This is a genomic window from Sphingomonas leidyi (assembly GCF_011761945.1).
GTDB classification, from domain to species: Bacteria; Pseudomonadota; Alphaproteobacteria; order Sphingomonadales; family Sphingomonadaceae; genus Sphingomonas; species Sphingomonas leidyi.
In genome coordinates, this window is the sequence record NZ_JAASQV010000003.1 from 57672 (window position 1) to 111441 (window position 53770).

The 53770-nt window shown below is 68.5% G+C and carries 36 protein-coding genes (1 of these 36 running past the window's edge); 21 read left to right on the forward strand and 15 right to left on the reverse strand.

Annotation, left to right across the window (positions count from 1 at the left end; translation table 11 throughout):
- The 4 genes in view from FHR20_RS22720 to FHR20_RS15700 are tightly spaced (at most 5 nt apart) and all read left to right on the forward strand, a layout consistent with a single transcriptional unit that may run on beyond the window.
- Positions 1 to 1235, forward strand: partial view of a tannase/feruloyl esterase family alpha/beta hydrolase gene (locus FHR20_RS22720; RefSeq protein WP_208413682.1) — the 3' portion only. The gene continues 367 nt to the left of window position 1, outside the view; only the last 1235 of its 1602 coding nucleotides appear in the window; its start codon lies off the left edge, out of view; its stop codon occupies positions 1233 to 1235.
- The gene (locus FHR20_RS15690) at positions 1232 to 2884 is read left to right on the forward strand and encodes an AMP-binding protein (RefSeq protein ID WP_341786460.1); all 1653 of its coding nucleotides are present in this window, start codon (positions 1232 to 1234) and stop codon (positions 2882 to 2884) included. The genes FHR20_RS22720 and FHR20_RS15690 overlap by 4 nt, the downstream gene beginning before the upstream one ends.
- Positions 2885 to 2889: 5 nt before the next feature.
- Positions 2890 to 3204, forward strand: a complete 315-nt coding sequence (locus tag FHR20_RS15695; protein ID WP_167300587.1) for a hypothetical protein — start codon at positions 2890 to 2892, stop codon at positions 3202 to 3204.
- The gene (locus tag FHR20_RS15700) at positions 3204 to 5753 is read left to right on the forward strand and encodes a beta-glucosidase (RefSeq protein ID WP_167300588.1); all 2550 of its coding nucleotides are present in this window, start codon (positions 3204 to 3206) and stop codon (positions 5751 to 5753) included. Before FHR20_RS15695 ends, FHR20_RS15700 begins: the two co-directional genes overlap by 1 nt.
- Before the next feature lie 131 nt (positions 5754 to 5884).
- Here the strand turns inward: FHR20_RS15700 and FHR20_RS15705 are convergent, their stop codons facing one another.
- The 4 genes from FHR20_RS15705 to FHR20_RS15720 are packed head-to-tail and all read right to left on the reverse strand — an operon-like array spanning position 5885 to position 10231.
- On the reverse strand, positions 5885 to 6595 hold the full coding sequence (locus FHR20_RS15705) for a triose-phosphate isomerase family protein (protein WP_341786461.1): 711 nt from the start codon (positions 6593 to 6595) through the stop codon (positions 5885 to 5887).
- Positions 6592 to 7650: an L-rhamnose/proton symporter RhaT gene (rhaT, locus tag FHR20_RS15710; RefSeq protein WP_167300590.1), complete on the reverse strand. Its 1059-nt coding sequence runs from the start codon at positions 7648 to 7650 to the stop codon at positions 6592 to 6594. Before rhaT ends, FHR20_RS15705 begins: the two co-directional genes overlap by 4 nt.
- 2 nt (positions 7651 to 7652) lie before the next feature.
- Entirely contained in the window at positions 7653 to 8801 is a 1149-nt protein-coding gene (gene lldD, locus FHR20_RS15715) for an FMN-dependent L-lactate dehydrogenase LldD (RefSeq protein ID WP_167300591.1), read from the reverse strand.
- Entirely contained in the window at positions 8798 to 10231 is a 1434-nt protein-coding gene (locus FHR20_RS15720; RefSeq protein WP_167300592.1) for an FGGY-family carbohydrate kinase, read from the reverse strand. Before FHR20_RS15720 ends, lldD begins: the two co-directional genes overlap by 4 nt.
- 113 nt (positions 10232 to 10344) lie before the next feature.
- Between FHR20_RS15720 and FHR20_RS15725 the strand changes: the two genes are divergently transcribed.
- From FHR20_RS15725 to FHR20_RS15735, 3 genes are all read left to right on the forward strand, one after another.
- Entirely contained in the window at positions 10345 to 12462 is a 2118-nt protein-coding gene (locus FHR20_RS15725; RefSeq protein ID WP_167300593.1) for a bifunctional rhamnulose-1-phosphate aldolase/short-chain dehydrogenase, read from the forward strand.
- Positions 12463 to 12477: 15 nt separating this feature from the next.
- The gene (gene rhaI / locus FHR20_RS15730) at positions 12478 to 13773 is read left to right on the forward strand and encodes an L-rhamnose catabolism isomerase (RefSeq protein WP_167300594.1); all 1296 of its coding nucleotides are present in this window, start codon (positions 12478 to 12480) and stop codon (positions 13771 to 13773) included.
- Positions 13774 to 13841: 68 nt separating this feature from the next.
- Positions 13842 to 14621, forward strand: coding sequence for a DeoR/GlpR family DNA-binding transcription regulator (locus FHR20_RS15735; protein WP_167300595.1), 780 nt, complete (start codon positions 13842 to 13844; stop codon positions 14619 to 14621).
- Positions 14622 to 14637: 16 nt separating this feature from the next.
- Here FHR20_RS15735 and FHR20_RS15740 read toward each other — a convergent pair whose 3' ends face one another.
- The 5 genes from FHR20_RS15740 to dgcN all read right to left on the reverse strand — a co-directional run bounded on the left by FHR20_RS15740 (position 14638) and on the right by dgcN (position 22807).
- A complete protein-coding gene (locus tag FHR20_RS15740) occupies positions 14638 to 16212 on the reverse strand; it encodes an N-acyl-D-amino-acid deacylase family protein (RefSeq protein ID WP_167300596.1) in 1575 nt (524 codons plus the stop codon).
- Between the two features lie 14 nt (positions 16213 to 16226).
- Positions 16227 to 19043: a TonB-dependent receptor domain-containing protein gene (locus FHR20_RS15745; RefSeq protein ID WP_167300597.1), complete on the reverse strand. Its 2817-nt coding sequence runs from the start codon at positions 19041 to 19043 to the stop codon at positions 16227 to 16229.
- 103 nt (positions 19044 to 19146) lie between these two features.
- The gene (locus FHR20_RS15750; protein WP_167300598.1) at positions 19147 to 20787 is read right to left on the reverse strand and encodes an N-acyl-D-amino-acid deacylase family protein; all 1641 of its coding nucleotides are present in this window, start codon (positions 20785 to 20787) and stop codon (positions 19147 to 19149) included.
- A gap of 35 nt (positions 20788 to 20822) precedes the next feature.
- Positions 20823 to 21812, reverse strand: coding sequence for an N-acetyl-D-Glu racemase DgcA (gene dgcA, locus FHR20_RS15755; RefSeq protein ID WP_167300599.1), 990 nt, complete (start codon positions 21810 to 21812; stop codon positions 20823 to 20825).
- The gene (dgcN, locus tag FHR20_RS15760; protein WP_167300600.1) at positions 21770 to 22807 is read right to left on the reverse strand and encodes an N-acetyltransferase DgcN; all 1038 of its coding nucleotides are present in this window, start codon (positions 22805 to 22807) and stop codon (positions 21770 to 21772) included. Before dgcN ends, dgcA begins: the two co-directional genes overlap by 43 nt.
- Before the next feature lie 276 nt (positions 22808 to 23083).
- Here dgcN and FHR20_RS15765 point away from each other — a divergent pair, with 276 nt between their 5' ends.
- The 5 genes from FHR20_RS15765 to FHR20_RS15785 all read left to right on the forward strand — a co-directional run bounded on the left by FHR20_RS15765 (position 23084) and on the right by FHR20_RS15785 (position 31330).
- Positions 23084 to 23638 carry an RNA polymerase sigma factor gene (locus FHR20_RS15765; protein ID WP_341786462.1) on the forward strand — a complete coding sequence of 185 codons (555 nt, stop codon included), beginning with the start codon at positions 23084 to 23086 and terminating at the stop codon, positions 23636 to 23638.
- Positions 23635 to 24600 (forward strand): FecR family protein, encoded by a 966-nt coding sequence (locus FHR20_RS15770; protein ID WP_167300601.1) that lies wholly within the window; start codon positions 23635 to 23637, stop codon positions 24598 to 24600. The genes FHR20_RS15765 and FHR20_RS15770 overlap by 4 nt, the downstream gene beginning before the upstream one ends.
- Positions 24601 to 24725: 125 nt before the next feature.
- On the forward strand, positions 24726 to 27998 hold the full coding sequence (locus FHR20_RS15775; RefSeq protein ID WP_167300602.1) for a TonB-dependent receptor: 3273 nt from the start codon (positions 24726 to 24728) through the stop codon (positions 27996 to 27998).
- Positions 27999 to 28122: 124 nt separating this feature from the next.
- Complete coding sequence (locus tag FHR20_RS15780) at positions 28123 to 28551, forward strand: hypothetical protein (RefSeq protein ID WP_167300603.1); 429 nt, start codon at positions 28123 to 28125, stop codon at positions 28549 to 28551.
- Between the two features lie 226 nt (positions 28552 to 28777).
- Positions 28778 to 31330, forward strand: a complete 2553-nt coding sequence (locus FHR20_RS15785) for a porin family protein (RefSeq protein ID WP_167300604.1) — start codon at positions 28778 to 28780, stop codon at positions 31328 to 31330.
- Between the two features lie 159 nt (positions 31331 to 31489).
- On the opposite strand, the gene FHR20_RS15790 is transcribed toward FHR20_RS15785, so the two are convergent.
- Complete coding sequence (locus tag FHR20_RS15790) at positions 31490 to 32806, reverse strand: M20/M25/M40 family metallo-hydrolase (protein ID WP_167300901.1); 1317 nt, start codon at positions 32804 to 32806, stop codon at positions 31490 to 31492.
- Positions 32806 to 35634 (reverse strand): TonB-dependent receptor plug domain-containing protein, encoded by a 2829-nt coding sequence (locus FHR20_RS15795; RefSeq protein ID WP_167300605.1) that lies wholly within the window; start codon positions 35632 to 35634, stop codon positions 32806 to 32808. Before FHR20_RS15795 ends, FHR20_RS15790 begins: the two co-directional genes overlap by 1 nt.
- A gap of 112 nt (positions 35635 to 35746) precedes the next feature.
- On the opposite strand from FHR20_RS15795, the gene FHR20_RS15800 reads away from it, so the two are divergent.
- Positions 35747 to 36739, forward strand: coding sequence for a cyanophycinase (locus tag FHR20_RS15800; protein ID WP_208413683.1), 993 nt, complete (start codon positions 35747 to 35749; stop codon positions 36737 to 36739).
- The gene (locus tag FHR20_RS15805) at positions 36736 to 37173 is read left to right on the forward strand and encodes an Lrp/AsnC family transcriptional regulator (protein ID WP_167300607.1); all 438 of its coding nucleotides are present in this window, start codon (positions 36736 to 36738) and stop codon (positions 37171 to 37173) included. Before FHR20_RS15800 ends, FHR20_RS15805 begins: the two co-directional genes overlap by 4 nt.
- Before the next feature lie 8 nt (positions 37174 to 37181).
- On the opposite strand, the gene FHR20_RS15810 is transcribed toward FHR20_RS15805, so the two are convergent.
- Entirely contained in the window at positions 37182 to 38093 is a 912-nt protein-coding gene (locus FHR20_RS15810) for a FecR family protein (protein WP_167300608.1), read from the reverse strand.
- Positions 38090 to 38596 (reverse strand): RNA polymerase sigma factor, encoded by a 507-nt coding sequence (locus FHR20_RS15815; protein WP_167300609.1) that lies wholly within the window; start codon positions 38594 to 38596, stop codon positions 38090 to 38092. Before FHR20_RS15815 ends, FHR20_RS15810 begins: the two co-directional genes overlap by 4 nt.
- Before the next feature lie 210 nt (positions 38597 to 38806).
- On the opposite strand from FHR20_RS15815, the gene FHR20_RS15820 reads away from it, so the two are divergent.
- The 3 genes from FHR20_RS15820 to FHR20_RS15830 are packed head-to-tail and all read left to right on the forward strand — an operon-like array spanning position 38807 to position 45452.
- A complete protein-coding gene (locus FHR20_RS15820) occupies positions 38807 to 42220 on the forward strand; it encodes a TonB-dependent receptor (RefSeq protein ID WP_167300610.1) in 3414 nt (1137 codons plus the stop codon).
- Positions 42220 to 43953 carry a gamma-glutamyltransferase gene (ggt, locus tag FHR20_RS15825; RefSeq protein ID WP_167300611.1) on the forward strand — a complete coding sequence of 578 codons (1734 nt, stop codon included), beginning with the start codon at positions 42220 to 42222 and terminating at the stop codon, positions 43951 to 43953. Before FHR20_RS15820 ends, ggt begins: the two co-directional genes overlap by 1 nt.
- 20 nt (positions 43954 to 43973) lie before the next feature.
- Positions 43974 to 45452 carry an amidohydrolase gene (locus FHR20_RS15830; RefSeq protein ID WP_167300612.1) on the forward strand — a complete coding sequence of 493 codons (1479 nt, stop codon included), beginning with the start codon at positions 43974 to 43976 and terminating at the stop codon, positions 45450 to 45452.
- Positions 45453 to 45507: 55 nt separating this feature from the next.
- On the opposite strand, the gene FHR20_RS15835 is transcribed toward FHR20_RS15830, so the two are convergent.
- On the reverse strand, positions 45508 to 46671 hold the full coding sequence (locus tag FHR20_RS15835) for a glycosyltransferase family 4 protein (RefSeq protein WP_167300902.1): 1164 nt from the start codon (positions 46669 to 46671) through the stop codon (positions 45508 to 45510).
- A gap of 205 nt (positions 46672 to 46876) precedes the next feature.
- Entirely contained in the window at positions 46877 to 47392 is a 516-nt protein-coding gene (gene pal / locus FHR20_RS15840; protein WP_167300613.1) for a peptidoglycan-associated lipoprotein Pal, read from the reverse strand.
- A 247-nt stretch (positions 47393 to 47639) separates the two neighbouring features.
- Here pal and FHR20_RS15845 point away from each other — a divergent pair, with 247 nt between their 5' ends.
- The 4 genes from FHR20_RS15845 to FHR20_RS15860 form a co-directional block, all read left to right on the forward strand.
- On the forward strand, positions 47640 to 49142 hold the full coding sequence (locus tag FHR20_RS15845) for a sensor histidine kinase (RefSeq protein WP_167300614.1): 1503 nt from the start codon (positions 47640 to 47642) through the stop codon (positions 49140 to 49142).
- On the forward strand, positions 49139 to 49819 hold the full coding sequence (locus tag FHR20_RS15850; RefSeq protein WP_167300615.1) for a response regulator transcription factor: 681 nt from the start codon (positions 49139 to 49141) through the stop codon (positions 49817 to 49819). The genes FHR20_RS15845 and FHR20_RS15850 overlap by 4 nt, the downstream gene beginning before the upstream one ends.
- A gap of 78 nt (positions 49820 to 49897) precedes the next feature.
- The gene (locus FHR20_RS15855) at positions 49898 to 51529 is read left to right on the forward strand and encodes a Na+/H+ antiporter (protein WP_341786464.1); all 1632 of its coding nucleotides are present in this window, start codon (positions 49898 to 49900) and stop codon (positions 51527 to 51529) included.
- A 284-nt stretch (positions 51530 to 51813) separates the two neighbouring features.
- Positions 51814 to 53770: Ig-like domain-containing protein (locus tag FHR20_RS15860; protein WP_167300616.1), on the forward strand; the 1957-nt coding region annotated here is incomplete at its 3' end.

Below are 53770 nucleotides of genomic sequence, written 5' to 3' on the forward strand. Positions count from 1 at the left end.
AGCTGACCATGCAGGGTGCGCTGGGCAAGGGCTATGCCACGGTGGGCACCGACATGGGCCATGTCGGCACTGCCGACACCGACGCCAAATGGGCGCTGAACCAGCCCGAGAAGATCGTCGATTTCGGCCACCGCGCCAACCATCTTGCCTCCGGCGTCGGCAAGGCCGTCATCGCCGCCTATTACGGCAATGCGCCCAAGGCGTCCTATTTCCAGGGTTGTTCCGATGGCGGCCGCGAGGCGCTGATGGAGGCGCAGCGCTATCCCGAGGATTATGACGCGATCGTCGCGGGTGCGCCGGCCAATGCCTGGAGCCGGCTGATGACCTCGTTCATGGCCACCGATCGCGCGGTGTTCGCCCGCCCCGATACGCTGATCCCCAACGCGAAGCTCAAGCTGCTCCAGGACGCCGCGCTCGCCCAGTGCGATGCGAAGGATGGCGTGAAGGACGGCGTGCTCGACGATCCGCGCCAGTGCGGATTCGATCCGGCCGTGCTCCAGTGCAAGGCCGGCGACGGCCCCTCCTGCCTCACCGCCGGCCAGGTCACCGCGGCGCGCGCGCTGTATCGCGGCACCTTCGATGCCAAGGGCAGGAAATTCTTCCCCGGCTACATGCCCGGCGCCGAGGCCGTTCCCGGCGCCTGGGACCTGTGGCTCACCGGCCCCAAGGCCCAGCACGGCATCTTCGCCGGCGAGTTCTTCCGCAACATGGTCTATTCGGACCCCGAATGGCAGCCCGCGTCGTTCGACGTGACGCGCGACTATGCCGCAGCCCGCCGCCTCGCGCCGGTGCTCGACAGCGACAATCCGGACATCGGCCCGTTCCTGAAGCGCGGCGGCAAGCTAATCCTCTATCATGGCTGGAACGACGCCGCGATCGCGCCCGAGAACACGATCGACTATTATCAGGCCGTGCAGAAGCGCGTCGGCGCCGCCGCGCGGGACTCGGTGCGCCTGTTCATGGTCCCCGGCATGTCGCACTGCCTGGCCGGCCCCGGCCCGAACGTGCTCGATACGCTCGGCACGATCGACAAATGGCGCCAGGGCGGCCCCGCGCCCGAGACGATGATCGCCACCAAATACGACAACGACCTGTTCGGCTATCTCGGCTTCCCGGCCAAGCCAGTCCGCACCCGTCCCCTGTGCGCCTATCCCAAGGTCGCACGCTGGACGGGCAAGGGCTCGACCGACGAGGCGGCGAACTTCCTCTGCGTCGCTCCCGGCGCGAAGCGGTGAGCCCGGCCGCGAGCCTCGTCCGGGGCGCCGATGCGCCGCCGCTGATCGAGCACACGATCGGCGAGGCGCTGGCGCTGGCCGCCGCCCGCTGGGGCGAGCGCGAGGCGCTGGTCTCGGTCGAGCAGGATATCCGCTGGACCTTCGCCGAACTGCTCGAACGGGCCGACGCCTTCGCCGCCGGGCTGCTCGCGCTCGGGCTGGAGCCGGGCGAGCGGATCGGCATCTGGGCGCCCAATTGCATCGAATGGACGCTCACCCAGTTCGCTGCCGCGCGCGCCGGGCTGATCCTGGTCACGATCAACCCCGCCTATCGGACGTCCGAGGCCAGCTTCACCATGGCGAAGGTCGGCCTGGCCGCGCTGGTCTTCATGGATCGCTTCAAGACCAGCGACTATGCCGCGATGGTCGCCGAGATCGCACCCGACCTGCCCGCGCTCCGCCGCATCCTCTGCATCGGCACCGCGCGCCGGCCCGGCTGGATCGCGTTCGACCAGGTCGCCGGCCATGCGGACGATGCGAGCCGCCGGATGCTTGCGGCGATCGGCCCGGAACTGCGCGCCGGCGACGCGATCAACATCCAGTTCACCAGCGGCACCACCGGCCAGCCCAAGGGCGCGACGCTCAGCCATCGCAACATCCTGAACAACGGCTATTTCGTCGGCCTAGCCCAGCGCCTCCAGCCCGGCGACCGGGTCTGCATCCCGGTGCCGCTCTACCATTGCTTCGGCATGGTGATGGGCAACCTTGCCGCGCTCACGCACGGCGCGACGATGGTCTATCCCGCCGCCGGCTTCGATCCGGGCGCGACCCTGGCGGCGATCGAGCGCGAGCGCTGCACCGCGCTCTACGGCGTGCCCACCATGTTCATCGCCGTGCTCGCCCATCCCGAGTTCGAGCGGTTCGACATCGCTTCGCTGCGCACCGGCGTCATGGCCGGCGCCGTCTGCCCCGAGCCGCTGATGCGCGCGGTGAACGAGCGGCTGCACATGCCCCAGGTCACCATCGCCTATGGCATGACGGAGACCAGCCCGGTCAGCTTCCAGACCGCGGTGGACGATCCCTTCGAGCGCCGCATCGGCTCGATCGGGCGGGTCCAGCCGCATCTCGAATGCAAGATCGTCGACGAGGCCGGCGAGATCGTGCCCGCCGGCACGCCCGGCGAACTCTGCACCCGCGGCTATTCGGTGATGCTCGGCTATTGGGACGAGCCGGAGAAGACCGCGGCAGTGCTCGATGCGGAGGGCTGGATGCATTCCGGCGACCTCGCGGTGATCGACGCGGCCGGCTATGGCAATGTCGTCGGCCGGCTGAAGGACATGGTGATCCGCGGCGGCGAGAACATCTATCCGCGCGAGATCGAGGAGTTCCTCTACGGCCATCCGGCGGTGGAGGACGTGGCCGTGGTCGGCGTGCCCGACGATCGCATGGGCGAGGAGCTCTGCGCCTGGATCCGGCTGCGCGCCGGCTCGTCGGGCGACGCGGAGGAGGTCCGCGCCTTCTGCCGCGGTCGCATCGCCCACTACAAGGTGCCCCGCTACGTCCGCTTCGTCGACGCCTTCCCCACAACCGTGACCGGCAAGGTCCAGAAATATCTGATCCGCGAGGCGATGATCGCCGAGCTGGATCTCCAAACCGCAAGCCAAGGATGAAGATGATGAACAAGCTGCTGATCGCCGCCCTGCTCGCCCTGCCGGGCACCGCCCTCGCCCAGACCGCGCCGGCACCGGCCCCCGCGCCGACGGCGCCGGCCGCCGCGGCGAAGTTCACGCTGGATACGCCGATCCAGGAGATCGTGGCCGACGCCCAGGGCAAGGCCGCGATCGACAAGAACCTGCCCGGCCTGATCGGCCTGCCGCAATACGACATGTTCAAGGGGCTGAGCCTCAACCAGCTCAAGGCCTATTCGGACGGCAAGCTCACCGACGAGATCCTCGCCAAGACCGCCGCCGATCTCGCCGCGATCAAATGATGACTCGCGCCAATTTCCTTGCCTGCGTCGCCGCGACGGCGTTGATTGCGAGCGCACCCGCGCTCGCCCAGGCCCAGAACGAACGCATGACCTATCGTGAGAAGAGCGCTCCGCTGGAGAAGCGCGTCGAAGACCTGATGCACCGGCTCACGCTGGAGGAGAAGGTGTCGCTGCTCGCCGGCGAAAGCTCGATGACGCTGCATTCCGTCCCGCGGCTGGGCATCCCCGCGGTCAAGGTGACCGACGGCCCCACCGGCGTGCGCTCGCCCGAGGGCAAGCCCGCCACCGTCTTCCCGGTCGGCGTCGCCATCGCCGCGACCTGGAATCCGGAGATCGCCAGGGCGGTGGGCGCCGCGATCGCCGAGGAGTCGCGCGGCTATGGCGCGGCGGTGCTGCTGGCGCCGACGGTGAACATCGTCCGCACCCCGCGCTGGGGCCGCAATTTCGAGACCTATTCGGAGGATCCGCTCCTCGCCGGCAAGCTGGGCCTCGGCTATGTCGCCGGCGTCCAGGGCAAGGGCATCGGCGTCTCGATCAAGCACTTCGCGGTGAACAACCACGAGACCAACCGCTTCTTCGTCGATTCCGTCATCGACGAGCGGACGCTGCGCGAAATTTATCTTCCCGCCTTCGAGACGGTGGTGAAACGGGCCGATCCCTGGTCGGTGATGGCTTCGTACAACAAGGTCAACGGCACCTATGCGAGCGAGAATCGCTGGCTGCTCACCGACCTGCTCAAGAAGGAATGGAACTACAAGGGCTTCGTCGTCTCCGACTGGGGCGCGACCCATAGCACCGCCCCCGCGGCCAATGCCGGGCTCGACCTCGAAATGCCCGGCCCCGCCCAGCATTTCGGCGCCAAGCTGCTCGCCGCGGTGCGCGACGGCGAAGTGAGCGAGGCGCAGCTCGACGACAATGCCCGGCGCATCGTGCGCCTGATCGTCCGCAGCGGCGCGCTCGACGGACCGCAGCCCAAGGGCGAGATCGGCGGCGAACGCCACCGCGCGGCCGCCCGCGCCGCGGCCGAGGAAGCGATCGTCCTGCTCAAGAATGCCGGCGTCCTTCCGCTGAAGCCGGGCATCAGGACGCTCGCGGTGATCGGCCCCAATGCCGATATCGCCCGCATCCAGGGCGGCGGCAGCTCGGCGGTGGCGCCGTTCGACAAGCTGGTGACGCCGCTCGAGGCGATCCGCGCCGCGCTGCCGGGCGTCGAGGTGATCTACGAGAAGGGCGTCGACAGCGAGGAGACGCCGCCCACCGCTGCGCCCGCGCTGTTCAGCCCCTCGGCCGACAGCAGCGAGACCGGCCTGGCTGCTACCTACTATGCCAGTGCCGATTTCAGCGGCGACCCGGTGAAGCGCGAGCGCGCCACCGATTTCACCAAGCGGATCAGCGCCAATATCGCGAGCGCCAAGGTGATCGGCTATGCATCGATGCGCTGGGCGGGCGTGCTGCGCGCGCCGGCCACCGGCACCTATGAGTTCAGCGTGCGCGGCACCGGCACGGGCGTGCTGACGCTCGACGGCAAGGCGATCCTCGACAAGGCGACGCCGGCAAAGCCGGACAATCGCGACGTGATCGGCTTTCCCGTTCCCCAGCGGACCGTCCAGGTCCAGCTCGAGGGCGGCAAGGCCTATCCGATCCAGCTCGACTATGTGACCGGCCAGACGCCCTATGAGGCACTGAAGTTCGGCGTGCGCGTGCCCCGGCCGGACTTCGATGCGGCAGTCGCCGCGGCGAAGCGCGCCGATGCGGCGATCGTGGTCGGCGGCTCCGCCTCGCTCACCGAGGGCGAAGGCTATGACCGGGCCAATTTCGACCTGCCGGGCGACCAGGACAAACTGATCGCGGCGGTGGCGGCGGCCAACCCGTCGACCGTGGTGGTCATCAACGCCGGCGCGGCGATGACCATGCCCTGGGCAAAGGACGTGCCGGGCATCGTCGGCATGTGGCTGCCGGGCCAGGAGGGTGCGGCGGCGCTCGCCGACATCCTGATCGGCAAGGTCAATCCCTCGGGCAAGCTGCCGGTGACCTTCCCGTTGCGCAGCGCCGACGATCCGGTGCGGCTGACGGACATGAAGACCCAATATGCCGAGGGGCTGCTGGTCGGCTATCGCGGCTATGAGGCGCGCGGCGTGGCGCCGCTCTTCGCCTTCGGCCATGGCCTGTCCTATACCAGCTTCGGCTATGCCGGCCTCGCCGCTCCCGCGACGGTGGCGCCCGGCGCCGCGGCCAAGGTCCGCCTCTCGCTCCGCAACACGGGCAAGCTTGCCGGGAAGGAAGTCGTCCAGCTCTATGTCGCGCGGGCCGGTCGCACGGCCGAGGAGCCGATCAAGCAGCTCGCAGCCTTCGCCAAGGTGGCGCTGGCGCCGGGCGAGAGCCGCACCGTCGAGCTGAGCCTCGATCCGCGGGCCTTTGGCTATTGGGATGCCGCCACGCATCACTGGGTGGCGCGCGCCGGTGCCTATCAGTTGCTCGTCGGCAGCGCCTCGGACGATATCCGGCTGAAGAAGGACATCCGCGTCACCGCGACCAAGCCGATCGATTGACCCACCAACTTCGTCACCCCGGCCCCTTCGGCTGCTTGCCCCGCAGGCGACCGAAGGGGCCGGGGTGACGGCTATTTTGGTGCGGTTCGTTCCTGCGCCTCCGATGCGCCGCGGGAGCGGCCGGACGCCCTCTAGGCCCCCGCCGCCGCCTCCAGCACCGGCACGAAATCGTCGGCCGACCGGCTGGCCCGGCCGACGAGCAGCCCGTCGATCCCCGGCAGTGCCAGCAGCTCCGCCGCGTTGCCGCCATCGACCGCGCCGCCATAGAGCAGCCGCGCCTCGCCCGCCTCGCCGCGCAGCATCTCGAAGATGCGGGCGAGATGCGCCGCATCCGGCACCGCGCTCCCGCCGATGCACCAGACCGGCTCATAGGCGATCGCGGCGCGCGACCGGTCGAGCCCGGGCGGCAGCGATGCGCGGAGCTGCGCCGCCACCAGCGCCCGCGCATCGGCCGAACGCTCGCACTCGCCCACGCAGATCACCACGGCCAGCCCGGCCGCCTGCGCGGCATGTGCCTTGGCGGCGACGCTGCTGGCATCGCCGGCACGCGTCTCGCTGTGCCCGGCCAGCACCATGGTCGCCCCGCTCTCGCGCAGCATCGCCGCCGACACGCCGCCGGTATGCGCGCCCTGGGCAGCGGCATGGCAATCCTGCCCGCCGATCGCAACGGCCCGCGCCCGGCGCGCCGCGCGCTCGATCAGCGTCGCCGGCAGCATCAGCCCGGCCTCGACGCCGAGCGCTTGCACGGCGGCGTCGATTCGTTCGACCTCGGCCAGGTCGGAGCCCGTGCCGTGCATCTTCCAATTGCCCAGGATCAGCGGGCGCCGCTTCGCCATGGTCATGCCGCGAGATAGTTGCCGACGCCGATCACCACGGTGGAGAGCAGCAGCGCGCCGATGCCCAGCCACACCAGCGTCCGCGTGCCCAGCCGCACCCCCGCCCATTCCTTGAGCGCGAAGCCCCAGAGCGTGGAGAACAGGATGATGCTCGCCATGTGCAGCGTCCAGGAGGAGAAGCCATATTTCCCCATCTGGCTCTCGCCCATCGTGTAGAAGAAGAACTGGAAATACCAGAGCGTGCCGCCCAGCGCGGCCAGGAGATAGTTGCGCAGCAGCGGCGGCTTCTCGCCCGACGGAACCGCGCCGACGATCTGCCCCGCCGACCGGTTGCGCAGGATCAGCCAGCCGCACCAGGCGAAATTGGTGGTGAAGCCGCCGAGCAGCACGACGCACAGCACCGGCAACCCTTGCCACAGCGGATCGGTCCCCGCCGCCACCGTGGCCGCGCGGATCGGCGCGCCGGCATCGAGCCCCCAGGCGAAGCAGCCCGACATGATGCCCGAGAAGACCGCGATGGCGAGCCCCTTGGGCAGGTTGAACTCGCGCACGCTCTGGCTCGCCGCCGCGCCTGCCATCTCGCGCTCCTTGCGGCGCCCGGCGGCGGCGACCACCAGGATGCCGGCAAGCGTGATCGCGATGCCGAAAAAGGTCATCTGCCCGCTCGACGTCTCCGCGAGCTGCCCTAGGGTGTCGTGGAAGATCGGCGGGCCCATCGTCCCGATCACGGTGGTCAGCCCGAGCGCCACCGCCATGCCGAGCGAGAGGCCGAGATAGCGCATGGTCAGCCCGAAGGTGAGCCCGCCAAAGCCCCACATCGCGCCCCAGAACCAGCACCAGAACCAGGTGCTGCCCGGAGTCCGCGCCAGCACGCCGAGCAGGTCGTGCGTCTGGATCGACGCGAACAGCCAGGGCGCGATCAGCCAGGAGAAGACGCCGCCGACCAGCCAGAATATCTCCCAGGACCAGGCCTGGATGCGGCGATAGGGAACATAGAAGCTGGCGGAGGAAAGCCCGCCAAGCCAATGAAACAAAACGCCGATCAGCGGATTTCCGCCCATATTCATTCCCTCCCCGCGAGTATCTTTTCGTCGATCTGGTCGATGCGCGTCACGCCGGTCAGCCCCATGGCGACGCGCATCTCGGCGGCCAGCAGCTCCAGCACATGCGCCACGCCCGCCTGCCCGCCGCCGCCCAGTGCCCAGGCCCAGGCACGGCCGAGCAGCACGCCCCGGGCGCCCAGCGCGAGCATCCGCACCACGTCGAGCCCCGACCGGATTCCGCCATCGGCCATCAAGGTCAGCCGGTCTCCCGCCGCATCGGCGATCGCCGGCAGCGCGCGGGCAGTCGACGGCACGCCGTCGAGCTGCCGCCCGCCATGGTTGGAGACGATCACGCCCTCCACGCCCCGCGCCGCCGCTTCGCGGGCGTCGTCCGGATCCAGGATTCCCTTGAGCAGGATCGGCCCCTTCCAGTGCCTGCGCACGAAATCCAGGTCGTCCCAGCCGATCGCGGGATCGAAATTGTCGCGCATCCAGGCGAAGAAGTCGTTGAGCCCGGTCTTGCCGGCAAGCACCGGCGCGACATTGCCGAGGTGGTGCGGCCGGCCCCACAGGCCCACGTCCCAGGCCCAGCGCGGATGCGTCAGCGCCTGGCCGAATCGCCGCAGCGATCCGCCCAGGCCCGGGGCGCCGGCCAGCCCGGAGCGATAGTCGCGGTAGCGCGTGCCGGGCACCGGCATGTCTACGGTGAAGATCAGCACCGGGCAGCCCGCCGCGCTCGCCTGCGCCATCAGGTCGATCATGAAGCCGCGGTCGCGGATCATGTAGAGCTGGAACCAGGGCGGCGTTTTCACCGCCCCCGCTACTTCGGCGAGCGGGCAGGCCGAAACGGTCGACAGCGCGAAGGGCACCCCCGCCGCCTCCGCCGCCCGCGCCGCCTGCACTTCGCCGCGCCGCGCGTTGAGCCCCGCCAGCCCGACCGGCCCGAGCGCGACCGGCATCGCCAGCCGCTCCCCGAACAGGCTCGTCGACAGGTCGATCCGGGAAATGTCGCGCAGCACCCGCTGCCGCAGCGCCACTGCCTCGAGATCGGCGACGTTCCGGCCCAGCGTCACCTCGGCATAGGAACCGCCATCGATATATTCGAACAGGAAGCGCGGCAGCCTGCGCCGCGCCAGTGCGCGATAATCGGATATCGACGCCGCCTTCATGCCGCCTCGCTGCTGCCCGTCGCCAGGCTCCGCCAGCGCGCGGCATAGCCGGCGAGATCGCACTCGAGCGGCGCCACCCGGATGAGCGCCGAGGGCGGTGCCAGCGACGGGTCGATCAGGCGCAAGGCTCCATAGGACACGTCGTTGTGCTCGTTGGAGACGAAGACGTGGAGGTCCGGCCGAAGCGTGGCCAGCGTGCGGACAAAGGCCTGGGCCTCGCCGAACCGCCCCTCCACCAGCACGCGCTCGCGCGTCCCGATCAGGCCGAGCATCGCATCGGCCACCAGCGCCGCATAGAGGCACACCGCCGCGCGCAGCCCCATCGATTCGGCCGGCCGGTTGATCCAGCGCGTCGCGCCGCCCGGGAACGGGCCCATACCGGGGGTCAGCGTCGGCAGCACCATCGCGCCGCTCGCGACGACGCCGCGCAGCGCCGCGATGATCGCCGGCTGATCGGGATTGATGTCGACGCGCCGTGTATCGATCCCGGTCAGCAGCTCGATCTCGCGTCCGCCCATGAACCGGGCCGAGGGGATCGGGGTGCCATGGACGTCGATATTGACCAGGCAGTCGCGTGCCTCGGGCAGGCCTGCCAGGTCGAGGCGCGCGCCCTTGCCGGGACTCCGCATCGCGACGAACCAGGTACCGGTCGAGAGCACCGTCGCTTCCTGCTCGGCGATATCGGCAAAGCCCCGCGCCGCGAGCAGGGCCGCGTTCGAATCGTGCAGCCCGCAATGCACCGCGACATCGGCCGGCAGGCCGGTGCGCTCCGCCCATTCCCGCGAGATCGTGCCGATCGCCTCGCCGGCATGCCGGAGCGGCGCGAACCGGGCGGCCCAGCCCCGCCGCTCGGCAAGTGCCGACGGTTTGCCCGAGGCGGGGCACCAGAGATCGCTGTGGCAGCCCAGGCTCGTAACCTCGGATGCCGCGACGCCCGAGAATCGCCATGCCCAATATTGCGGCCAGGGCAGGATCGTCGCGTCACCGTGGAGCAGAGCCGGATCGAGCGATTCGAGGAAATGCAGCTGGAGTCCGAGGTTGAGCCCGTCGGGCAGCGCGGGCGAACCGGTGCGGGCAAAGGGATCCCGCTGACCGCGATAGGCGGCGGCGCATTCGGCAGGTATCGCCTGCTCATAGTCGAGCGGCGGCGCCACCAGCGCCCCGTCGCGCACGATCGCGGCCGCGGCACCGTGCCCCACGGGAATGATCCGCGCCACCCGCCCGAGCCCTGCGAACGCGCGCAGCACCTCCTCGGCCCAGGCCTCGATCCCGGCCGCGTCGAGCGTGCGGACACGCTCGCCACCCAGCACCGTCACGGGCCGGTCATTGGGTCGCGTCCGCCGGGCCAGCATCGCCCCCGACGCATCCCAGAGACTGAGCTTCGACAAGGTCTTACCCAAATCGAGCACCACGCTCAGCCCATCACCCAATACTGCCTCCCCAATTTGTTATGATTGATATTTAGCGAAGTTGATTGTATCTGGCTAGACACCTTGATAGAGAAGCTCGCGCCGAAACGGGCGCTGGGGGAGAGTAATTCCGGATGCTTGAAGACGAGACAAGGGTGCGCCGGGCGGTGTCCGCCATTCCGTTCGCCGTGCCGCGCAACCGCTGGTCCGATGCGGAGGCCGCCGGCATGTCGCCGGAGGGGCTACTGCTCTACCGGTCGAACCTGTTGGGTTCGGACCTGACCGTCACCAATTTCGGCGGCGGCAACACTTCGGCGAAGATCGAGATGGCCGATCCGCTCAGCGGCGCGCCGGCGACGGTGCTGTGGGTGAAGGGTTCGGGCGGCGATATCGGCTCGATGAAGCTCGACGGCTTCGCCACCCTCTATCTCGACAAGCTGCTCGGCCTCGAATCGCGCTATCGCGGCGTGGCGTTCGAGGACGAGATGGTCTCGTATCTGCCGCACTGCACGTTCAACCTGAACGCGCGCGCGGCGTCGATCGACACGCCGCTGCACGGCTATCTGCCCTATGCGCATGTCGACCATGTCCATCCCGATGCGATCATCGCGCTGGCGGCATCGAGCGCGGGCAAGGACGCGACCGACGCGATCTGGGGCGGCGCGGTCGGCTGGCTGCCCTGGAAGCGCCCGGGCTTCGAGCTCGGCCTGCAGCTCCGCAAGCTCGCCGCCGAAAGCCCGAACCTGCGCGGCGTGATGCTGGAGGGCCATGGCATCATCTGCTGGGGCGACACCGCCAAGGCCTGTTACGACAACACGATCGCGCTGATCGCGGACGCGGCGGCCTATCTCAACGAACGCCTGGCCCAGGGCCCGGCGTTCGGCGGCGAAGTGACCCCGCCCCTCGCCGCCGATGACCGCGCCGTCCTCGCCGCCGCGCTGATGCCCCGGCTGCGTGGCCTGATGCGCGGTGCGCGCGGCAAGATCGGCCATTTCTCCGACGATCCCGAGACGCTGGAGTTCGCCGGCAGCCGCGATTTCGCCCGGCTGGCCGCGATCGGCACCTCGTGCCCCGATCACTTCCTGCGCACCAAGATCGCCCCGCTCACGCTCGATCCCGCCCGGCTCGACGACGAGGCCTATCTGGCCGAGGCGCTGGAGGCGTATCGCCAGGGCTATGCGGCCTATTATCAGCGCTGCGCCGAGCCCGGGGATCCGGCGATGCGCGATCCCAATCCGGTGGTGGTGCTGATCCCCGGCATCGGCCGCATCACCTTCGCCGCCGACAAGACCACGGCGCGCCTGGCCGGCGAATTCTATGGCAACGCGATCAACGTGATGCGCGGCGCCGAGGCGATCGGCGATTATATCGGCCTGCCCGAGAAGGAAGCGTACGGCATCGAATATTGGGCGCTCGAGGAAGCCAAGCTGCAGCGCATGCCCAAGCCCAGGCCGCTGGTCGGCCGCATCGCGCTGGTGAGCGGCGGTGCCGGGGGCATCGGCGCGGCCACCGTGCGGCGCCTGCTCCAGGACGGCGCCTGCGTGATGCTGGTCGACCGCGACGCCGAGGCGGCCGAGCGGGTCCGCGCCGAAATGGCCCAGGCCTTTGGCAAGGACGTGGTCCGCGCCGAGACCTGCGACGTCACTGACGAGCGGCAGGTCGCCGCGGCGTTCGAGGCGTGCACCCGCGAGTTCGGCGGGCTCGACATCCTGGTCGCCAATGCCGGCATCGCCTCTTCCGCTTCGGTGGAGGATACCAGCGTCGCGCTGTGGCGCCGCAACTACGACGTGCTGACCGAAGGCTATTTCCTCAGCGCCCGCGCCGCCTTCCCGCTGATGCGCGCGGTCGGCGGCGGCTCGATCGTGTTCATCGGCTCGAAGAACGCGCTGGCCGCGGCAGTCAACGCCTCCGCCTATGCCTCGGCCAAGGCGGCGTCGCTGCACCTCGCCCGCTGCCTGGCGCTGGAAGGCGCGCCGCACGGCATCCGCGTCAACACGGTCAACCCGGACGCAGTGATCAAGGGCTCGCGGATCTGGGACGGCGACTGGCGCAAGGAACGCGCCGGCGCGCACGGCATCGATCCCGGCTCGGAGCTGGAAGAGCATTATCGCAACCGCTCGATGCTCAAGCGCGACGTACTGCCCGAGGACGTGGCGGAGGCGGTGCATTTCTTCGCTTCCGAAGCCTCTTCCAAATCGACGGGCAACATCGTCAATGTGGATGCCGGGAACGCGCAGGCTTTCCCGCGATAAGAACAAGAGGGTGCAATGGCGAAGGAACTGCCGCTTTCGGTCGACCAGATCGAAAGCCACAATGCGGCGCGGGTGGAAGCGCTGCGGGACGAATATGACAGCCTGGGCCGCGCGCTCGGGCGCCGCGGGATCGACATCGATGCAGTGAAGGCACGCGTCGCCGGCTTCTCGGTCGCGGTGCCGAGCTGGGGCGCCGGGCGCGGCGGCACGCGCTTCGCCAAGTTCCCGATCGCCGGCGAACCCACGACCATCCACGAGAAGCTGGCGGATTGCGCCGTGATCCACCAGCTCTCCACCGTCACGCCGCGCGTCAGCCCGCATTTCCCCTGGGACAAGGTGCGCGACTATGCCGCGCTGCGCGAGGAGGCGGCGGCGCTCGGCCTGGGCTTCGACGCGATCAACTCGAACACCTTCCAGGACCAGCCCGGCCAGAAGCTCAGCTATCGCGACGGCAGCCTTTCGGCCGGCGACGCCGGCGTGCGCGCCCAGGCGGTCGAGCATAATGTCGAGTGCATCGAGATTGGCCGCCAGCTCGGCGCCAGCGCGCTCACCGTCTGGGTGGGCGACGGCACCAACTTTCCCGGCCAGCAGGACCTCGCCAAGTCGCTCGACCGCTATCTCGAGGCCGCGGCCCAGGTCTATGCGGCGCTGCCCGACGACTGGCGCATGCTGCTCGAGCACAAGATGTTCGAGCCGGCCTTCTACTCCACCGTGATCTCGGACTGGGGCTCGTCGATCCTCGCCGCGCAGGAACTGGGCCCCAAGGCGAAGTGCCTGGTCGATCTCGGCCATCACGCGCCGAACGTGAACATCGAGCAGATCGTCGCCCGGCTCCACCGCTTCGGCAAGCTCGGCGGCTTCCACTTCAACGACAGCAAATATGGCGACGACGATCTCGACAGCGGATCGATCAACCCGCACCAGCTCTTCCTGGTCTTCAACGAACTGATCGAGGCCGAGCTGAACCCGCGTGACGGATTCGATCCGGCGTACATGATCGACCAGTCGCACAACGTCACCGATCCGATCGAGAGCATGATCTCGTCGGCCGAAGCGATCGCGGGTGCCTTCGCCAAGGCGAGCCTGGTCGACCGCGAGGCGCTCGCCGCCGCGCAGCAGGCCAACGACACGATGCTGGCCTTCCTCACGCTGCGAAAGGCCTATCGCACCGACGTATCGCCGATCCTCGCCATGGCGCGGATGGAAGCCGGCGGGGCGATCGATGCGGTGGTCGCCTATCGCGACAGCGGCTGGCGGGCACGCAAGGCGCAGGAACGGATGGCCGTGGGGCTCGGCGCTGGCATCGTTTGAGCGGAAAAGATTGATTTCGGCAGATTTGCCCGGCACAAGACCCCAGGAAATTTGGGGCTCCACCGGAAATGCATGTCGAAGAGCGCGATAGCCTGATCCTCGATCTGATGGGGAAAACCGGCTTCGTGTCGTTCAAGAGCCTGGAGGCGACCGTACCGGCCTCGCCCGCCACGCTGCGCCGCGATCTCGACCGGCTGGAGGGCAAGGGCGTGATCCAGCGCGTGCGCGGCGGGGCGCGGCTGGTCGGCGACGAAGGGGAGCGCACCGACGTCCAGTCGCTCGCCGGCGTGCCGTTCCACGAGAATATCGATCGCAACCGCAAGCAGAAGGAAGCGATCGGCCGCGCCGCCGCCACGCTCTGCCAGCCGGGCGAATCGATCATCATCGACGGCGGCTCGACGACGCTGCAGATGTGCCGCCACCTGGCCGGGCTCAACCTCCAGGTCCTTACCAACTCGCTCCATGTCGTGAGCGCGCTGCTGCCCCAGCCGGGCACCCGCATCGCCGTGCCCGGCGGATCGGTGTTCCGCGAACAGAACATCATCCTGGGCATCGGCGGCGAGGAATGCATGCCGCGCGTCCATGCCCCGCGCCTGTTCATGGGCGCGGCCTTCGTCGGCGCGCAGGGCGTGATGCAGGCGGACGTCGTGCTCGCCGCCGCCGAGCGCCAGATGATCGACCGCGCCGAATGGGTGGCGCTGCTCGTCGACAGCTCCAAATTCGCCGCGCCCTCGGGCTCGGTGGTGTGCGGGCTCGACGAGCTCGACGTGATCGTGACCGATGCGGCGATCGGCGATGCCCATGCCCGCATGATCGAGCAGGCGGGCGTGAAGCTGATCATCGCCTGAAACCCGCGCCGAACGATCACGGCGTGCGCAGGAGCACCCTGCCGAACCGCTCCGGCACCGGCGTGCCCCGCACCAGCGCGGCCCGCCCGTTGACGAAGACATAGTCCATGCCCTGGGCATAGGCATGCGGCTTCGCATAGGTCGCCGTGTCGCGCACGGTCGCCGGATCGAAGACGATCACATCGGCAAAGGCGCCCTTGCGCAGCGCCCCGCGATCGGTGATCGCGAAGACCCGGGCCGGCAGCCCGGTGGCGGCATGGATCGCCTGGGTCATCGAGATCACCGGCTTGTCGATCACATAGTTGCGCAGCTTGCGGGGAAAGGCGCCATAGGCGCGCGGATGCTCCGCGGTCCGGCCGAAGGGCGGCAGGCCGCCGTCCGTCGACGTCATCGTCCAGCTCTGCCGCATGAACGCCTCGACGTCCTTGTCGCTCATGTTGAACGACACGGTGGGCGCCCCGCCTTGCTTGAGCATCTCGATCGCCGCGTCGAGCGGATCGAGCTTCATGATCGCGCCGACTTCGTCGAACCGCTTGCCGTCAAGCGACGGGTCGGCCTTGTAGGCGCGGATCTGGATCGCGTGCGGCCCGGCGCGGCGGGCGAGATTGGGGGCCATCTCGGCGCGAATGCGGGCGCGCATCGCCGGGTCCGCGAGCCGCTTGGCCAGCGCCTCCGCTCCGCCCTCCTGCGCCCAGCCGGGGACCAGCGAGGCCATCAGGCTCGAGCCGGATGCGGTATAGGGATATTGATCGGCCCAGACCTGCACGCCTTCGGCACGCGCCTTGTCGATATGCGCGATCACATCGGCCGACTTGCCCCAGACCTGCGGCCCCAGCACCTTGATGTGAGTCACGACGCCGGGGAGCCTGGCCTCCCGCGCGACGGTGATCACCTCTTCCACTGCCGCGACGACGCCGATGTCGTAATTGCCCTCGTCCCGGATATGGCTTTCGTAGAAGGCATGCGGAAAGGCCGCGGCGGCCTTGGCGAGGCCGACGATCTCCGCCGTGTTCGAATATTTGGCCGGAATGTAGAAGGGCCCGTCGGACAGGCCGATGGCCCCCAGCTTCATCGCCGTGGTGACCAGCCCTTCCATCCTCGCCTGCTCCTCGGGCGTGGCAAGGCGATCGACATTGCCCATCACCGCTGCGCGCACGGCATTGTGGCCGATCATCGGAGCGACGTTGACGCCGGGGACGTTGGCCTTGAGATCGGCGATCTGCGGCGCCAGGTCGGCCGGGCCGCCGCCATCCGGATTGAGGAACAGGGTGGTGATGCCCTGATGGAGCATCGGCAGCGCGGCGGCGAGCTCGGGCGTCTGGATATTGGGCGCCGCGTGCGAGTGCGGATCGATGAAGCCTGGCGCGACGATCCTGCCGCGCGCATCGACCACCGTCTTCGCAGTCGCCCTGGCGGGGATGGTCCCCACCGCGACGATGCGATCGCCCATGATCGCGACATCGGCGCTGCGGCCCGGCGCGCCGCTGCCGTCATAGACCGTGCCGCCACGGATCAGCACGTCATAGTCCTGGGCGAGCGCGGGAGAGGCCGTCGCAAGCAATGCGACGGCGGACAGCGTCAGGGTCTTCATCGATCCGCCTCCCTTCACATCTTGAACCGGGCGCCGATGCGGAAGGTCCGCCCCAGCAGGTCGTAGATCGACTGGTTGGTCGCCGGCGTCGCATAGGCGCTGCCCGCGGGTCCCGGCGCCACCACCGGCGGATCCTTGTCGAGCAGGTTGGAGACGTTGAAGAACAGCTGCACGTCCCTACCCCCCATCTTGAAGCCCTGGGTGAGCGAGGCGTCGATGTAGAAGGCGCCCTTGATCCGGTTGTCGTTGATCGTGCGGTTGGTGACGGTGGAAGTCGGGCAGCCGCTGGTGCATTCGACGAAGCTGTTGTCGTAGACGCCGTCGCTCACCCCGCGTCCGATCAGCGTGGCATTGAAATCGTCCACGTCATAGCTGGCCTGGGCGCGGTAGAGCCATTTCGGCGTGCCGCCGGGGGCGTTCTGGCCCACCGTGTCGGTCGGCGCGTCGATGCCGTTGTCGAAGTAATTCTTGATGTAGCGCGTCGCCATGCCGCGCAGCGAGAAATTGCCGGGGCCGACGCGGGTCCGGTACGAAGCCTCGAAGTCGATGCCCTGCGCCTTCTGCACCGCGAAGTTGAACGGGCTCTCATACACCTGCAGGTTGTTGCCGAACGCATTGGGCCCGCGCACCACGGCCGCGCAAAAGGCCTGGATGCCCTCGTTGCAGCGATCGACGATCGTCTGCGCCGCGACCGATCCGATCGCGCCGTTGATCTTGATGTTGTAGTAATCGACCGACATCGCGAAGCCGCGCAGGAAGCTTGGCTGCAGCACCACGCCGACCCCCCACTGATCGGCCTTTTCGGGCTGGAGCAGCGCGTTGCCGCGGGTCGTGCCCGCAAAGGTGACCGACGCGTTGTTCTGCGAGGAATCGATCAGCACGTTGATCCGGGTCGATCCGGCGGTGAACAATTCGCCCAGATTGGGCGCGCGGATGTCACGCGAGCGGGTGGCGCGGAAGCGGATGTCGGGGATCGGCTGGAAGGTCAGGCCCGCCTTCCAGGTGGTGACATAGCCCGAGGTCGAATAATCGGTCCCGCGCACCGCGCCGTTGAGGTCCAGCCCCTTGATCACCGGCACCGCGAGTTCGACATAGCCTTCGGTCACGCTGTACTGGCCGAAGCTGGGCAGGAAGTTTCCGACGAACCAGCCGCTCTGATATTCGCTGGGCACGAAGCCGCTTACCTTCTCGCGGCGATGCTCGCCGCCGACCGAGACGGAGACCGGGCCGGCCGGCAGCGCGAACGCGTCGAACGCCAGGTTGGCCGCGACCACGTCCTGCTCGAACTTCTGCCGGCGATAGGGGTTGCCGAGGACATAGGCGAGCGCTTCGGGGCTGGCGACGCCGATGCCGAGGCGGTTCAGCGGCACGCAGCCATTGGTCGGCGCCGTCAGCGTCGAACGGCACACGATCGTCCCCGCGGGCACGCCCATCGCATTGCCGACCGGTGCGAACACCGCGTCCTGGGCCAGCGCGAGCCGGGCATTGTTGGTGATGTCGCGCGCCATCTCGCGCGTGCGGCTGATGCCCTTCTGGTAATAGACGTCCCAGCGCGCGGTGCCGGCGAATAGCGGGAAGCTGCCATTGGCGCCGACGACGTAGCGCTGCAATTCGCGCTCGGTGTCGTTCTTGCGGATCGGCAGGTCGGCGTTGCTGGTGCCCAGCGTGAAGCTGGTGATGCCGCCGAGCTGGGCACGGACCGAAGCCGGGATATAGGCATTGTCCGAACGGATCGTGACGTTCGCCTGGTTGAGCTGCACGCCGAGCCAGCCAAGATTCTGCGACTTGGCATAGGAAGCCTGGCCGAACAGGTTGAGCCCGTCGGCCACTTCGAAGCTCACCCGGCCGAACAGGCTCTTGCGATTCTCCTCCGGATCGAGCGACTGGAAGCCGTTGACCTGAGTCGACTGCCAGTCGCCGCCGATCTGCCAGGGATCGCGGTTGGTGCCGAAATTATACTGGCTGACCGCCCCGCCATAGCCGAACTGGGTGCCGCGCAGCGCGGTGTTGAGGATGACGCCGCCCCGCGTCGCCTGGCTGAGCCCCGCGCCCGAGACCACCAGCCGCTCCGGCTGGCCGTTCCCCGCCACATAGGCGGGGTTGTTGATCATGTACCAGCCGCGGTTGTTCCAGTCGCGCGGGACGCCGTGCAGCCCTTCCTTCACCGAAATCTCGCCGTTGAGCAGGATATGGCCGCGCCCGCCCGCGAAGCCGGTGCCGGCGGTCAGCGTCGCACGGTAGTTGGGCGCGTCGCCATAAGTGGAGATGCCATATTCGACCGTGCCCTTGAGGCCGGAATATTCCTTGTCGAGGATGAAGTTCACCACGCCCGACACCGCGTCCGAGCCATAGGCGGCGGAGGCGCCGCCGGTGACGATCTCGACGCTCTTGATCAGGCCCTGCGGAAAGGTGTTGACGTCGACCAGGCCGCCGACGGTCGATCCCACCGAGCGCTGGCCGTCCAGCAGCACCAGCGTGCGCGCAGTGCCGAGCGCGCGCAGGTTGAGCGCGTTGACGCCGGCGGTGCCGGCCGAGATGTTGAGGTTGGAATTGGCCGGCGTCACGCTGCCGACCAGCGACGGGATCTCGTTGACATAGTCGGCGACGTTGGCGGGCGCGCTCGCCGCCATGTCCTCCGCGTTGATCACGGTGAGCGGCGTCGGCGCCTGATAGCCGTTGCGCTGGATGCGCGTGCCGGTGACGGTGATCTCGGTCTGCGGCGCTTCGGCTGCCGGCTCGCCGTTCTGCGCGTCCTGCGCATGCGCCGCGCCGTTCCACAGCAGCGCGATCGCCAGCGCGGACAGAGAGGCGGCCCTCGTCGATCTTGTCATATTTCTTCCCCTTCCTCGGTATAGTCGAGCGATGATGCCACTCGTGCGCCGGTTGCTCCGGCTGCACCGCATCGGCTCCTTCCTGCGGTTCCCTGTCAGTTACTTATCGGCAGCTCCCCGTCCTGGGCTGGCGCGGCAGCGGGCGGCCCCCGGCGGCGCCGGTCGGCGCGCCATTCTCGATGGCGACCACGCCGTTGACGATCACCGTGCGCATGCCCGTGGAGAACCGCGCCGGACGGACATAATCGGCCCGCGGCGCGAAGCGGCCGGGGTCGAACGCGATCACATCGGCAAAGGCGCCGGCCTTTAGCTGCCCTCGCCCCTCCAGGCCGAACATCGCCGCCGTCACGGCGGTGCTGCGATCGATGAAGGCGCGCAGGTCGATGACCTGCTTCTCCTTCACATAGGTCGCGTATTTGCGGGCGAAGGACGCATAATAGCGCGGATGGCCCTGCGACGCGTCCGAGCTGGTCACTACCCAGGGCTGCCGCATGAAGGCGGCGATGTCCGCCTCGCTCTGGTTGAACGACGCCACGCCCGCCTCGCGCTTGCGCAGGATCGCGATCGCGGCGTCGATCGGGTCGGCGCCGGCGCTGGTGGCGATCTGCGCGAGCGTCCTGCCTTCCGCATCGGCCGGGCCCGACGTGATCAGTAGCGAGGCGGGACCGCCGCGCCGGCGCAGATTGTCGGCGATCTCCGGCCGCATCCGCGCCATCGCGGCGGGATCGTCGAAGCGCCGGAGCATCGCGTCGCGGCCGCCGTCCTGCGCCCAGCGCGGCATCAGCGCCGCCGACAGCCCGGTTCCCGAGGCGGACCAGGGATATTGATCGGCATGGACCACCTGCCCCGCCTTCCGCGCCGCCTCGATCTGGGCGATGATCGCCCTGGCCTGCCCCTGCACGTCGACGCCCAGCGCCTTGATATGGGCGATGTGCACCGGGATGCCGGCCTCGCGCCCGATCTCGATCGCTTCGGCAACCGCGCCCTTCAGGCCGATCGTATAGGAGGATTCGTCGCGCAGATGGCTGTCATAGATGCCGCCCTTCTCCGCCGCGGCGCGGGCCAGCGCCACCACCTCGTCGCGCCTGGCGAAACTCTGGGGGGCGTAGAACAGGCCGGTCGAAAGGCCGAGGGCACCCTGGCACATGGCCGAGGAGACCAGCCCCTGCATCCGGGCCAGCTCCTCCGGGGTCGGCGCGCGATCGTCGGGGCCGATCACCTTCAGCCGGACCGCGCCCAGGCCGACATACGTGGCGAAGTTGATGCCATAGTCGCGGCTCGACTGGCCCAGCGCCGCCTCTCCGTCACCGCCCTTCGCTCCGCTATCGCGGCCGAAGGTGCGGGCGACATCGGGGTCGCCGCCGCCGTCCACCCCGATAAAGGCAGTCGTCACGCCCTGGGTGAGGAACGGCAGCACCAGCCGCGCCGCGGGATCGCCGGACGCCAGCGCGCCGTTGACATGGGTGTGGGTGTCGATGAAGCCGGGCGCGACGATCAGACCGGTCGCATCGATGATCCTTCCGGCCCCGCCGGACGCCCTGGGGCCGACATAGACGATGCGGTCGCCGCGGATCGCCACATCGCCTTTGAAAGGCGCGGCATTGCCCGGATAGATGGTACCGCCGCGCAGGATCAGGTCGGCGCCCGGTTCCGGGCTGCCTCCCCGTGCGAGGGCAACTCCGGCGGCGGTGGCCAGCAGGATGCCCGCCGCCACGCCAATCTTCAGCTTTCGACCCCGAACCATCCGACGCGACTCCCCTTGTTGCTTGTTGCTTCCGGCTATGGCGCTCCCCAGAATCCGGGGGCCGGCGGCGACAGCACGCCCCGTTCGCCACGCACGCCGCCCGGCCGGTCCTCCGCCAGCCACAGCGGCCCGTCGAGATCGACGAAACCCGAACGGGCGGCGATCACCAGCGCGGGCGCGATCGACAGCGAAGTCGAGATCATGCTGCCCGTCATCACGCCGAGCCCGGCGGCCGCGGCGGCCTCCGCCAGCGCGAGCGCGCCGGTGAGGCCGCCCGTCTTGTCGAGCTTGATGTTGATCACCTGATACCGGCCGGCGAGCGCCGCGACGTCGTCGGCGATATGCGCGGATTCGTCCGCGGCGATCGGGACCAGCGGCGCGAACCCCTCCAGCGCATCATCCTCGCCCGCAGGCAGCGGCTGTTCGAGCAGATCGACGCGCAGCTCGACCAGCATCGGCTGCAGCCGTTCGATCTCCGCGATCGTCCAGCTCTCGTTCGGGTCGACGATCACGCGCGGCGCCGGCGCCGCCTCGCGCACGCGGCGGATCTGGGCCTCGGGATCGCTGCGATCGACCTTGATCTTGATCAGCGGCACATCCGCCAGGCGCTGCGCCGCCATCGCCATTGCCTCGGGCGTGTCCAGACTGACGGTCATGGCCGTCGCAGTCGGCCCCAGCGGCGCCATGCCGAGCAGTTCGGTCACGCTACGCCCGGCCAGCTTCGCCTCCAGGTCCCACAGCGCGCAATCAACTGCGTTGCGCGCCGCGCCGGCCGGCATCAAGGCGAGCAACGCCTCGCGGGAGGCCCCCGCCTCGATCGCGCCGCGTACCGCCGCGATCTCCGCGAGCGCGCCTGCGATCGACTCGCCATAGCGCGGATAGGGCACCCCCTCTCCCCACCCGACCGCGCCCTCGGCCGCGATCGAGACGGTCACCACATCGGCGACCGTCTTCACGCCCCGCGAGATGCGGAAGGGCGTGGCTAGAGCGAAAGCGTCGCTACGCGCGGCGAGGCTTCGAAGCATTGGTCGATCCTGTCGATGATGGAGTCCACACCCATGGCGAAGGGGTCCGTGCAGGGCAGGCCGAGCGCATCGGCGGTCTCGGCGCAAAGCCGCTCCGCTTCCGCGCGCGCGAGCTTGGACGTGTTGAGCGCGACGCCGACCGCCCGGACCTCGGGACTGGTGAGGCGCGCGACGGCCAGATTGGCCTCCAGCGTTTCCCGGAGCCCCGGCACCGGATAATGCGGCAGGCCGCGCATATGGGCACGCATGGGATCGTGGCAGAGCACCAGCGCCGCCGGCTGCGCGCCGTGCAGCAGGCCGGTGGAGACGCCCGCGAAGGAAGGGTGGAACAGCGAGCCCTGTCCCTCGATCAGGTCCCAGCCGTCATCGGTGCGCGCGGGCGAGATGTCCTCGATCGCCCCCGAGATGAAATCGGCGATGACAGCGTCGAGCGGCACGCCGCTGCCGGCGATCAATATCCCGGTCTGGCCGGTCGCGCGGAAATCGGCGGCCATGCCCCGCGCGCGCATGCCGCGCTCCAGGCAGAGCGTCGCGTACATCTTGCCCACCGAGCAATCGGTGCCGACGGTGAGCAGCCGCTTGCCCGCCCGCCGCTTGCCATTGCCGACGGGGATGCCGGGCCGGGGATCGCGCACATCGTGCAGCTTGCGCCCATGGCGCGCCGCCGCCGCCACGATCGCCGGTTCCTCGCGCAACCGGTGATGCAGCCCGGACGCCACGTCGAGCCCCGCCTCGATCGCCGCGATGGCATCGCCGACCAGATCGGCGCTCATCCGGCCGCCGGCATTGGCGATGCCGAGCACCAGGGTCCTGGCCCCGACGGCCACTGCCTCGGCAAAGCCCATGCGCGGCAGGTCGAGCGTCAATCCGCAATCGTCGTGCCGAAATTCGCCAACGCAATCGTCCGGCCGAAACACCGCCAGCCCGCGGGAGGTCTTGATGCCCACCTCGTCGTTCGAATGGCCGAGATACAGGAGATAAGGACTGGCAATCATTGAAAACCCCGATTGATGCCTCGCATCGCATGATTGCCGAAACACGGGCCGACGCCACGTTCGAAGGCCGCGCTGCAGCATAACCATTCGTTATGGACAGGCGGAGTTGAGATGCGCGCCGCGTAAAAATAGCGCGGGTTGCAATAAGGAAATTCACTGGTCAGGTATCTGTGCAGTACGGACGACAAGAAGCCGCATAGAAAAGAACAAAAAAGCAGGAGAGGCACGACGAAGAAGGAGGCGAACTTCGAACGACGTCGCCTGAGGGCGACGTGGGTGGCGGAAACGGTGATCCCGTACGAGAGCACGGTACGGGCATGGCTGGTGCGCGCGCGCGTTTCGGAGGAGGATATCGATGACATCGTTCAGGAAGCCTATTGCCGCCTCGCCGCGCTCGACACGGTCGACCATATCACGCGTCCGGGCGCCTATTTCTTCTCGATCGTACGCAACCTGCTGCTGCAGCGCCTCAAGCGCGGCCGGATCGTATCGATCGACATGATCGCCGAGATCGAAACCTATGCGATCGACGACAGCCCCTCGCCCGAACGCGAAGCCGCGGGCCGGCTGGACTATGCGCGATTGCGCGCGATCATGGCCGGCCTGCCCGAACGCTGCCGGCGCATCGTCGAGATGCGCAAGATCGAGGGCATCTCCCAGAAGGAGATCGCGCGCCGCGTGGGCGTCAGCGAGAGCGTGGTCGAGAACGACGTCCATCAGGGCGTCCAGACGATCCTGCGCGTCTGGCGCGACGAGGACCGCCGGGTGATGGCGTGGCTGAACGGCTTCGAAGCCGGCACGCCGCGCGCGGACGGGGGGCGCCGGTCATGACGCACCAGAGCGCCCGCGAGATCCAGGAGGAAGCCGCGCGCTGGGTCGCGCGGATGGACGGGTCCGAATGGAACGACATCGACGAAGCCGAGCTCGGGCTCTGGCTCGAAGTGGATCCGCGGCGGCGCGGCGCGCTGCTGCAGGCCCAGGCGGCCTGGGCGACGCTCGACCCCCTGCGCCCGGCCAATGCCGACGACGCGGAAGCCGAAGCGCCGACCTATCGCTCCCGTACGGGCCGGCGGCGCTTCCTGATCGGTGGCGGCGCGGCGATCGCGGCATCGCTTGCGGGCGCGGCGTTCCTGCTCGACCGTGGCACCGAATATGGCACGCAGATCGGCGAGATTCGCCGCGTGCCGCTCGCCGACGGCTCGACGATGGTGATCAACACCGCCAGCCTGGCTTCGGTCGACCTCGAGGAAGCGCGCCGCCTGGTCCGGATCCGGCAGGGCGAGCTGTGGTTCCAGGTCGCCAAGGATGCGAAACGCCCCTTCCTCGTGGAGGCGGGAAAGATCCGCGTGCAGGCCGTGGGAACCGCCTTCGCCGTCCGGCGCCGCCAGGCAGGCGCCGACATCACCGTGACCGAAGGCGTGGTCGAAGCCTGGGCGAACGGCGCCGCCGCGCCGCATATCCGCATCGCCGCGGGCGAGCATGCCTTCCTGGCCGACGATGCCGCAGTCGTCCGCGCGCCTGCCAGCGCGAGCTCGGTCTATCGAGCGCTTGCCTGGCGCGAAGGCAAGATCGACCTTGCCGGCGTCACGCTCGCCGACGCAGCCGCGGAGTTCAACCGCTATAATCGCCGCCAGCTCGTCATCGTCGATCCCGGCATCGCCCGCGAAAGCTTCGACGGCACGCTGCGCACCGACGATCTCGAAGGCTTCGCCATGGCCGTGCAGGAAAGCCTGGGCGTGCCGATCGACCTGAGCGATCCGAACGAAATCCGCCTCGGCCGCCCGCGAAAATAAGGAAAATCGCCGCCGGGGACTCTTGCGGAATAACGGGCGCAAAAAAGCCCGCAAGGGAGAGGAATAACATGGGGATTATGCGGGGGCGTGCCGCCCTGTTGGGGGCGACTGCTTGTATCTTCGTAATGACGGCGCCGGCGGCTTCGGCGCAGCGGCGTAGCTTCGACGTATCGGCGCAGGCCGCGGAAACCGGCATCGTCGCGCTGGGCCATCAGGCCGATATCCAGATCATCGCCGCCCGCAAATATACCAGCGGGAAGCGCACCGCCTCCGTGCATGGCGAGATGACGATCGACCAGGCGCTCGGCGCGCTGCTCGAGGGCACGGGGCTGGTCGCGCGCCAGACCGGCGCCAAGACCTATGTAGTGCTGCCCGCCGCCGGCGCGGTGACGCCCACCTCCAGCGCCCCGCCCGCGCCCGTCCGGCCCGTCCAGGTCTCGGGCACCAGCGAAGCGCCGGGCGCGGCGCAGGACGATGGCCCGACGGAGATCATCGTCACCGCGCAGAAGCGCGAGGAATCGATCCGGGACGTGCCGATCGCGGTGTCCGCATTCTCCGCCCAGGCGCTCGACGACCGGAAGATCGAAGGCGGCTCGGAACTGCTGCGCGCGATTCCGAACGTCACCTTCTCGAAAAGCAATTTCAGCATGTACAATTTCTCGATTCGCGGGATCGGGACCAAGGCGATTTCGGCATCGAGCGATCCGGCGGTCGCAGTGAGCTTCAACAACACGCCGCTGGTGCGCAACCGACTGTTCGAATCGGAATTCTTCGATCTGGCCCGCGTCGAGGTGCTGCGCGGCCCGCAAGGCACGCTCTATGGCCGCAACGCGACGGCCGGCGTGGTCAACGTGATCCCCGCCCTGCCGGACGCCCATTTCGGCGCCGAAGTGAAGGCCGAGGTCGGCAATTACGGCACGATGCGCCTGAACGGCATGATCAACGTTCCGCTCGGCGACACGCTGGGCATCCGCGTCGCCGGCGCCTGGACCAGCCGCGAGGGCTTCGACTACAACAGCTTCACCAAGCGGGACGTCAACGGGCGCAACCTCTGGTCGACCCGCGGAACGGTGCAATGGATTCCCAGCGACCGGTTTCGCGCGAACCTGATCTGGCAGCATTTCGACGAGGACGACAACCGGGCGCGCACGGGCAAGCAGCTGTGCACCACCGATCCCGGCCCGGCGAAGGTCGGCAACGTCACGATCACCAATCCGAGCCTGCGCGGCAAGCTGAGCCAGGGCTGCCTGCCGGGCTCGCTCTATGACGATGCGGCCTATGGCGTGCCCAATGGGCGCAGCCTCGTCTATCTGAAAGTGCCCTCCGACATCCTGCTCGGCTTCCAGCCCAACCCCGCCCGCCCCGACCGGCGGGGCGGGCCGCGCGTCAACGTCCTCAAGGACGCCGACCCTTTTGCCGGGGTGACGCAATCGCGGAACCTGCGTGAGATATCGACCAGCTACGACCCGGTGTTCCGCGCGACGAACGACGTCTACCAGCTCAACCTCGAGTTCGTGCCCGCCGAAGGGCTGAAGCTGGTGTCGCAGACCGCCTATGCCCGCGACCGCTATTATTCCTCGCAGGACTATAACCGGTTCGTCAGCAACCCGATCTTCAACGACTCCTCGCAGCTCCTCCTCGACGTGCTCGGCCGGACCATGGACACGTCGGAACTGCCCACCCCGGGCGGCATATATTGCGATCCCCAGCTCGGCTGCTCCGACCGAATGGTCTCGGTCGACATAAGTCGTTCTAGAAATCGCCAATGGTCTCAGGAGTTCCGACTTCAATCGAGCTTCAGCGGACCGCTCAATTTCAACCTTGGATTGAACTATCTCGATTTCAAATCCAAGGACGATTACTACGTCTTCAATAACATGTTCACCCTGATCGCCGACTGGTATTACAGCCGCGGCGGCACGACGCTCAAGCCGGCGGTCGCGCCCTGCGGACTCGGCTTCGAAGCACGCGAATGCCCCTATGTCGACCGCAACCCCCTGGGAAGCCTCGACAATCAGGGCCACAACTACTTTCTGAGCCAGAATGGCGTGCGGATCAAAAGCAAGGCCGCCTTTGGCGAGCTCTACTGGAACGCCACCGACAATCTGAAGCTGACCGTGGGCCTGCGCTACACGCAGGACGAGAAGGTCTCGACCCAGATTCCCAGCCAGCTGCTGCTGGGCGGCGGCACCGGTACGCCGTTCCCCGGCGACACCACCGGCGGCCGGGTGAACAGCGGCTATCCCGCCCTGCCCGACATCCACCAGAAATGGGGGAAGTTCACCGGGCGCGCGGTGATCGACTGGAAGCCGACGCTCAGCTTCACCGACGACACGCTCCTCTATCTTTCGGCGGCCCGCGGCTACAAGGGCGGCGGCGTCAATCCGCCTCGCGTCGATTTCAACCCGGCGATCGTGCAGTACCAGTTCCTGCCGCAGACCTTTCGGCCGGAATATGTCAACGCCTTCGAGATCGGCACGAAGAACGCCTTTGCCGGCCGCAAGTTGACTCTGAACGCCACTGCATTCCTGTACGATTACAAGGATTACCAGATCTCGCAGATCGTCGACCGGATTGCCTATAACGAGAATTTCGGCGCCACGAGCATGGGATTGGAGCTGGAGGCGGCATGGCGCCCCTCGCGCGCCTTTCGCATCGACGGCAATTTCGGCCTCCTCAAGACGCGGCTGAAGAAGGGCTCGGAATCGATCGACGTGATGAACCGGACGCAGGGCGATCCGGACTGGGTGGTGCTGCGGCCCTGGCTGCAGGTCCCCTCGAACTGCATCGCGCCCCGCGCGCTGGTGGAGAAGGTGCTGCCGTCGGGCAACGAGATCGCGCTGGCCGCACTCTGCCCGGGCGCGACCCGCATCGGCACCTACAACCCGGCGGTGGACAGCAAGTTCAAGCTCTACAACACCTATGGCTTCACCTATGATCCGTTCGCGCCCTACAATGCGAGCACGGTCGGCCTGAACATCGCCCAGGGCGGAAGCGGCGCGCCCAATGGCGGGCGCGGCTTCGCCGCCGACCTCACCGGCAACGAGCTGCCCAACGCCCCGCGCTGGACCGCCAATGTCGGCGCGCAATACACTTTCTTCCTGGATGGTGGAGACTGGGAACTCACGCTGCGCGGTGACTATTACCGTCAGTCAAAAAGCTATGCGCGCGTTTATAACACCGCCTATGATCGCCTGAGAGCGTGGGACAACGTAAATGCAGCCCTGACTTTGTCTCGGCCGAAATCCGACATTACATTTCAGCTCTACGTAAAGAACCTTTTCAACAACACCCCGATCACGGACTTCTTTACGAATGCCGATGATACTGGCCTGACAACCAACGTATTCACGTTGGACCCTCGCATCGTGGGATTCAACATCATGAAGCGATTCTGAGACGAACCGTTCAACGCAATTAATTTTACGTTAAATCTGAATACTCTTGAATAAAATGACAGATAAGTTATAGTCGAGTCGCACTGATAAGACAGTGCGAATCAAATAACGCGGGAGATGATAAATGAACAGGCTCAACAAACTCGTCCTGATTTCATCGGCTGTTGTTGGTTCGACGTTCTTCGGTTCGGCGGCCATGGCTCAGGCTGCACCGAACGGCGTTCTGAACGGCGTCGTCGTCGCCACCAAGGGCATCACCGTCACGTGCGATCTGAAGCTCACTCTCGATGCGGCCAACAACAAGGGCTCGATCGAGATGAACCCCGGCGACACGAACTGCGCCGCGCTGCACTTCAACAACATGCCGTACACCACCTCCTATTCGGCCGGCGTCCTGACGTTCCACAACGTCGATGTGACCACGATCACCATCGGCGACTGCTATGGCGACATCAGCGGCACCTGGGATGGCAGCACCCTGACCATCAGCGGCGCCGTCCTTCCGCCCCACACCGGTGGTCCGGCCTGCACGGTCGATGGCTTTGCCGCCTGAATGAAGGTGCACTCACCCTCTCAACACTGAAACTCGGCGGGCGCATTGCTTCGGTGCGCCCGCTTCATTTCCCTGCAGTGCGGGCGCATCCCCGTACCGCGGTGTCGTTATCGTCCTTGCCTCCGGCCACAAGGCAGCGCGCCTTGATTTGACCGGAGCGTTAGTCATTACGGGTCCACGGCGTCGTATCGGGGGAATCCGGAGTGCGGAAAGTACGCGGTCTATGATGCCCCTGGCCCGTTTCTCCGTGCTGCTGTCCCTTGCACTGCCCATGACGCTGCCCCAGGGTGCCAGGGCGCAGACGGCGGGCGAAAAGCCGGGCGCAGCCACCGGCCCGCAGGACCGCCCCTCTCCCGCCGAAGCGCAGCCGGGGGACGAGATCGTCGTCACCGCCCGGCGCTATGGCGAAGCCAGGATAGCCGCCGAGACGGAGTTCGGCGAGGATGAGATCGCCAGCCACGGCGCGGACAGCATCCAGGACCTGCTGGCTCGCCTGACGCCCTTCATCGGCAATAGCGGCAGCGACGACGAACCGGTCCTGCTGATCAACGGCCGGCCGGCGGATGGCGACCGCTCGATCCTGTCCTATCCGGCGGAAGCGCTGAACCGCCTCGCCGTGCTGAAGCCGGATGCCGCGGCGCAATATGGCTATCCGCCCGGCCGGCGCGTCGTCAATCTGGTCCTGAAGCAGCACTTCGCCAGCCTGAACCTGGACGCGGGCATGACCGCAGCGACCGCGGGAGGGCAATATGGCGGCGATCTTTCCGCGGGCCGGGTGACGATCGACGGGCCGACCCGCTGGAACGTGCAGGCGCGCATCAGCCGGGACTCGGCGCTCCGCAAGAGCGCGCGCAGCCTCCCCGCGGCAGCGGGCATCTTCGACGGCACGGGCTATGTCACCGCGCCCGGCGGCGGAGAGATCGACCCGGCGCTCAGCCAGCTCGCCGGTCGGCCGGTGGGCCTTGCCGCCATCCCCCCGGGGGCCGCATCGCAGGCGCCGACGCTCGCGGACTTCGCCGGCACCGCGGACCGCACGCATCCGGTCGATCCCGATGCATATGAGACATTGCTGCCGTCGAAGCGCTCGATATTGCTCAGCGCCGGCGTCACCCGTCCGATAGGGGCGTTTTCGGCATCGCTGAGCTTCAATGCCACCAGCATCGGGAGCAACGGGCTGCGCGGGCTGCCCATGGCTTCGATCGAGATCCCGGCCGGCAGCCCCTGGTCGCCCTTCGGCAACGCGGTGCTCCTGGTGCGCCCCTTTGCCGGCGAGCGGGCGCTGCGCAACGATAACAGCTCGCAAACGCTGGGCACGTCGCTGACGCTGACGGGCCGGATCGCGGATTGGCAGGTTACGCTTTCCGGCAGCTATGGACGCAATTGGACGGACAGCCTGATCGAGCGCGGAATCGATGCGCGCAGCGTGCAGCAACTGGTCGCCGCTGGCGATCCCGCGTTCAATCCCTATGGCCCGTGGAGCACGCGGTTCCTGCTGGCGGGCCGCAATCGCGCGAAAGGCGACAATCTCTCCGCCCGGCTCAACGTCATCAAGACGGCGATCGATCTCCCGGCGGGGCCCCTGACCGCCAATTTCTCGATCAATGCCAGCCGCAACAGCCTGGAGAGCCGGAACGGAGACCTTTCGGGCAATCTCGTCGTCACCGATCGGGCATCCGGCCGGATCGACGGGCAGCTCTCCCTGAACGTCCCGCTGTCCCGGCGCGGAAAGGATAGTGCCGGCCCGCTCGGCGACCTGGCGCTCAACCTGGTCGCGGGCGGCCAGTCGCTCTCGGGGGGCAGCCTGCAGAAGCGGTTCGGCGCCGGGCTGACCTGGACGCCGCATCCCGTCCTCCAGCTTCGCGGCACGCTGGAGGATGTCGAGGCAGCCCCCTCGCCCGAACAGCTCGACGGCCCCGTCGTCACGACGATCAACCGGATCTACGACTATGCGCGGCAGGAAGCGGTCGATGCCATATGGATCCTGGGCGGGAACCCGAATCTGGGCCGCGGCCGGCGCCAGAGTCGCGCGTTGACGGCAATGGTGCGTCCGCTGGCGGACCAGACGCTGACGCTGAACTTCGGCTATAGCGAGCAGGTCGCCAAGGGCGGCGTCGCGCCCTTCCCCGAGTTGACGCCGGCGATCGAGGCAGCCTTTCCGGAGCGCGTGACGCGGGATGCCGCGGGCCATCTGGTCTCGGTCGACGCGCGCGCCATCAATCTAGCCCGCGATACCAGCGCCGAGCTGACTTCGGGCATCGCACTGCTGCTGCCGCGCCGCGGCAAGGCCATGCCCGCCGCCGGGGCCAGTGCCGATCCGATGCGCTGGAGCATCTCGCTCAACTATCGCCGCCGCCTGAAGAGCGAATTGCTGACGCGCGCCGGCATTCCGCCGATCGATCAGCTCGGCCCCGACAGCGGCCAGTCCCGCGATTTCGTCTCGCTCCAGGCGACCGCGGGAAAGCGGGGCATCGGCGCAACGCTGAACGGGAACTGGAGCGGTTCCGCGCGCCTGCGCAACGCCGGGCCGGGCGGCGCCTATCGCTTTGCCCCCTCGTCGATCCTCAACCTGTCGCTCTTCGTCGAGCCCGAACACATCCTGCCCGGCGCGGCGAAAACGCCCTGGCTGAAGAATGTGAAGCTCTCGCTCGACATCCGGAACCTGTTCGACGGCTATCGCCGGGCGACCCTGGAAGACGGCAGCATCCCGGCCGGATATACGCGCTACCAGATCGATCCGCTGGGGCGCACCGTGCGCCTGTCCATCCGGAAGCGCTTCTAGCACGGCGGCGGGGAAGCGGGCCGGGCCGCCTCGGCGACGCCCGAACCGCTTGTCCTTCCGCCGCCATCCCGATTTACATCGTCATCGCCGGCCTCGCAGGGACGACGGGGTTTGCCGATCGGGTCGTTGTCCCCGGGGGCCCGTCCTTCCCTCGACGCCTCACCGCCTGGCGGGCCGCCCCGCGCCCAGGCGCGTGATCAGGATGGCCGCGCGCTTTGCCTGGCGCCGGATACTCGCAAGGTCGACGGTCTCGCCCGGCGCGTGATCGCCGGTGCTGTAGGTGCCGAGGCCGGCCAGGCTGTCGACGTCCTGCGCGACGAACGAGATGTCCCCGGCGCCGCGCTTGAGCGGGTCGAGCGGCGCCATCTCGGCCAGGCCGAGGTCGCGGTTGACGCCGTTGAGTGCCGCCAGCAGCGCCTTGTTCCCCTCGGTCGGCGCCATCGCCGGATAGCCTTCGCCGAATTCGATCCTGGCATCGGTGCCCGGGGCGTGCGCCGCCACGATCGATTCCATCTTCGCGCGGATCCGCGCGGTCTGCTCGACGCTCAGCGTGCGGAAATCGCCGGTCGCGACGGCGGTGGCGGCGATGATGTTGGTCTTGCCCGCGGCCCTGGCATTGCCGCTCTCGTCGATCGCGGCGCTGGCGCCGCCGGCGATCACCCCGGCGTTGAAGGTGAGGTTGGGCTCGGGCAGCTCCTTGCGGAAGGCCGCCAGGATGCGCGCCAGCTCGTTGATCGCGCCGTCGCCGAAATCGGGGCCGAAGATCAGCGAGCTATGGCCGGTCTTGCCGGTCGCGGTGATCCGCCAGTCGGTGACCGAGCGACGCGCGATCGAGCCCATGTCCTTGCCGCCGTCGATCACCAGCCCCTCGAAATCGAGCGCGACATCGGCGCGCCTGCCCGCGGCGATCAGATCGGCGCGCGCAATGCTGTGCGGGCTGCCGGCATCCTCCTCGTCGCCGGTGAGCATGATCTCGATATTCGCGTCCTTGAGCGTGCCCGCCGCCTGCATGGCCCGCAGCGCCGCGACCATCACGACCATGCCGCCCTTGTCGTCGCCCGCGCCCGGCCCCTCGGCCTTGTCGCCGGTGCGGACGAACTTCTGGAAGGGCGAGCCCGGCTCGAACACCGTGTCGAGATGGCCGATCAGCAGGATGCGCCTGCCGCCCGGCTTGCCGCGATGGACCGCGATCAGATGGCCGGCGCGCTGGACGGCGTCCATCGGCTTCCAGCTGACGACGAAGCCGAGCGGCTCGAGCTCGGCGCGCATCATCTCGCCGACCTTCGCCACCCCCTGCAGGTTCAGCGTGCCGCTGTTCTGGTCGACCAGCCGGGCGAGCAGCGCCACCGAACGCTCGAACTCGGCATCGACCGTGCGGTCGATCGCCCTTTCGGGCTTCGACAGTCCCTGCGCCGCGGCGGGCGCCGCCCCCGCCAGCAGCGACGAGGCGAGAAGAATCGCTCCGGCCTTGCGGATCACAGCTTGGCCCCGCCCATCTTGTAGGTCAGCTGCACGTAGAAGCTCCGCCCCGCCCCGTCGAACCACGAGATGTCGTAATAGGGATAGGCGCCATAGGTGCGGTCCTTGATCGGGTTCTGGTCGAACAGATTGTTGATCGTGCCCGACAGGCGGAAGCGATCGGTGATGTTGTACTGGGCCGACAGGTTGAAGAGATAGCTTTCCTTGATGAAGGCATTCTCGTCGTAATTGGGCAGCCTGCCCAGGCGCTGCCCGGTCAGCGTCGTCGAGAATTTGCCGAGGTCCCAGCTGAGGCTCGCCGTGCCCTTGTCGCGCGGGATGTCGTAGCCGCTGTCATAGGTCAGCTTGTCGATCACCGGATCGCCCGGATACTGGCGGATCGTGTGGTTGAGCACATAGGTGTAGCTCGCCGAGAGCGCGAAGGTGCCGATCCCGGCCGTCGGGATGCGGAGATGCGCGGCGAAGTCGATGCCGTCGGTGGTCTCCTTCGCCACGTTGATCGGATTGATGAAGACGCCCTGGAGCTGGCCATCGAGCGCACCGCCGACATAGCGCTGCACGCGCGCCTTCGCGTCGAGGCAGGTCGGCGAATTGCCGTCGACCGGGCTGCCCGCCGCGGTCTGGCCAAGGCGGCAATCGGCTTCGTCGCGCAGGATGCTGTCGATGTTCATGTCGAGCACCTGGTTCTTCATCGCGACCCGGAAATAGTCGACCGACACGTCGAAGCGCCGCGACGGCTGCCACACGATGCCCGCGTTGAGCGAAGTCGAGGTCTCCGGCCGCAGCCGCCGGTTGCCCGAACGGTGCGAGACGATGCCCTGATCGGCATAGCCGCAATCGGGCAAGGCGACGCCCGGCTCGTCCCTGCGGCAGAGATAATAATCGGTGCCGGAGGGATGGGTGTTGCCCGGCCCGCGGAAGACATAGTTGAGATCGGGCGCGCGGAAGCCGGTGCCATAGGCGCTGCGGAGCATCAGCGACTTGGTCGGCCGCACCACCGCGCCGAGATTGTAGGTGAACTTGCCGAAGCCGTTGCCGGCGAAGCTGTAATGATCGTAGCGCGCCGCGGCATCGAGCTCGAGGAACGAGAAGGCCGGGATGCGCAGCTCGCCGCCGGCGCCCCAGTGCTGGCGCGTCCCCTTCCCGTCCGAATCGACCAGCCCGACATAATATTGGGTCAGCGCGAGCGGATCGGGCTTCAGGTCATAGCCCTGGTTCCCCACTTCGGCGCTGATCGCGAAGCCGACCGGGCCGCCGGGCAGGCGGAACAGTTCGGTATTGTTCACCGTGGCGGCGACGTTGTTGACCCAGGATTTGGGCCGATAGATCGAATCGGCAGTGATCGAGCGATACTCGGCCGGCGTCAGCGGCGTGTAGAGCCGCGTCGGATTGGCGTTGAACTGGGCATAGCCCGAGTTGGGATCGACGCCGACCTGCGGACCGAGGAAGAAGGCATTGGCCTTGGAGATCACCACCTGGGGGAAGGAAATCCGCGCGCTGTATTCGGCGTGGTTGAGGCTGAACTCATAGTTCCAGGTGCCGCCGAAGCTGCCCTTGACGCCCGGCGTGACATTGTAGCTGAACGAGCGGTTGCGGGTCATGCCCACATCGAACCCGCCCATTTCCTCGGGCGTGAACTGGCGCGTCCAATTGTCGAGCTGGTCGCCGCTGTCGGTGTCGCCGGGGGCCAGGTAATTGGGATTGTAGAAGGTGCCTTCCTCGTTCCCGTCGGGCGCGACGTACGACCAGGACAGCACGTCGCGGAACAGCTTGAGGTTGGAATAGCTGGCCTGGAAGTCGAGGAACAGTTCGGCATGGTCGCTCAGCGTATAGCCCATGGTGCCGAAGCCGCTGGCCGATTGCCGCTTCGAGAGCATCGTGCCGTAGGCGACCGATGCGTTGCTGCCGCAGAAATAGCCGTCGCCGGAGATGGTGTCGCGCCGCGGGCGCGCGGCATAATAGGTGGTGCCGCGGTTGAGCGAGGACAGCCGGTCGCACGTCGCCTTGCCGGGGTTGATGTAATAGAGATATTCGTCGGCGCGCAGGAAGGTGCGCCGGGCCAGCGGGGCCCCGGTGGGATCATCGGCGGTCGAATCCTGCAGCTTGCGCTGATATTGCCATAGCGGCCGCTGGTCGAGCAGTTCGACACCGACCACGCCGTGAAAGCCGCCGGTCTCCCAGCCCGTGGTGAGGCTCAGCCGCTGCGACGATCCGCCGCCCTGCTCGGTCGCCCCGTAGCGATAGTCGATGCGGGTGCCGTCGGGCTTGGACTTGAGCTGGAAATTGACCACGCCCGAGATCGCGTCCGACCCGTAGATCGCCGAGGCGCTGCCGCTGAGGATCTCGACGCGCTCGATCAGCCCCACCGGGATGTTCGAGATGTCGGTGAAGTTGCCATTGCCCTTGAAGGGCAGCGGGAAGTCCGCGATGCGGCGGCCATTGACCAGCACCAGCGTGTGGTTGGGGCCGAGCCCGCGCAGATCGACCTGCTGCGCGCCCGGCGTGAAATCCGCGCCCGAGAAGCTCTGCTGGCTCTGCGTCTCGCCGCCATTCTGGGTGATCGCGCGCAGCACGTCGGGCACGCTCTGATAGCCGCTGCGCAGGATGTCGTCGGCGGTGATCGTCGTCACCGGCGCGGGCCCCTCGCCCTGGATGCGCGGGATGCGCGAGCCGAGCACGACGATCTGCCCCTCGCCCTCGCTCGCTTCCTGGCCCGTCGCCGGCACGCTCTGCTCGCCCGACGCCGCCTGCGCCATCGCCGCGACCGGGAGCGCGACCATGCTGGTTCCCGCCAGCGCCACCGCCACCAACTTCATGTACCGCATATATCGACCCCCTGATGCGTTTGTGACATATTGATAACGAGAGCGATCAAATTGAAACAATAAAAATGCAGTTTGGCTATGCCATACGAACGAATTGCAAAGGACTATGGCCGTGAAGACACTATTGCGCCTTGCCCTGGCCGTGCTGGCCCTGCTCGCGCCGGCGGCGGCATCGGCCCGGCCGGGTGAGAGCTACAGCTATTACGCGATCGGCGACCTTGCCGCCGCGCGGAGCGGCCCGACGGCCCCGGCACTGATGCTCGTCGGCGGCGGGGACTGGGATTATGGCGCCTTCCGCTGGTTCGCCGAACGGGCCGGGCATGGCCATATCGTGGTGCTGCGCGCCTCGGGCGAGGGGCAGGCGGGCGAGGAGATCTACAGCCAGGTCGGCGGAGTCGCCTCGGTCCAGACGATCGTCTTTCACAGCCGCGCGGCGGCGAACGACGCGCGCGTGCTCGACATTCTCGCCCATGCCGACGGGATCTTCATCGCGGGCGGCGACCAGGCCAATTATGTCCGCTACTGGAAGGACACGCCGGTCGCCGCGGCGCTCGACGCCCATGTCCGCCGGGGACGGCCGCTCGGCGGCACCAGCGCGGGGCTCGCGATCCTGGGCGGCACCGCCTATGGCGCGATGGACGGGGGCAGCATCGACAGCCCGGCCGCGCTCGCCGATCCCGCCGGGCCGGCGGTGACTTTGGTCACCGGCTTCCTCCACATGCCGCGGCTCGCCCATGTCGTCACCGACACGCATTTCGCCAAGCGCGACCGGCTCGGGCGGCTCGTGGCGTTCGTCGCCAAGGCGCGGCTGCGCGACCCGCGGGCGATCGGACTCGGCATCGACGAAGGCGCCGCGCTCTGCGTCGAGGCGGACGGCAGCGCGAAGCTCCATGCCCCGCCGGGCGGCCATGCCTGGCTGGTCGAGCCCCATGGCACGGCGCGCCTGCGCGCGGGCAAGCCGCTCGACTGGGCCGGCGTGCGGATCACCGGGATCGCGCCCGACGGCGCGATCGACCTGCGCACGCTCCGCGTCACGCGCCCCGCCTTCAGCGGCGTCGCGCGCGTCGCCGGCGGCAAGCTGATCGGGGCGCCGGGGCCGAAATGACGCTGCGATCCGAAGAGATCGATCCCCGGATCCTGGCGCTGCTGCGCGAGGATGCCCGGCGCAACGTCTCCGAGCTGGCCACGCTGCTGGGGGTTTCCCGCACCGCGATCTACAGCAGCATCGAACGGCTCGAGCGGCAGGGCACGATCGTCGGGTACACGGTGCGCCTGGGTGAGGATTACGACCGCAGCCTGATCCGCGCCCATGTGATGGTGAAGCTCTATCCCAAGGCCACCCAGGCGACGATCGACCAGCTGATGACGATGCCCGCGGTGGCCGGGCTCTACGCGATCTCCGGCGAATATGACCTGATCGCCGTGATCGAGGCGCCGCACGTCAACCGGCTGAACGACCTGCTCGATACGATCGGGGCGATGGAAGGCGTGGAGCGCACCACTTCCTCGGTCATCCTGGCGACCAAGCTCCAGCGCTGAGGGGCCCCTCAGCGCTGGCGGGATTCGATGGCGACCGCGCCCGGATTGGCGATGAGATCGCGGATCGCGGCCGTATCCCCCTGGTTGACCACGCCATAGACCCGCACCGATCCTGCGCGCGGATCGGTCAGGACCAGGCGGTCCTTCGCATAGCGGTTCACTTCCTCGATGACCTCGCTCAGCGGCTCGCCCCGGAAGACCAGCCGCCCACGCGTCCAGGCGACGGCGCTGTCGGCATCGATATCGGCCGCCTGCCGGATAAAGCCCGTGTCGCCGCCCGTGCCCTTGGCGATACCGAACGACAGGCGCTCGCCCTTGCGCGCCAGCTTCTCGATCGGCTCGGAAGTGCCCGGCCGCCCGGGCTCGGACAAGGCGACGCGCACCACGCCCTCCACCACGGTCACCTTCGCCTCGCGCCTGCCCACGCTCACGTCGAACATGGTGCCGACGGCAACGACCTCGCCGTGCCGGGTCTCGACGACGAAGGGCCGGCTCTTGTCGTGCGCCACCTTGAACAGCGCCTCGCCGGCCACCAGCCGCAGCCGGCGCTCGCGCGGGGCATAGGCGACGTCGACCCGGCTGTCCGCCGCCAGGGTCACCACCGATCCGTCGCTGAACGCGATCCGGCGGCGCTCGGCATGGCCGGTCGCCACGCTCTGCACCGTCTCGCGCGCGGGCCGCGGATGCGACAGCCACAAGGTGCCGCCGACAACGGCCAGCGCGGCGATCCCCGCCGCCGCCCGGCCCAGCCAGGCGGGCCGCTGCCGCACCCGCGCCGCGCCCGGGCGCTCGAACTCGCCGAGCCAGTTCCAGAAGGCCGAGGCCTCGGCCCGGTCCGCCGGATGGAGGTCGCCGTCCCGCCCGTCCAGGAACGCCTCGAACACCGCCGAGGCGCGCTTGCCGAGATTGCGCTCGCTCATGCGCCGCGCTCCATCAGATGCGCGAGCCGGTCGTAGAGGTGCGCGACTGCGTGGTTGAGGTGCTTCTGCACCATGCGCGGGGAGATGCCGAGCTCACGGGCGATCTCGCCGGTGCCGCGCTCGTCGAAGCGGCGCATCACGAACACTTCCCGGCAGCGAGGCGACAATTCGTCCAGCGCGGCCTCGAGCGCCGCCTGGAGATCGGCCACGCGGCGCCGATCCTCCTGCGCGGGGCGCACCGGCGGATGGATCTCGGGCCCGAGCGGCACGACCGGCAGCACCCGGCGATGGCGATCGGCGATCAGATTGGCGGCGATGCGAAAGAGATAGGCCTGGGGCTCGTCCACGGTCCGCTCGCGCGCGCTGGCGACGAGCCGGGCACAGGCTTCCTGCACCAGGTCCTCGACTTCGGACGCATCGTCGACCCGGCGCGCGACGAACGCGCGCAGCGCCGCGCGATAGGCGTCGAAACTGCCGTCGTCCGCCTCCGGGGCCGCCTGCATTTCTGGTCGTCCGGCGGCCAAGCCCGCATCTCCCTGTCGCGCACCCGCGCATATTCCTCCTGCCATGACGCGCGGTTGCGGCAAAGGCGAACCTTGCACGAACGCAACACCCGAAAAAAATTTGGTCCACTTTGGTTCGCGTGCGGGGAGTCCCAGCGTCATAAACCATGATTGCCACGTCCAGGCATCGATTCAGGGGGGTCGATATCCATGAACACACGCCAGCTGCTTCTCGCCACGGTTGCCGCCTTCGTCGCCGTTCCCGCCGCCGCACAGGCGCGCGAGGCCGTGCGCCACGAAATCCATTTCTCGGGCGGAAGCCTGGACAGCGCGCTGATGCAGGTCGCCCAGCAGACCGGCGTCCAGCTGGTCTTCACCGATCCCGCGATCGCCCGGATCAAGGCGCCGAAGCTCGAGGGCCGGTACACCATCCGCGACGCGCTCGAACTGCTGCTCGCCAATAGCCGCTACACCTATCGCTTCACCGGCCCGAACAGCGTGCGCGTGATGCCGCGCGCCGACGCCCAGCCGGCAACTCGCCCGGTCGCGCTCTATCAGGACAGCCCTGCCGCCGCGCCCACCGGCGACCAGCAGGCCGCCGCCGAGACCGCCCGCGTCGAGCAGGCCGTGAACGGCGACGAGGCGCCGCCGCCCGAGATCGTCGTGGTCGGCTCGCAGATCCGCGGCAGCAAGGTGACCGCCGCGCTTCCCGTCACCGTCGTCGACGAAGCCCAGATCGGCGCCACCGGCGCGACGTCGGGCGACGAGCTGTTCCGCTCGATCCCGCAGCTCGGCGACGTCAGCTTCAACAGCTCCTACCTGCCGAACAGTTCCAACTCGGCGCGCGGCGATGTCGGCTCGATCAACCTGCGCAACCTCGGCGTCGGCAACACGCTGGTGCTGCTCAACGGCCGCCGCGTGGTCAATCACCCGACCAGCCGCGCCGACGACAATCTGGTGCCGGTGCTGACGGTCAATACCAACGCCATTCCCGTGTTCGGGCTGGAGCGCATGGAAGTGCTGCGCGACGGCGCCGCGGCGATCTACGGTTCGGACGCCGTGGCCGGCGTGGTCAACACCGTGCTCAAGACCGACTATCACGGCGTTGAGCTGGAGGGCCAGGTCGGCTGGGGCGAAGGCTCGCACCTGTTCGAGACCAACACCCACCTGCTCGCCGGCCGCAATCTCGGCGATCGCGGCAACATCACGCTGTTCGCCAGCTACGACAAGCGCGACGGCGTGCTCGCAAGCGACTTCGACTATACCCGCTCGAACGACAACCGCCCGCTCTTCGTCGGCACCCGCTTCGAGGGCGCGACTTCGCTCGACGGCCGCTCGACCATCACGCCCTGGGGCTCGTTCCAGACGGTGGGCAACGTGGTTGTGCGCCAGGGCACGACCGCGCTGACCAACACCTCGGGCCAGTTCCACATCCAGCCGACCAGCTTCACCGGCTGCCCGACCGGCGGCGCCGGCATCATCGGCGGCACCAACTGCGTCGCCACCGGCACCAGCTCGGCAGCGGGCATCCGCGACCTGCGCTTCGACGCGCCGCTGGCCTTCAACACCAACGTCACCCCCAATATCCGCCGCATCAACCTGTTCCTGAACGGCCATTACGAGCTGGGCGGCGGCGTCGAGCTGTTCGGCGAGGCCGGCTATTACAACGGCAAGAGCGACAGCATCCAGGCATCGAGCGGCACCCTGTCCTCGGGCCCGCTGACGATTGCGGCCAATGCCTATTACAATCCGTTCGGCCCGGTCGGCAGCCCCAACCGCCTTCCCGGCATCAACGCCGCGGCCACCGGCCAGGCGATCACGCTGTCGAGCTACAACTTCGCCGATGTCGGCCCCAACCATGTCGACGTGCTCAACACCCAGTATCGCCTGCTCGGCGGCCTGCGGTTCAAGGCGCTCGGCTTCGAATGGGAGAGCGCCGCACTCTATTCGGAAGCGCGGGTGCGCGACACGTCCGACGGGATCAGCCAGACGCTGCTCCAGCGCCAGATCAACCTGACCACGCCGGACGCCTACAACCCGTTCAACGGCAGCGGCCTCACTCCGCCGAGCGGCGCCGACAACACGCCGAGCAGCATCGCCGCCATCAACGCGATCCGGATCAAGACCACCCGCGTCAGCCAGTCGACGCTGGCGATGTGGGACATCAAGGGCTCGACCACCGATCTGATCCGCCTGCCCGGCGGCAATGTCGGCATCGCGATCGGCGGCGAAGTGCGCCGCGAGACCCAGCGCGACGACCGCGATCCGCGCGTCGACGGGACGATCCAGTTCACCGATTCGATCACCGGCGCGGTCAACGGATCCGACCTGGTCGGCACCAGCCCCTCGCCCGACACCAACGGCCGGCGCACTGTCGCCGCGGCGTATCTCGAGCTGGCGGTGCCGGTGGTCTCGCCGGACATGCACATCCCGCTGGTCCGCAACATCGAGCTCCAGCTCGCCGGCCGCTTCGAACATTATTCGGACGTCGGCTCGGTCGCCAAGCCGAAGATCGCGGCCGCATGGGACATCGTGCGCGGCCTGCGCCTGCGCGGCTCCTATGCCGAGGGCTTCAAGGCGCCGAACCTCGAACAGATCAACGCGACGATGGTCACCCGCTCGAACACCCGCACCGACTGGGTCCGCTGCGAGGCCCAGCTGCGCCAGCCGCCGTTCCTGGCCGATGGCGTCACGCCGAACCCGCTCCGCATCAGCAGCTTCGCCAATTGTTCGCAGGGCTTCGCCACCACCGCACGGCGCTCGGGCAATCCCGACCTGAAGCCCGAACAGTCCAAGACCTGGACGGTCGGCGTCGTGCTCGAGCCGCACTTCCCCGATGCCGCGGTCGGCCGGATGACCTTCACCGCCGATTACTGGCATGTCAGCCAGAAGGGCATCGTCGGCCTGTTCGGCGAGGGCAATGCGCTGATCAACGACTATCTGCTGCGCGTGCAGGGATCGAGCGACCCCAATGTCATCCGCGCCGCGCCGACGGCGGAGGACAATGCGCTGTTCGCCGGCACGGGCCTGGCGCCGGTCGGCCGGGTGCTCTACGTCAACGACAAATACGTCAACCTGCTGCCGCAGGAGGCCGCGGGCGTCGATCTCGGCTTCAACTGGCGCCTGCCCGATTTCGGTGCGGGCAGGATCAGCCTGAACGCGAACGCCGCCTATCTCGACAAGTTCTTCCTCGAGCCCTCGCCGCCGATCCAGAACCTGATCGCCGCGCGCGCAGCGGGGACGATCAACGCGGGCACCAACATCGCCGATGCGGGCGACCTGGTGCGCCAGAACGGCAAGCCGCGCTGGAAGGTCACCGGGTCGATCACCTGGGAAAAGGGGCCGTTCCAGATCGGCGGCTTCACCCAATATACGAGCGACGTCCAGGATACCGGCCTGATCGATTCGGCCGGCGCCGCCTGGCTGATCGAGGACCGGATGACCTTCAACCTCTATGGCCAGGTCACGGTCGGCAAGCGCGACAATGGCGGCCGCTACCGCCTGCGCATCGGCGTGCGCAACCTCACCAACGAGTCGCCGCCGCTCAGCTCGAACGGCTTCCTCGGCTCGCTCTACAGCCCCTATGGCCGCTACTGGTACGCCAATATGCGGGCGAGCTTCTGATGCGGATCGCGCTCGCCCTGGCGCTGGCGTCGCTCGCGACGCCGGCCTACGCCCAGGAAGCACCGGAGGCGCCCGCCACGCAGCGCGTCTCCGGTGGCGACATCGTCGCCTATGACCAGATCCACAAGCCCGCGATCGGGCGCGGCGGCATGGTCGTGAGCCAGAACAGGATCGCCGCCGATGTGGGCGCCGCGATCCTGCGCAAGGGCGGCAACGCAGTCGATGCCGCGATCGCCACTGCCTTCGCCCTGGCGGTGACGCTGCCGCGCGCCGGCAATGTCGGCGGCGGCGGCTATATGCTGATCCACATGGCGGCGAAGGACGGCAAGCCCGCCCGGACGATCGCGATCGACTATTACGGCCAGGCCTCGCGCAACACGACGCCGGACCTGCTGCTCGGCGCGAACGGCAGGATGGATCCCGCCAAGAGCTACTCGATGAAGGGCGTCGCCATCCCCGGCACGATCGCGGGCCTGTGGGAAGCGCACAAGCGCTTCGGCTCGCTGCCCTGGGGCACGCTGATCGCGCCGGCGATCGCGATGGCGCGGGATGGCGTCATCCTGTCGGACGACGAAGCCCAGGCCAATGCCGAGCAGAAGAAGGCGATGCGCGACGATCCCGCCGCGCTCGCCGTCTTCTTCAAGCCGGACGGGAGCGCCTATGCGCCCGGCGAGCGCTGGAGGCAGCCGGACCTCGCGGCGACGCTGCAGGTCATCGCCGCCAGGGGCCGCGACGGCTTCTACACCGGCGCCATCGCCCAGAAGATCGCGGCGGGGATGAAGGCCGGCGGCGGCGTGATCGACGCGAAGGACCTGGCCGACTATCAGCCGGTGATCTCCGAGCCGATCTGGTCGAGCTACCGGGGCATGCCGATCGCCTATATGCCGCCCACCGCGTCGGGCGTGAGCGTCGCCGAGGCGATGAACATCCTCGAGCGTTTCCCGGTGCGCGAGCAGCGCTGGGGCAGCGTCGCCAACCTCCACCTCCTCGCCGAGACGCTCAAGATCGTCTGGTCGGACCGCCGCCTGGTCGGCGGCGGACCGGACTGGCGGACCCCGGCGAAGGGACTCGCCAGCAAGGAATATGCCGCCGAGCGCGCGAAGCTGATCCGCGCCGACGGCGCGCTCGACGCCAGGACCCTGCCCGACGGCAATCCCTATCCGTATGAGAGCAAGGACACGACGCACTTCTCGGTCGTGGATGCGGCGGGCAACGCCGTCAGCAATACCTATACCCTCTCCGCTTCCTATGGCGCGCACGTCGTGGCGCCGGGCACGGGCATCCTGCTCAACAACTCGCTCGGCAACCTCGCCTGGGGCCGCCGCGGCGAGGAGTGGAAGGCAACCCAGCCCGTCCCCGGCAAGCGCGTCGGCTCGACGATCACGCCGATGATCGTGTTCAAGGACGACAAGCCCTGGCTCGTCACCGGCACGCCCGGCGGCGGCTACATCATCGCGACGATGGTGCAGATGCTCTCCAACGTCATCGATCACCGCCTGAACGTTGCGGAAGCCGCCGAACGCCCGCGGATCAACCAGTCGGGCGGCGACGGCCCGCTCGAACTGGAAGAGGGTTTCTCGCCGGACATCATTCCCCTGCTCGAGGCGAAGGGGCACAAGGTACGCGCGTCGAACACCATGGGCTCGGTCCAGTCGATCATGGTCGAGGGCGACAGGTTCCTGGGATCGGCGGATACGCGCCGGCCCGATGCCGCCGCCGTCGGCGCCAAATAGAACATAGGAGAGTGCACGAGATGACGATCAAGACCGCGCTGCTGCTAGCCGCCGCGCTCGCGCCGCTTTCGGCCCATGCGCAGGGCGTGCCCGAAGCCCAGCGCAGCGCCATGCTCGCCGGCATCGACAAGCGCGCGCCCGACCTGGAGAGCACCGCCAAGACGATCTGGGGCTGGTCCGAAGTCGGCTATCAGGAGAACAAGTCGTCGGCGCTGCTCCAGGCGCGGCTGAAGAAGGCGGGTTTCGCCGTCACCCCCGGCGTCGCCGGCATGCCCACCGCCTTCGTCGCCAGCTTCAAGCAGGGCTCGGGGCCGGTGATCGGCATCCTCGCCGAATATGACGCCCTGCCCGGCCTCGCCCAGACCACCGCGCCGACCAAGACCGCGATCCCGGGCAAGGCGGCCGGCCATGGCTGCGGCCACAATTTGTTCGGCGCGGCGAGCGTGGAGGCGGCCATTGCGATCAAGGAATGGATGATCGCCAACAAGGTGCAGGGCGAGCTGCGCGTCTATGGCTCGCCCGCCGAGGAAGGCGGCTCGGGCAAGGTCTATCTCGTCCGCGCCGGCCTGTTCGACGACGTCTCGGCCGTGCTCCACTGGCATCCCGGCGATGCGAACGGCGTCTCGACCGGCAAGAGCATGGCGAACATCTCGGGCAAGTTCCGCTTCCACGGCATCAGCGCCCATGCAGCGGCATCGCCCGACAAGGGGCGCTCGGCTCTGGACGGAGTCGAGGTGATGGACGTCGCCGTGAACTTCATGCGCGAGCATGTTCCGTCCTCGACGCGCATCCACAACATCATCACCGCGGGCGGCGAGGCGCCGAACGTGGTGCCCGATTTCGCCGAGAGCTATTATTATGTCCGCAACGTCGATCCCGCGATCGTGCGCGACGTGTGGGGCCGGGTGGTGAAGGCGGCCGAGGGCTCGGCAATGGCGACGGGCACGACGGTCGACCACGAAATCACCGGCGGCGTCTATTCGATGCTCGCCAGCGAGACGCTTGCCAAGGTGATGAGCCGCAATCTCGACGCCGTGGGCGGCGAGCAGTGGACGCCGCAGGAGGTCGCCTGGGCAACCGAACTGCAGAAGAGCCTGCCGACGCAGAAACCGCTGGATTCGGTGACGCAGACCGGCTCGCGCGAGCGCGGCCCGGACGGCGGCGGCTCGACCGACGTGTCCGATATCAGCTGGACGGTGCCGACGATCGGCCTCAGCACCGCCACCTGGGTTCCCGGCACGCCCGCGCACAGCTGGCAGGCAGTGGCGGCGTCCGGATCGTCGATCGGGATCAAGGGCGCCGCGGTCGCGGCCAAGACGATCGCGCTGACGGCTGCGGACCTGTTCCTGAGCCCCGAGACGCTGAAGGCGGCGAAGGCCGAGCTCGACAAGGCACGCGGCCCGGCGTTCCAATATGATGCGCTGCTGGGCAAGCGGGCACCCGCACTCGACTATCGCAAGCCCACCCCCGCCTGGGAAGGCACGGCGAAATCGAACTGAGCCGTCGACCGGCCGGCGGTGAAGGCATCGCCGCCCCCCCCCCGGGGGGCATCGCCTATGCGGCCGCGCTCGTCCTGCGCCGGGTGCCGAGCAGATCGGCATAGCTGGCAACGACCTTGTCCAGGATCTCGGACCAGCGATAGCCCCGCGCCTCGGCATGGGCCGCAGCCGCCACCGCGAATCTGAGGTCCGGACGCTCGACCAGCTGCGCCACGGCATCGGCCAGGCGCGTCGCCACCGGCGGCGTCAACAGGCCGGACTTGCCCGAAGCGATCAGCGCGCGGGCGCTGCCCGCATCGGCGCTGACCACCGCGAGGCCGGAAGCCATCGCCTCCAGGTTCACGTTGCCGAAGGCCTCGGTCATGCTCGGGTTGATCAGGATGTCGGCGCTCGCCACCGCGCGGCCCAGCGCGGTGCCGTCGAGATGTCCGGCGAAGACCGCGTCGGGCAGCAATGCCCGGAAGCGTGCCTCTGCCGGCCCCGCACCGACGATCAGCGGACGGAGCGGATAGCCGCGCTCGTGCAACGCATGGATGGTATCGGCAAAGGTGGCGATCCCCTTCTCGACGACCAGCCGGCCGAAGAAGATCGGCACGATCTCGTCGTCGCGATACCCCAGGCCGCGCCGCCAGTGCAGGTCGCGCAACGCCGGCGAAAAGGCCGCGGGGTCGACACCGCGGCCCCAGATGGCGATGTCCTCGTCCGGCACGCCCATCACCGCCAGGCTCTCCGCCGAGTCGGCGTTCGGCGCCAGGACGCGGTCGCTCGCCCGGTAGAAACGCCGCAGCCGGCGCTCGCCCCAGTGTCGCAGGGCGCCGAGGCCATAATAGTCGAAATAGGTCTCGAACCGAGTGTGCAGGCTGGCCACCACCGGCACGCCGAGCCTGCGCGCCAGCTTCTGCGCCCCGGTCCCGAGCAGGTCGGGCGCGGACACGTGCACGATGTTCGGCGCGAAGCGCTCGACGTCCATGCGCACCGATGCCGGCAGGCCGAGCGCCACCCGGAACTCACTGCGCCCCGGGATCGGCAGCGACGGAACCGACACGAGGTCGCCTGCGGGCGCGAAGGCCGGATCGGCGATCGTGGGCGAATAGACGCGCACGGCTGCCCCGCGCGCGAGCAGGTGATCGACCAGCCGGTTGAGCGCGCGGTTCGCGCCGTCGCGCACGCAATTATAGTTGCCCGAGAAGAGTGCGATCCGCATGCCCGCGGCGGGCATGGCATCGTTGGCCGGGCGCGTCGCGCCCGGTTCGCACGCAACCGAATCGGACGGCCCCATCGGTCGGATGAGGGCGGGACGCCCGGCCCGGGAGGCAGGCGCATCGGCGCGGCTGTGGTTGACCAGTGACATCTTCATCTTGGGCAATCGGATAGCGTGGGTCGCCTGCGAAACGATGACGTTCCTCCGGCGCCCCCCATATCCCTTACGGCAGATGAATGACGACTGACACGGCACGCCGATTCTGCGCGTGCGAGGCTTCGTCGGAGCCCAGCGCCTCGGGCCGTTCCTTGCCATAGGAAATGGTCGTGATCCGGTTCGGTGCGATCCCCTGCAGCGACAGGAAGTCGGCCGCGGCCCGCGCGCGGCGGTCGCCCAGCGCCAGGTTGTATTCGCGCGTGCCGCGCTCGTCGGCATGCCCCTCCACCAGGAAGCCCGCCCGCGGATGCTGGCGCAGCCACTGCGCCTGGCGCGTCAGCGTGGCGCGCGCCTCCGGCGAGAGGCTGAACGCATCGAAGGTGAAGAAGACGCGGTCGCTGCCCGCGCTCGCCACCAGGTCCGCCTGCAGCCGCGCCAGCGCCGGATCTTCGCCATTCTCGACATAGGGCTCGCCACCGCCCGCATTGGGCACGTCCGACACATTGCCGGGGTGCGTCCGCTTGGTGCAGCCGCCAAGGGCCACCGCCCCCACCATCACCGCCAGCACGAGTTCCCTACGCATAACTTCTCCAAGAAATGTTTCGGAAACATCCCTAGAGAAGCCTGGCGAGCGAGCGTTACTATAGGTTTTTTATGCATGGACCGAGACCGGTCGCCGCCATAGGCACTTGGCGAGAGCGCGCTTTTGCACCCCCTCATGCAGGCCTCCCCCCAAGAGAGGCGCGCGTTCCTACCGCGGCGGCGGGCACAAAGGGCTCCCGGCCCCAGCCCGCCGCCCGGACCAGCCGCCCGAGAATATCAGGAGCTCGATGACGACCGGACGACCAAATCCCCTCATCGGTTTCCTGACGGCGCGGCTGCATCTCGATCGCGCCGGCCTGCTCCGCACTGCGATCGTCCTCACCTTGTCCGCCATGGCGGCATTCGCCGTTCATCCGCTGGGCGAAGTCGCCTCGGCGCTGGTGTTCGTGCTCGGCATCACGGTGGCGGGTGCGCTGAGCGGGCTCGCATCGGCCCTGATCGCCGCGCTCGCGGCCTTTCTGATCTACAATTTCTACCTGACCGAGCCGGCCCTCACCTTCCGGATCGCGACGGGCGGCGACCTTGCGCCGCTTGTGGTGTTCAACCTGTGCGCGCTGGTTTCCGGCGTGCTTGCCGGACAGCTCAAGGACCATGCCCTGGCGGCGCGATCGAGCAACCTTCAGCTCAACAGCCTGCTGGCGCTCAGCCAGGAACTCCAGTCGGCGGCGCGCCCTTCCGATGTCGTCGTCACCGTCGAGCGGGCCGTGCACCGGATCCTCGGGGCCCGGGCAACGCTCTTCCAGGCCGACGAGGATGGGCTGCGCTGCCTCTCACCACTGCCGTGCGAGGCGCGCTGGCACGACTTCGCGAACGGGATCGCGCACGCCCCCCAGGTCTCCGGAGACAGCCCGCTGATCGGCAGGCGCCTCGAACTCGCCAATGCGCCGGTCACCGTGCTCGTGCTCGAGCCGCTGCGGCCGGGAAAGATCAAGCCGGCCTTCATCGATGCGGTTGCCAACATGGTCGCGCTGACGCTCGAGCGCGCGGCGCTGTCCGAACAGATCACCGAGCGCCGCGCCGTCGCCCGCGCCGAGAAGCTGAAGAGCGCGCTGCTCGCCTCGGTCAGCCATGATTTCCGCACGCCCCTCACCGCGATCAGCGCGTCGGCATCCAGCCTGATCGCCTATGGCGAGAAGCTCGACGCCGAAACCTCCGCGCGCCTGCTGCGCGGCGTGGTCGACGAGTGCGAGCGCCTCAATCGCTATACGGCAAATCTGCTCGAGATGAGCCGGATGGAGGCCGGCGGCATCGCGCAGCCGCTCCAGATCCTTGGCGCCGCCGAAATGGCCGGCGCGGCGCTGCACCGGATCCGGCCGCGCGCGGGCGGGCGGCAAGTGACGCTGCACGCGCCGGACCCGGACCTGCCGGTCGCCGCCAACCCCGCGCTGTTCGAGCTGGTGCTGCTCAACATCCTGGACAATGCGATCCTCTACAGCGACGAAGGCGCCCGGGTGGAAATCGCCATATCCGCCGAGGACGGCGCCTGCCGCATCGACATAGCGGACAGCGGACAGGGCATACCGGAACACGCGCTCCAGCGGGTGTTCGAGCGTTTCTACCGTGCCGGCAGGCCCGATACGACCGGACGCGGCAGCGGGCTGGGGCTGGCGATCGCGAAGGGCTTCGTGGAAGCGCTGGGCGGCACCATCCACGCCACGATCCCCGGGCTGGACGGCCGCGGGACCCGCATCACCATCCGACTTCCGCTCGCCGAGGCTATGCAAGCATGACCAACATCCTCCTCGTCGACGACGAGCCCGCGCTGATCGCGGTGCTCGAACCGGTGCTCGGCGCCGAAGGCTATAGCGTCGCCGTCGCCTCGGGCGGCGTGCCGGCGCTGCGCATGGCCGAGGACATCAGGCCCGACGTGGTGCTGCTCGACCTCGGCCTGCCCGATATCGACGGCAAGGACGTCATCCGCGCCTTGCGCGCGACGAGCGAGGTGCCGATCATCGTCATCTCCGCGCGCCACCAGGAAGGCGAGAAGATCGCCGCGCTAGACCACGGGGCCGACGACTATGTGAACAAGCCGTTCGAGATCGGCGAGCTGATGGCGCGCATCCGCGCGGCGATCCGGCGCAGCTCGAGCCTGAAGAACACGCCCACCACCTATCGCAGCGGCCCGCTGGAGATCGACTTCCAGGCGCGGCGCGTGTCGCTGGCGGGCGATGTCGTGAAACTCTCGCCCAAGGAATATGACCTGCTGCGGACGCTGGCGCTCAGTGCCGGCCAGGTGGTGACGCACAAGCGCCTGCTCGCCGTGGGCTGGGGCAGCGACACCGCCGACAGCCAGTATCTGCGCGTCTATATCGGCCTGCTCCGCCAGAAGATCGAGGAGGATCCGAGCGATCCGCGGCTGCTCGCGACCGAGCCCGGAGTCGGCTATCGGCTCGCCAGCGCGAGCTGAATTCCCGTCCCGTCCCCGGCTCCTGCCGGGACATGCAACCCGCGGCGGCCGCCGGGCCGCGCAGAACAAGGCAGAGCCGTGGAAACCGTTTCGATCATCCTGTTCCTCCTGCTCGCCGTCGTCGTCAGCGGCGCCGTCGCGCGGATGCTTCCCTTCGGCGTGCCCACCCCGCTGGTGCAGATCGTGCTGGGCGCCGCGATCGGCCTGTCCACCTCGCACCGGGTCGAGCTCGATCCCGAGCTGTTCATGTTCCTGTTCCTGCCGCCGCTCCTGTTCTTCGACGGCTGGCGCATTCCCAAGGACGAGTTGTTCAAGGATCTGCCCACCGTGGTCGAGCTGGCGCTCGGGCTGGTGCTGCTGACCGTGATCGGCATGGGGCTGCTCATCCACTGGATGATCCCCGCCATGCCGCTGGCGGTGGCATTCGCGCTGGCGGCGGTGATCTCGCCCACCGACCCCATCGCGGTGTCGGCGATCGCCGCGCGCGTGCCCATCCCGAAACGCATGATGCACATCCTGGAAGGCGAATCGCTGCTCAACGACGCCTCGGGCCTGGTCTGCCTGCGTTTCGCCGTCGCCGCCGCGCTGACCGGCAGCTTCTCCGCGGGTCAAGCCGCGCTCACCTTCCTCTGGGTCGCGGGCGCCGGGCTCGCCATCGGCGTGCTCGTCACGCTCGCGGCTTCGCGCGCCAAGGCGTGGGTGACCCGGCGCTGGGGCGAGGATACCGGCTCGCAGATCCTCGTCAGCCTGCTGATCCCCTTCGGCTCCTATCTGCTCGCCGAACATCTCCATGCGTCGGGCATCCTGGCCGCCGTGGCGGCGGGAGTGACCATGACCTTCGCCGAAATCTCGCGCCAGGCGATGGCGGTCACCCGCATGCGCCGGAACTCGGTGTGGGACACGCTCCAGTTCACCCTGAACGGCGTCATCTTCGTGCTGCTGGGCGAGCAGTTGCCCGGCATCGTCGCGGGCGCCAGGCAGACCGTGCTGCTGACCGGCCATGCCTCGCCCTGGTGGCTGGCGGTCTATGTCGTGGCCATCGTCGCCGGGCTGGCGGCGCTGCGCTTTGCCTGGGTGTGGACGTCGCTGCGGCTGACGATCCTGCGCAAGCGCGAGGGTGCCGCGGCGATGCGCAGCCCCAATTGGCGGCTGGTCGCGGCCACCTCCTTCGCCGGCGTGCGCGGCGCGATCACCCTGGCCGGCGTGCTCACCCTGCCGCTGGTGCTGCGGGACGGCACGCCCTTCCCCGCGCGCGACCTGGCGATCTTCCTCGCGGCCGGCGTGATCATCGTGTCGCTGGTCATCGCCAGCATCGCGCTGCCGATCCTGCTCAAGGGACTGGTCCTGCCCCCGGAGCCGTCCCGGCAGGCGGAAGAGGATTCCGCTCGCGTCGCCACCGCGGAGGCCGCCATCCGCGCCGTCGAGCGGCATCAGCACGCGCTGGGCGAAGCGCATGGCGACCCCGATCTCTACGCGGCGGCAGGCGCCCGCGTGATGGGCTTCTATCGCGAGCGCATCGAGGGTCTGGGCGACGGCATGGCGAGCGAAGCGCGCGCCCAGGAAAGGCTGGCCAGCGAGCTCAGGCTCGTCGGCATCCAGGCCGAGCGCGCGCGGCTGCTGGAGCTCGGCAGGGCGCGCGCGATCGGCAGCGAGACCGCGCGCAAGCTGACGCGCGAACTCGATCTCGCCGAGACGCGGCACCGCGGCTGAAGACAAGGGACTGCGCCGATCGGTGAAGGTCCCCGGTCCCGCGGCACGGAAGCACCGCGCCCGCGGCGCATGCGCATGCACCCGCAGTTGAGAGGGCCGCATAGTAGATCGATCGATTCCGATTTCGGAAGTATTGCATCGAAATCCCTCCCATAAGGTTTGAGCGAACTACCGGACCTTCCAACAATGTTTCGCAGGTTACGAGATTTAAACTAAATACTTGCGTAGATATTAACCAGTCGGCTCCGGCGAAGTTGCGTGGATTTCTCTGGGAGGAGACTGTCATGCGTGCTGATGTGATCGATAAATCGACGGGCAATATTGTTCACGTTCCCGGGGACTCCATCGATCTATCCAGCCCCAGCGTGGTTCGGCTCGATATCGACCGCTCGCAGATCACCGCGCTGGAGCGGCAAGGCAACGACCTGATCGTACATCTCGCCAATGGCGAGACGATCCGTGTCTCCAATTTCTACGTCCAGGCAAATGGCGCCGCGAGCGATCTCGTGGTCCGCGAGGGCGATCATCTCTGGCTGGCGAACACCGCGGCCTCGGGGCCGGCGCGGTTCACGGCGCTGCACGGTATCGACGACCTGCTGATCGGGGCCGGGGCGGAGGCAGCCGGCGGCGGTGGCGGCGCGCTGCTCCCTGTGCTGCTGGGGGGCGCCGCCGTGGCCGGGGGCGCGGCGGCGCTGGCGGGCGGCGGCTCGAGCCGGGGCGGCAGCAGTCCGGGCACCACCGTGGACACGACGCCGCCCAGTGCGCCCACCGCGACAGTGAGCGGCAACGGCGCCAGCGTCACCGGCACGGGCGAAGCCGGCGCCACCGTGCAGGTACGCGACGGCTCGGGGGCGCTGCTCGGCAGCGGCACGGTCGGCAGCAACGGCAGCTATTCGGTGACGCTCACCCAGCCTCAGACCAATGGCCAGACGGTCACCGTCACGCAGGCCGATCCCGCGGGCAACGTCTCCGCTCCCACCACGGCGCACGCGCCCGACACCACCCCGCCGGCCGCGCCCACCGGCACGGTAAATCCCAATGGCACGATCGTCACCGGCACCGGCGAGCCCGGGGCGACCGTGACCGTGCGCAACGGCAGCGATGCCGTGATCGGCACCGCCGTCGTCAATGCACAGGGCAATTACTCGGTGACGCTCACCACGCCGCAGAACAATGGCGGCACGCTCGCCGTCACGCAGACCGATGCGGCGGGCAATGGATCGAATGCCATCAATCTCGCGGCGCCCGACATCACGCCACCCAGCGCTCCCACCGCAATAATGGACCCGCATACCTTCACCGTCTCGGGAAGTGCCGAGCCCGGTGCGACGGTGACGGTGACGGATGCCGGCGGCAGGCCGCTGGGCGGCACCGTCGCCAATGCGGATGGCGGCTATTCGATCGCGCTTCCGCCCGCCGTGTTCGATGGCGAGCCGGTGACGGTGGTGCAGACCGATCCGGCCGGCAACCACTCGCCTCCGACAATCGTCACCGCGCCCGACCTCTCCCCGCCCGCCGCGCCGACGGCCGGCGTCACGCCGGACGGCACGGCGGTGACCGGCACCGGCGAGCCCGGCGCCACCGTCACGGTGCGCGATCCCGATACCGGCACCGCGGTCGGCACTGCGGTCGTCGGCCAGAACGGCAGCTACACGGTGCCGCTGGCGCCGGGCGTATCGGATGGCGGCACGCTCGTGGTCACCCAGACGGATCCCAGCGGCAATGTCTCGCCCCCCACCAGCGTGACGACGCCGGATGTCGTCGCGCCTGCAGCGCCGACCGCGACCATCGCGCCGGACGGCACATCGGTGACCGGCACCGGCGAGCCGGGTGCCACCGTCACCATCACCGGCGCGGGCGGCGCGGCGATCGGTACCGCGGTGGTTGCGGGCAATGGCAGCTATTTCGTACCGCTCGCGCCGCCCCAGGCCAATGGCGAGACGCTGACGGTCGGGCAGACCGACGGCGCGGGCAACGCCTCGGCGACTGTCAGCCTGACCGCGCCCGACATCACGCCGCCCACTGCCCCCGTGGCGAGCGTCTCGCCGGACGGCACGACAGTGACCGGCACCGGCGAGCCGGGTGCGACGGTGACCGTCCATGACGCCGCCGGCAACGCGCTCGGCAGCGCCGTTGTAGCTGCCAATGGCAGCTTCAGCGTCACCCTGACCACGCCCCAGGCCAATGGCCAGCTGCTGGAAGTCTCCCAGACCGATCCGGCAGGCAACGCCTCGCCCGACG

Excerpts from the sequence above, each read along its gene's own strand:
- rhaT (WP_167300590.1), bottom strand. The coding sequence starts at position 7,650 with ATGGGCGGAAATCCGCTGATCGGCGTTTTGTTTCATTGGCTTGGCGGG.
- FHR20_RS15705 (WP_341786461.1), bottom strand. The coding sequence starts at position 6,595 with ATGACCATGGCGAAGCGGCGCCCGCTGATCCTGGGCAATTGGAAGATG.
- FHR20_RS15815 (WP_167300609.1), bottom strand. The coding sequence starts at position 38,596 with ATGCAGGCGGCCCCGGAGGCGGACGACGGCAGTTTCGACGCCTATCGC.
- FHR20_RS15850 (WP_167300615.1), top strand. The coding sequence starts at position 49,139 with ATGACCAACATCCTCCTCGTCGACGACGAGCCCGCGCTGATCGCGGTG.
- FHR20_RS15725 (WP_167300593.1), top strand. The coding sequence starts at position 10,345 with ATGCTTGAAGACGAGACAAGGGTGCGCCGGGCGGTGTCCGCCATTCCG.
- FHR20_RS15810 (WP_167300608.1), bottom strand. The coding sequence starts at position 38,093 with ATGAGCGAGCGCAATCTCGGCAAGCGCGCCTCGGCGGTGTTCGAGGCG.
- FHR20_RS15740 (WP_167300596.1), bottom strand. The coding sequence starts at position 16,212 with ATGAAGACCCTGACGCTGTCCGCCGTCGCATTGCTTGCGACGGCCTCT.
- FHR20_RS15785 (WP_167300604.1), top strand. The coding sequence starts at position 28,778 with ATGCCCCTGGCCCGTTTCTCCGTGCTGCTGTCCCTTGCACTGCCCATG.
- FHR20_RS15700 (WP_167300588.1), top strand. The coding sequence starts at position 3,204 with ATGACTCGCGCCAATTTCCTTGCCTGCGTCGCCGCGACGGCGTTGATT.
- pal (WP_167300613.1), bottom strand. The coding sequence starts at position 47,392 with ATGCGTAGGGAACTCGTGCTGGCGGTGATGGTGGGGGCGGTGGCCCTT.
- FHR20_RS15805 (WP_167300607.1), top strand. The coding sequence starts at position 36,736 with ATGACGCTGCGATCCGAAGAGATCGATCCCCGGATCCTGGCGCTGCTG.
- lldD (WP_167300591.1), bottom strand. The coding sequence starts at position 8,801 with ATGAAGGCGGCGTCGATATCCGATTATCGCGCACTGGCGCGGCGCAGG.
- ggt (WP_167300611.1), top strand. The coding sequence starts at position 42,220 with ATGCGGATCGCGCTCGCCCTGGCGCTGGCGTCGCTCGCGACGCCGGCC.
- FHR20_RS15775 (WP_167300602.1), top strand. The coding sequence starts at position 24,726 with ATGACGGCGCCGGCGGCTTCGGCGCAGCGGCGTAGCTTCGACGTATCG.
- FHR20_RS15735 (WP_167300595.1), top strand. The coding sequence starts at position 13,842 with ATGCATGTCGAAGAGCGCGATAGCCTGATCCTCGATCTGATGGGGAAA.
- FHR20_RS15780 (WP_167300603.1), top strand. The coding sequence starts at position 28,123 with ATGAACAGGCTCAACAAACTCGTCCTGATTTCATCGGCTGTTGTTGGT.
- FHR20_RS15795 (WP_167300605.1), bottom strand. The coding sequence starts at position 35,634 with ATGCGGTACATGAAGTTGGTGGCGGTGGCGCTGGCGGGAACCAGCATG.
- rhaI (WP_167300594.1), top strand. The coding sequence starts at position 12,478 with ATGGCGAAGGAACTGCCGCTTTCGGTCGACCAGATCGAAAGCCACAAT.
- FHR20_RS15835 (WP_167300902.1), bottom strand. The coding sequence starts at position 46,671 with ATGCCCGCCGCGGGCATGCGGATCGCACTCTTCTCGGGCAACTATAAT.
- dgcA (WP_167300599.1), bottom strand. The coding sequence starts at position 21,812 with ATGCTTCGAAGCCTCGCCGCGCGTAGCGACGCTTTCGCTCTAGCCACG.
- FHR20_RS15845 (WP_167300614.1), top strand. The coding sequence starts at position 47,640 with ATGACGACCGGACGACCAAATCCCCTCATCGGTTTCCTGACGGCGCGG.
- dgcN (WP_167300600.1), bottom strand. The coding sequence starts at position 22,807 with ATGATTGCCAGTCCTTATCTCCTGTATCTCGGCCATTCGAACGACGAG.
- FHR20_RS15820 (WP_167300610.1), top strand. The coding sequence starts at position 38,807 with ATGAACACACGCCAGCTGCTTCTCGCCACGGTTGCCGCCTTCGTCGCC.
- FHR20_RS15830 (WP_167300612.1), top strand. The coding sequence starts at position 43,974 with ATGACGATCAAGACCGCGCTGCTGCTAGCCGCCGCGCTCGCGCCGCTT.
- FHR20_RS15750 (WP_167300598.1), bottom strand. The coding sequence starts at position 20,787 with ATGGTTCGGGGTCGAAAGCTGAAGATTGGCGTGGCGGCGGGCATCCTG.
- FHR20_RS15770 (WP_167300601.1), top strand. The coding sequence starts at position 23,635 with ATGACGCACCAGAGCGCCCGCGAGATCCAGGAGGAAGCCGCGCGCTGG.
- FHR20_RS15745 (WP_167300597.1), bottom strand. The coding sequence starts at position 19,043 with ATGACAAGATCGACGAGGGCCGCCTCTCTGTCCGCGCTGGCGATCGCG.
- FHR20_RS15695 (WP_167300587.1), top strand. The coding sequence starts at position 2,890 with ATGAACAAGCTGCTGATCGCCGCCCTGCTCGCCCTGCCGGGCACCGCC.